This is a genomic window from Cupriavidus sp. 10L43_2 (genome assembly GCF_056395265.1).
In genome coordinates this window covers 1-56499 of sequence record NZ_JBFTJE010000002.1, presented here as the reverse complement: position 1 = coordinate 56499, position 56499 = coordinate 1, and the positions used below count along the sequence as shown (strand labels likewise).

Sequence of the window (56499 nt, the reverse complement as noted above, 5' to 3'; positions counted from 1 at the left end):
CGCTGATGGGCGGCTTTGCCAGCTCGCGCATCCTGGAAGTGCATGGCGAACGGATGATCAAGCGCACCTTCGACCCGGGCTTCCGCATCGAACTGCACCAGAAGGACCTGAACCTGGCGCTGTCCACGGCCAAGGCGCTGGGGGTGGGACTGCCGAACACGGCGTCCTGCCAGCAGCTGTTCAACGTCTGCGTGGCGCAGGGCGGCGCGGGTTGGGACCATTCGGGGCTGGTCAAGGCGATCGAGCATATGTCGTCGTTCGCCATCGGCGACAAGCCCAAGACGGCGGGCTGATGTCGGCGCTGAACTCCGACGACCTTGCGTGCTTTGTCTGCGTGGCCAACACGCAGAGCATCTCCCGCGCGGCGCTGGAGCTTGGCGCGGACCAGTCCACGGTCAGCCGCCAGATCGCCCGGCTGGAGGCGGCGCTGGACACGCGCCTGTTCCACCGCAGCGGCCGGGGCGTGGTGCTGACCGAGTCCGGCTCCACGCTGCTCGGCTACGCGCGCCAGGTGGCGGTCACGCTCAACGAGGCCCGTGCCGCCGTGCGCAAGTCCACAGCACAGGGGCCGTCCCAGTTGGTCATCGCCGCGCAGCCGACCATCGCCAACACGGCCTTCGCGGCCATCGGCACGGCGCTCAAGCAGCGCTTTCCGGCGACCAAGCTGCGCTTTGCCGAAGGGCTGGCCAGCCCGATCCTTGCCTGGCTGGCTGCCGGCGAGATCGACGTCGCCCTGCTCTACCTGCCCGAGCAGCAAGGCGCGCTGAAGGTGGATGTCCTGCTGGAAGAAGACCTGACGCTGGTGACGCCCACCTCGTGGAGCCACCTCGGCCTGACCTTCCCGGTGCGGCGGCTGGGCGAAGTGCCGCTGATCCTGCCGAGTACCGGGCATGGCCTGCGCGTGCTGGCCGAATCGCTGGCCGCGCGCGCCGGCACCACGCTGAACATGGCGCTGGAGTGCGATGCCTCGAATACGGTGTCGATGCGGCTGGTGGAGGATGGCTGCGGCGCCACGCTGCTGCCGTTCGCCGCCGTGGCGGACCGCGTGGCGCAGGGGCGGCTGCACTCGGCCCGGCTGGTGGAGCCGGTGGTGACGCGCCAGGTAGTGCTGGCCACGGCGCGCAATCGCACCGTGGTGCCCGAGCTGTGGGACATCATGCAGACCGTGCGGCAGTCCGTGCGGAATATCGTGATGTCTGGCGCGTGGCCGGGAGCGCGGCTGGTCTAGCCCCGCCCCCGGGAATCCGGGTGGGATTCGCTTACTGCTTCGGCGCCTGCAGTTCCTGCTTGGCGGTTTCGTTGGCCGCCTTGTTGGCGTCCTTGCGCTCCTGCTTGGCGGCGCCAACATCCTGCTTGTATTCGCCCTTCGCGGCGGCCTTCTCGGCCTTGTACTGGTCGCTCGCAACCTTGCGGGCTTCGCGGCGCTCCACCAGCGGGTCCTTCGGCGGTTGAATCTGCGTCATGCCCGGCGGCACGGCGGCGTTGCCGCCGGCGGGTGCCGGGGCGGCCGTGGTCTGGGCGAAAGCGGTGGCGGACAACAGCCCAGCGGTCAGGGCGCCGATCAGCGAGCCAGTGCGGATGATTCGGTTCGTGGACATGTTCTTGGACATATGAGACCTCTCAAGATGTTGTTATCTCGGACGGTGCCCGCGTACAACCTGTGGCAGCGCGGGCACCACGCAATGCCGCACGCAGGATGTCTTGCCTTCCTGCGCCGCGCACCGAAGTTTAGAAGCCGACTCGTGCCCCGCGTGCCTCATTCCAACATCTCCTTACAAAAACTCATCGGCGCTGACAGACACTCTCCGACAACGCCACACTTTTCGCGAATTCTGCAGATTTGGCGTGCTTGAAGCGACCGGCTCCGTCGCCCACACTGGGAGGCATCGACCGTGCCAACCAGGAGGGATCATGCATCTCGAAGGCTCGTGCCAATGCGGCGCCGTGCAGTTCAGTCTGGAGTCCGATTCGCCCTGCCCCTATATGCATTGCCATTGCTCGATCTGCCGCAAGACTGGCGGCGGCGGAGGCTATGGCATCAACCTCGGCGGGGATGCCCACTCGCTGCGCGTTCGCGGCAAGAAGCATGTCTCGCGCTATCACGCTGTGATGCGCGAGCCCGGCCAGCGCCCCAAGCGCTCGAAGGCCTTCCGCCATTTCTGCGCCGAGTGCGGCAGTCCGCTGTGGCTCTGGGACCCGCGCTGGCCCGACATGGTCTACCCCAACGCGAGCGCCATCGACACGCCCCTGCCCCGCCCACCCGAAGTGGTGGAGGCTTCGCTGGAGAACGTCGCGCCATGGGTGGATGTGCCACGCGGCAAGGGCCATCGCCATTGCGAGACCTGGCCGGAAGAATCGCTGCACGACTGGCACAAGCGGCACCGCCTGCTGGCCTGAGTGGCCTAAAGTCGGACACTGGCCGACAGACGCCTGCCAAGTGATTTCCTATGCTCCAAGCATGGCGCCTCGCGCGCAAGGAGCCTGACATGCCGAGCTTCCGCCCTCTTCCTCTCCCGTTGGCCGTCTGCCTGACCGTCGCTGCGCTACTCGCCACGGGATGCGGCGAATCCGCCAAGCTGCCGGAGTCGGCCGGCATCGGCGCCTCGCCGCAATTGCCCGAGCCGAACAAGACGTTGATCCCGACCGTGCATATCGCGCCGGCCAAGGGCTGGGAGGACGGCAAGAAGCCGGTGGCGGCGGATGGCATGACGGTGACCGCATTCGCCGACAAGCTCGACCATCCGCGCTGGGTCTACGTGCTGCCCAATGGCGATGTCCTCGTGGCCGAGTCGAACGCGCCGCCCAAGCCGGACGACGGCAAAGGGATCAAGGGCTGGGTCATGAAGCAGGTGATGAAGCGCGCCGGCGCGGGTGTGCCGAGCGCCAACCGCATCACGCTGCTGCGCGACACCAACGGCGACGGCGTGGCCGACGAGCGCTCCGTCTTCCTCAAGGACCTGAATTCGCCGTTCGGCATGGTGCTGGTCGGCAACGACTTCTACGTGGCCAATACCGACGCCGTAGTGCGCTATCCCTACGCGCCGGGACAGCCGAGCATCACCGATCCGGGCCAGAAACTCGTGGATTTACCAGGCGGGCCGCTGAACCATCACTGGACCAAGAACATCATCGCCAGCCAGGACGGCAACAAGCTCTACGTCACGGTCGGCTCGAACAGCAACGTGGCCGAAAACGGCATCGACAAGGAAGCGGGCCGCGCCGCCATCTGGGAGGTGGATCGCCAGACCGGCCAGCACCGCGTGTTCGCCAGCGGCCTGCGCAACCCGAACGGCATGGCCTGGGAGCCGACCAGCGGCATGTTGTGGACGGCCGTGAATGAGCGCGATGAAATCGGCAGCGATCTGGTGCCGGACTACATTACCTCCGTGCGCGATGGCGGCTTCTACGGCTGGCCGTACAGCTACTACGGCCAGCATGTGGATGTGCGCGTGAAGCCGCCGACCCCCGATCTGGTGGCGAAGGCCATCGTGCCCGACTACGCGGTGGGCACGCATACGGCTTCGCTAGGGCTGGCCAGCGCCGCCGGCAACAGCCTGCCGGCAAGGTTCCAGCACGGGATGTTCATCGGCCAGCATGGCTCATGGAACCGCAAGCCGCGTGCCGGCTACAAGGTGATCTTCGTCCCGTTCGAGCAGGGCAAGCCCAACGGTGCGCCCTTCGACGTGCTGACCGGCTTCCTGACCGCCGACGGCGACGCCCAGGGCCGCCCGGTGGGCGTGGCCGTGGACAAGCGCGGCGGGTTGCTGGTGGCCGATGACGTCGGCAATGTGATCTGGCGCGTGACCGGCGCGACTAAATAGATAGCGCCGAAAAGCAAAAACCGGCGGCGCGAGCCCCTCGCGCCGCCGGAAGACCACCCACCACGATGGTCCAAACAACAATCCGACTGTGAAGAATCAGAAGCGGTGCTGGAGACCCGCCGTGACGCCGACCTGATTGTTGGCAGAGCCCACAAAGTCGCGCGAGAGACTCACGGTCTGACCGTTGCGCGCCTTGGCATAGCCTGCGGACAGGTAGGCCATGGTGCGTTTGGAAAGATTGTATTGAGCGCGCAGCGAGAACAGGATCGGATCGCCGTCCGTCGCGCCCTTGATGTTCTGCTTGTACACCGCGCCGTAGAGCGTGAAGGCCGGCGTGAAGTCGTACGCCGCGCCCACCCAGTACAGGTCGCTCAGCTGCGAGGCCGCGCCGTTCGTGAAGGTGCGCTTGTAGTTGCGGTAGCCGCCGTACAGCGCAAGCGAGCCGAAGTCATAGCTCAGGCCGGCGTGGACGCCCTGGATATAGTCCATCGTATCGGCCGGCGTGGTGCTGCCGCCCGCGCCGTTCTGGCGATCCCAGGTCACGGCGGTAGCGAAGCCGCCCGACGAATAGCCGACGCCGACGTCGTATTTCGACGAAGACTTGAACTCGCCCGGCACCTCGCCCAGCGAAACCGTGGCGCCCAGTTTCACGCCGCCGAACGTGCCGTCATAGCGAACCACATTGGTCGCACGCGAGAACATGCCGTCCTTGCGCCCGCCCGACGCCGTGGACGAGGTCGCCCACGAGTAGTTCGGCGCGTAGCCCATCGGGTCGAACGGCAGCATGAAATCGTAGGTCGTGGTGAAGTCACGGCCCAGCAGCAGGCGGCCCCATTTGTTCTGCAGGCCCACGGTGGCGCGGCGGTCGAACAGTGTGTTGTCGGTGTCCAGCTTGCCGGTGTCGATGGCGATACCGCTTTCCAGTTGGAACACGGCCTTCAGGCCGCCGCCCAGGTCCTCGGTGCCGCGCAGGCCCCAGCGCGAGGTATTCTTGCCGCCCGAGATCACCTTGACTGCCGAACCACCGCCCGGCCCGGCGTGGTTGAGGTACTCCACGCCCGAATCCACGATGCCGTACAGCGTGACGCTGGACTGCGCTGCCGCACCGCCCGTAGCAACGCAAGCCATCCCGGCAACGACCCATGCCATCCGTTTCATGCCTGTCTCCTGTGTCTTTTTTGTGAGTGAACGGCGCGAATGGTATGGGAGGCTCACTTTCAGATCGCTTTCGAAAATCCTTCAAATACGGACCGTTGCGGGCGTGCGGATTGGGGCTTTCCCTAGCTAGCCCGCCCCGCTGCTTCCCGGTATCAATCACGCGCTGTTGCCGTTCCCCTGCCGCTACTGCCGTCCCCCTGCCATGCGTATCCTGCTTGCCGAAGACAACCTGAAACTGGCCGCCTCCCTCGTGGAGTCCCTGGGCCAGAGCGGCTTCACGGTCGATTGCATGCACGACGGCGCGAGCGCCGACAACCTGCTCTCCACGCAGGACTACGCGCTGGCCATCCTCGATATCGGCCTGCCCCGCCTGGACGGCCTGGAAGTGCTGCGGCGCCTGCGGCAGCGGCGCAACCCGGTGCCGGTGCTGATCCTGACCGCGCACGGTTCCGTCGAAGACCGCGTGCGCGGCCTGGACCTCGGCGCCGACGACTACCTCGCCAAGCCCTTCGCCCTGACCGAACTGGAAGCCCGCGCCCGCGCGCTGATCCGGCGCAGCCACGGCCACGACCGCACCGCGCTGCACTGCGGGCCACTCCACTACGACGCCGTCAGCCGGGCCTTCACGCTGCACGGCACACTGCTGGCGCTGACCGGGCGCGAGCGCGCGGTGCTGGAGATCCTGCTGATGCGCGATGGCCGGGCCGTCAACAAGGCCGCGCTATCGGAGAAGATCTTCGGCATCGAGGAGTCGGTGAACCCGGACGCCATCGAGATCTACGTCTACCGGCTGCGCAAGAAGCTGGAAGGCAGCGGCGTCGGCATCGTCACGCTGCGCGGGCTGGGCTACCTGCTCGAGGTGCGCGCCCCGGCCCCCGAGGACGCCAACCTCGCCGCCCAGCCGTGAGCCGGTCAGGACCTCGGCGATGAAATCGGCGAGCCTGCGCTGGCAGCTCTCGCTGTGGCTGCTGCTGCCGCTGCTCGGGCTGCTGGCGCTCGACGCCTGGCTGACCGACCGCCGCGCCATGGCCGCCGCCCACGAGGCGTTCGACCGCACGCTGGCCGCCTCGCTCAAGGCCATGCGCGAGGGCATTAGTCTGCGCGACGGCCGCGTGGAGGTGGAGGTACCCTACCTCGCCCTCGAAGTCTTCGACGCCGAAGCCGGTTCGCGCATTTACTACGAGATCCGCGACGAGACCGGCGCCACCATCACCGGCTATCCGGCCCTGCCGATGCCGGCCCAACCCGTGCGCGCGCTCTATCGCACGCAGTTTTACGATGCCGACTATCGCGGCGAGCCGGTGCGGATGGCCGCCATGCCGCTGCCGCTGCACGACGTGCGCTCCGCGCGCACGCAACTGGTCTGGGTGCTCGTGGCCGAGACCACCGAGCCGCGCGCGCAACTGGCCAATGACATCCTGATGGGATCGCTGCTGCAGGAGCTGATGCTGGTCAGCCTGGCGCTGGCCATCGTCTGGTTCGGGGTGCGGCGCGGGCTGCGGCCGCTGCACCGGCTGTCCGAGGCGATAAGCGCGCGTGGCCCGGACGACCTCCAGCCGCTGGACGCCGCCACGCTGCCCGTGGAGACCCAGCCGCTGGTCAACGCCGTCAACCAGTACGTGGCGCGGCTCCAGCGCATGGTCGAGGGGCGCAAGCGCTTCTTTGCCGATGCCGCGCACCAGCTCAAGACGCCGCTGGCCATCATCCAGGCCGAATCGGAACTGGCGCTGCGCGAACGCGAACTGGCCGGCGCGCGGGCGCATCTGGCCCGCCTCAACAGCTCGGTCCGGCAGGCGGCGAAGGAGGTGGAGCAGCTGCTGTCGCTCTCCCGGCTGGAGCCGGACAGCGGCTACGCGCCCACGCTCCACCGGCTGCGGCTCGGCGCGCTGGCGCAGGCGGTGGCCCTGGACTGGGCGCCACTCGCCCGGCGGGACGGGGTGGATCTGGGTTTCGAAGGAGACGTTGCCGAAGCTGGCGACGCGCAGGATGAGATCGACGGCCAGCCCGAACTCCTCCAGGAACTACTCGGCAACCTGATCGACAACGCGGTGCGCTACGCGGGCGCTGGCGCCATGGTGACGGTGCGTGTGCGCGGCACGCGGCTACAGGTGGAGGACAACGGCCCCGGCATCGCGCCGCAGGACCGGGAACCTGTGTTCCAGCGCTTCTATCGGGGCGAGGCCAGCGCAGCGCGCGCCGGTAGCGGGCTCGGACTATCCATCGTGCGGGAAATCGCCCGACTCCACGGCGCGGCAATCGTGCTCGGCGACACGCCCGGCGGCGGCCTGACCATCGCGCTTCATTTCCCGCCTGCCGGGGGCGAGGCGGCCTAGCTCTTGCCCGTCAGCTTGCCGATCCGGCGCCCGAACCAGTCGTCGATCATGACCTTCTCGTAGCGCAGCCGGTCCGACGGCCCGTACAGGTTCACGCCCCAACCGAAATTCATGTTCGAGATGCGCTCCTGCGCGCTGGCCACCACCTCGTCACCGTGGCGCAGTTCATATTGCAGCGTCATGCGCGGCCACGTGGCATCCCGGATCACGCGCACCTGCTGCGCGTAGCGCCAGTCGATATAGCCGGCCAGATCGATGTCCAGCACCTCGATCGTCAGCGAATACCCCTCCGGCAACTTGCGCGCCGCCAGTTTGGCGAAGTGCTTTCGGATGTCATCGAGCACCTGCCGGTCACTGCCATACGACTGCGACCATGAGGCATCGGTATAGGTCTCGGGATGGATGAACGTCACCGACAACGCCGAAGACGGCTGCCCCTGCGAAGGCGCCGGCGCCCCGCCGGCCGCCCCGGACACCCCCAGCGTCGCCAAGGCAACCAGAACGGGAAGAAAGTACGTGGACATGGCATCACGCCTGCAGAAAGCACGGCCTGGAACGCCGACGAACGATGCCCGGACAAATCAGGACAGGAACGCATGCGCCACCCGGCATCAAGCCGCTGAGCCCGGGATGGTTTCAGGATAGGTCAGCGGGGGAAACGCATCTGGCCCCTAACCGCCCGGGTTCCCCGCCATCGACGTCTCACAAGGCCTGGCGTAAGCTGAACCCCTCTTATTTCCCGACCCAGCGAGAAGCGATGCCCACCTATGACTACCGGTGTGACGATTGCGGCGATTTTGCGTTGATGCGGCCGATGGCGCAGCGGGACGAGCCGGTTGGCTGCCCGCACTGTGGCAAGGCTGCGGCGCGGGCGCTGGTGGCCGCGCCGGCGTTGGCGGGGGCACCGGGGGCCGTGCCGTCGGAGTTGGCGGGCCATGGTGCAGGGTGTGCCTGCTGCGGGCCGGTGAAGCTGGCCGGGCGTGCCGATGGCGGCCGGGGTGGCGCGGGGTGGTCCAAGTTCAGCTCGGGCTGACCGGGCCAGTCTACGTTTATCGTCCGCTCAGCGCGCCAGCCACGCCAGCAGCAGCGCGTTGACGGCCGTATCGGCCTCGTATTGGACCCAGTGGCCGGCGCCGGGCACGATCTCGCCGCGCCGGCCTTCCCGCCCGTCGATCAGGCTTGCCAGCACCTCTGGCGGATCGGCGGTCACGTCGTGCTCCCCGAAGGCCATCAGCACCGGCCCACCGAAGCGGTCCAGCGCCGCGCGCAGCCCGCCGGCGCGTGAAATCTGCTTGCTGCGGAAGCGCGTGTCGCGGCAGGACTCGGTGTAGGCGAGCAGCGCCAGCGCATCCACCTTGGCGGGGTCCGCGATCATGAACGCGGCGACGTTCTGCTGCATCGCCGCCGCCAGCGTCTCGGGGCTCTCGGCGCGGCGCCAGTCGACCAGCGCGATGGTCTGCCGCCGTGTGCCGCCGTGGCCACCCGGCCCCAGCAGCGCCAGCCCGCGCACGTTGGGCAGGCGGGAGGCCAGATGCGAGGCCGTCAGCCCGCCGAACGAGAAGCCGACCAGATCGACATCGCCCATATCGGGCAGTTGGGCGAAGTTCGCCACCACGGCCTCCACCAGCGCCGGCATGTCGGTCCCCACCGGGTCTCCGGAGACGCCGTAGCCGGGCAGATCGGGCACCCAGACCGTATGGCGGGCCGCCAGCGCCTCGATATTGCGCACCCAGTGCAGCCAGCTGCCGTGGCCGCCGTGCACGAGCAGCGCATCCGGCCCGCTGCCAAAGCGGCGCCACACCATGCGGCACCCGGCCGCTTCCGTGACGCGGGTCGTGCCCTGCGCCGTCAATCGTGCGACGAATGCTGCCGCCGATGTGTCTTCCTTCAAAATCCTGCCTCCCCAGTGAATCCGCGCCGCTCAGAGCGGCAGCGACAAGCTCGCTTCCAGGCCGCCCTCGCGCCGATTCTGTAGCTTCAACTCCCCACGCATGGCCTTGGCCAGTCGCAGGGCGATGGCCAGCCCCAAGCCGCTGCCCGGACCCCGGCTGGCGGTGTGCGGCGACCGGTACCATGGCCTCAACACGGCATCCAGCTCCGATGGCGCGATCCCGGGTCCGGAATCGATCACAGCCAGATGCAGGCGCCTATTCTCCATGCGAACGGCGATGCGGACAACGCTGCCATAGCGAAACGCATTGTCGATCAGGTTGACCAGCACGCGGCGCAGCGCGTGTGGACAGGTGACGATCGGGCGTCCCACCTGCCCTTCCAGCGCCAGTACGCAGCCCGCATCCCGATAGTCCTGGACCAGCACGTCGAGGAGGCTATCCGCGTCCACGCTCCGCAGCGGCTGTACAAGGCCGCTCTGCATGCGCGCGCAGGACAGGCTGGCTTCGGCGAGTTCCCGCATTTCGTCGAGATCACGCTCCATGGCGTGACGCAGCGGCGCGTCGTCGATCATCTCGCAACGCAGCAGCATGCGTGTCAGCGGCGTGCGCAAGTCATGCGCATACGATGCCTGCATGGTCAGCAGCTCGGATTCTCGCGCCTTGCATCGCCGGTACATCCATTGCGCACAAACCAGTGCAAAGAGCAGCAATCCGGCGCATCCGAGCAGGAGCACACTCGTCAGGGCTCCCGGTTCCATAGTCATTGGCATTCTCCGTTCGCCGTCAACCAAACGGCGCTGCGGAATATCACCATGACGCGGTGCAAGGCGCCATCATCCGGTGAGATGGCGGTCCCTAAACCTTCATTTACGCGAACGCTTCGCCGGTGGCCGGGCTAGGCAGCGCGCGCCTCGCCCAGCGCGCGCAAGATCTGAACGGCCTCTACCACCGTGCGCGCGTTCATCTTGCGCATCGCGTGGCCGCGATAAATCTTCGCGGTGATCTCGGCAATGCCCATGGCCGCGGCAATCTGCTTGTTCATCATGCCGGCCACGACATGCCGGAGGACCTCGCGCTCACGGGCGGTCAGCGTATCCCAGGACCGTCGCAGCCCGCGCAACGACTGCTCCGTTTCAAGCTGCTGCATGTCGCGCTCCAGCGCGGCAATGACGGCGTCGATCATGTCCTGGTCCCGGAACGGCTTGGCCAGGAAATCGACCGCACCAGCCTTCATGGCCTTCACCGACATGGCGATATCGGCGTGGCCGCTCATGAAGACGATCGGCATGTGCGGCTGGCCCTTTTGCATTGCCGACTTCTGGAACGCGAGCCCGCTTTGCCCGCGCAGGCGGACATCGAGCACAAGACAGGCGGGGCCGATCACTTTCGGCGCGCGCTGAAAGTCCTCCACGGACCCGAACGCCCGGACCTGCAGATCGATGGACTCCAGGAGGCTGGTCAGGGCTTTGCGCATCAGTTCGTCGTCGTCCACGATATGGACCGTGCCCTGGGCGAGCACCTGCGGATAAGCCGTGGAAGCATGGTGGGGGGCAGTCATGGTCGGAAACGGTGCGCTATAGAAGAAGTGAATCTGGAATGCTCTGACATACGCCGGCAGGCGCGCATCCATACCAAGGTATGGGTCTACACGGTATCCAGCGCCTGCCCCTTTGTCTCGGGCAACAGCAAGACCATGAGCAGCACCACGCCGTACGCGGCCCCCGAGAAAATGGCGATGGCCATGGCAAGACTCGTGGAGTGGCTGAGCATGCCGACCAGACTCGGAAACAGGGCGCCGATGCCGCGCCCGAAATTGTAGGTAAAGCTCTGCCCGTTGGCGCGGCTTTCCGAGGGATACAACTCCGTCAGGTAGGCGCCGACCCCACTGAAAATGCCGCAGGACGCGAAGCCCAGCGGGAAACCGAGCCACAGCATCTCCGCGTTGGAAAGGGGCAGCGTCAGGTAGAGGTATACCGAGGCGATCGACAGCAGCGCAAACAGGATGAAGTTGCGCCGGCGCCCCCAGTAGTCGGACAGATAGGCGCCGACGACATACCCACAGAAGGAGCCCACGATGATCACCATCAGGTAGCCGCCGGTGTTCAGCACGGACAGGTGCCGCTCCAGCTTCAGGTAGGCGGGCAGCCATGTCGACATCGCATAGAAGCCGCCCTGGATGCCCGTGCACAGCAGCGCGGCCAGCACGGTCCGGCGCAGCAACGCCGGCGAGAAAATGACCCACATCGAAGCGGGCTTGACCCCTTGTCGCCTTGCCTCGGCCGCCGTCGCGAACACTTCGGGCTCCGGCACGTGCTTGCGCACGTACAGGACGAGCAGCGCGGGCAGGACGCCCACCCAGAACAAGCTGCGCCACGCCAGCGACTCGGGTAGCACCGAGAACGCAATGCTGTAGAGAATCGCCGCGAGCCCCCAGCCGACCGCCCAGCCGCTTTGCACCAGGCCGACCGCCTTGCCACGGTGCTTCGGGGCGATGATCTCCCCGATCAGCACGGCGCCCACGGCCCATTCCCCGCCGAAGCCGAGCCCCTGCAAGGCACGGAGCACGAAGATCTGCTCGAAATTCTGCGCGAAGCCGATCGCGAACGTGCAGACGGAGAACCAGAGGATTGTGCCCTGCAACACCTTGACCCGGCCGTAGCGGTCCGCCAGCATGCCCGCGATCCATCCGCCAATCGCGGAGAAGATCAGCGTCACGGTGCCCAGCAGCCCTGCCTGGCCCCGGTCCAGTCCCCAGACGTCGATCAGTGACGCGAGGACAAAGCTGAACACCATGAAATCGAAGGCATCGGTGGCCCAGCCGATGAACGATGCCAGGAACGTCCGCCTGGCTTGCGGGCTCAGTTCCGCATACCAGTCCAGGCTGGATGGGCTCGGCAACGCGGGCTGGTCAATGTTTTTTGTTGTCATTGTCTAGGCCGTTCGAAGGAACTATCGGGGCAGGCCGGATGCCGCGTCGCGGGCGGCAAGCGCGCGACGGATGACATCGGGGGTAGCAGGCGCCTCGCGGATCCGCACGCCAATCGCATCATGGATGGCATTGAGGATGGCGGCCGCCGTGGGCACCAATGCCGGCTCGCCAATGCCTTTTGCCCCGTAGGGGCCGATGGCCGTGGGCGCCTCGATGAAGATCGACTGGACCTCGGGCATGTCGTGCACCGTGGGAATCAGGTAATCGTGCAGATTGTTGTGCCGGCCCGGGTGGTATTTCTCCATCAACGCCATGCCGACGCCCTGCGCCACCGCCCCCTCGACCTGCCCTTCGAGCAGCGTCGGGTTGACCATGCGGCCCACGTCATGCGCCGCCACCACTTTCAGCACGCGGACGCGTCCGCTCTCGCAGTCCACCACCACTTCCGCCATCTGGGCGCCGAACGCATAGGTCGCGTAGGGACTGCCTTGCCCGGCGGCATCTAGAGAAGTGATGGGCGGATCGAAACGCTCTTCCGCCGCGACGACATAGCCGTGGGCGTCGACCGGGAGCGTCCGAAGATCCAGGGCACGATCGTCGATGGCGATGCCGCTCGCACTGACCCGGATCTTCGCATCGGCCGCCGCGCCTGCCAGCGCCAGCAGCCGGTGGCGCAAGGCCGTACCGGCAAGATAGGCTGCGCGGCCCGTGATGAAGGTCTGGCGCGACGCCGAGGTGCGGCCGCAATCCGGTGTGAGATGCGTGTCCGGCCCGATGAACTGTAGTTGGTCGACCGGAACACCGAGCGCGTCGGCGGCGATCTGGGGAATGACCGTGTTCGCGCCCTGCCCCGCGTCCACCGCGCCCTGATGCAGGACCACCGTGCCGTCCGGCCGGACACCGAAGCGCACCGTGGAAGGATTCGGCAACGCCGTGTTGCCGCAGCCATAGAAGAACGCGGCGATGCCGACGCCATGGCGAATATGGCTGGGCGAGGCTGCGTTCAGGCTGGCGATGCGGCTCCGTGCCGCCTGCCATGCCGGACGCAGCGCGTCGAGGCATTCGACCAGCCCCACGCTGTGGTCGAGCACCTGCCCGGTCGGCAACGAGTCGCCGGGCCGCAGGGCGTTCTTCGCCCGAAACTCCAGCGGATCGATGCCCGCCGCGAGCGCAAGTTCGTCGATCAGTTGCTCCTGCGACATCATCGTCTGCGGCACGCCGAAGCCACGGAACGCCCCGGCGGGGGTGATGTGGGTATGGATGGCACGCGTGTGCGCACGGTAGTGCGGCAGGACGTACGGGCCGCCAGCGTGCACCGGCACCCGATTGGCCACAGCGGTGCCCCAGGAGGCAAAGGCACCGGTATTGAAATCGCCCTCGAACTCCACCGCGCACAACCGGCCATCGGCATCGGCGGCCATGGTAGACGTCATGCGGCCCGGGTGGCGCTTGGTCGAGGTGCCCATCGATTCTTCGCGCGAGAACACCATGGCCACGGGCCTGTCGAGGTGCCACGCCGCGATGGCGAGCAGCGGCTGGACCGTCATGTCCAGCTTGCCGCCGAAGCCTCCGCCGACGGCCGTGGCCACCACGCGCACCCGCTCGGGCGGCACGCCAAGGATACGGGCCAGATCGCCGCGATGCGGGTGCGGCGCCTGGGTGGACGAGTGAATCTCGATCATGTCGCCGACGCGCCGCGCCCAGCCCGCTTCCGGCTCGAGGTAGGCGTGCTCGACGAAACTCGAGTTGAACGGGGCGCTCACCACGTGACGGGCGTCCTGAATCGCGCGCCCGGTGTCGCCGCGGCGTACGTGCCCTTCGATCAGCACATTACCCGGACGGTTGGCATGGAGCTGCGGGCTGCCTTCGCTTACGGCTTCTGCGGGGGTCAGAACCGGCGCGAGGGGCTCCCACGCCACGGGAAAGCGCGCCAGGGACAGGGCCTCGATCGCCTCGCGCTCGCCGACGACCAGCGCTACCGCTTCGAGATAGTGCCGCGTCTCCGCTTCCGGCAGGACAGGCTGATCGGCGTACGGGGTGGCCACACCATGCAGATTGATCCCGGGGACATCGGCATGGGTCAGGATGCGATGCACACCGGGATGCGCATCGACGAACGCGTTCAGGTCGCCGAATGCGAAGCGCGCACGGTGATGGGGGCTGCGGACCGCGCGCACGACCAGACTGTTGGCCGGGTAAGCGTCGCCGCCGAAGCGCTGGCTCCCATCGACCTTCTCCGGCCCATCCAGCCGAGTCAGGGGCACGCCCACGGCGGGGCCTTCGGATGGCGGGGGGGTGCAATGCCGCACCCCGCTGCCGCAACCGACTTCGGTCACGGCGTCCACGATCTTCTGGTAGCCGGTGCACCGGCACAGCACGCCCTCGATGGCGGCACGGGCAGTTGCGCGATCGGTCACGCGGCCGGCGTCGATCGCCGTCGCCGACGCCATCAGCATGCCCGGCGTGCAGAAGCCGCATTGCACCGCCTGATGCGCGAGAAACGCCTGCTGGAGCCGCGCGCCACACTGCGTGCCTTCGGCCAGTCCCTCGACGGTCACGACGCGGCGACCCGCCACCTGCCCCACGGGGGTCAGGCAGGCATAGCGCGGCTCGCCATCCACCAGGACCGTGCAGCTTCCGCAGTCACCCTGGCGACAGCCGTCCTTCGTGCCGAATTGCCGCAGCCCGGCGCGCAGGTAGTCGAGAAGGCGCTGGGACTGGTCCGTTGGCAGCGGCAGGCGCTTGCCGTTCAGTTCGAAGCCCTCTTCACCGGGCGGCGTCGGTGCTTCGCCGGCAGCGCCTGCGTTGGGAACGGAAAGGGAAATGTCATCCAGCAGATACGCCATGAGCGGCCTCCTCGATGCAATGGGTCAAGGCGCGCATGATGGCGAGCCGTGCGAGATGGGTGCGATGGGCGGCAGTCGCGCGGCAGTCTTCTATCGGAGACAGGGCTGCAAGCGAGGCGCCGTCGATGATGTCGCGCAGTGCTTCCGGCCGCTGCGCCAGCAATGACGCCTCCAGTGCCGGCATCCGCAGCGCGACCGCCGAGGCGCCGCCGACAGCAACGGCGGCGTCCTCCACTGTGTTCACTGCGGACATGCGCAGCCGCACGGCGGCTGATACCACGGCGAGGGCCGAGCCGTCACGATTTGTGCATTTGACGAACGCCGTGCGGTCCGCGTCGGCCGGCAGCGGAAACAGGATGGCGACGAGCAGTTCATCGGCCTTCAGGGCGACCTGACGGGCGCCCAGGAGAAATTCGTGCAGCGGCAGCCGCCGCACGCCCCGGACACTCGCCAGTTCGACCTGCGCATCAAGCGACAGCAAGGGCGGCACGCCATCCGCAATCGGCGACGCGTGGCACAGGTTGCCGCCGATGGAGCCCTGGACGCGAATCTGCAGCGAGCCAACGGCCGCCGCCGCGTCCCGGAGCGCCACCGGCAGCCACGTGGTCAGTGCGACGGATTCCCAGGCGCTGGCGGCGCCGATCCGCACCCAGCCATCGCACCGCTCGATGCGGCGCAAGGCGTCGATGCGGCTGATGTCCACCCATTCCGACCGGGCCGGCACGAGCGCCAGATCGGCGAAGGCATCGGTTCCGCCGCAGACCACACGCCGCCGCGGATCATCCGCAAGCGTTGCGAGCGCTTCCTCGACGGTGTGGGCACGGAAATAGTTCATGGCTATGGGGCGGAAGGCGGCGTTGCCGGGGCGGGGGCATCCGCGCGGACGGCGCGCAACACACTATCTATCACAAATTCTTCCCAATGGCGCACCGCTTCCGGGGTATCCAGTTCCTCGCCAAGGAACACCGACAAGGTGTAGCGGTTCGACGTATAAAAATAGGCCGCCGATGCGATCAGGAGGAACACATCGCGCGCATTCAGGTCCGGGCGGAACAGACCCCGCTCGGCGCCACTCGCCAGTATCCGGGCCACGATCTGCACCGCATGCGCCGAATATTCGCCCCGGCGCTCCAGCTTGGACACGTGCCGGCCCTTGTGCTGGTTCTCCGTGTTGAGCAGATTGACGAACTCGGGATTGCGCCGGTAGTAGTCCAGCTTGAACCGGATCAGGATCTCGAGCGCCTCCACCGGCCTCGCCGGATCCGGCGCCACCTTGGCTTCGGCCTCGTCCATTCGCCGGTAGATGTCTTCCAGCACCGCGACGAACAGCCCCTCCTTGCTCCCGTAGTAGTAATAGATCATCCGGTCATAAGACTTCGCCAGGCTGGAGATCTTTTCCACGCTGCCGCCTTCGTAGCCGTATCGAGCGAAGACCTTGGTCGCCGCGCGAAGAATCTTGTCGCGGGTGGCTTGCGCCGTCGCTTCCCGGATGCCGGTTCCGCGCACAGCCTTTTTTCCTGCTGGGGTCATATCACTCCTATGGTGGCGGCATGCCGATCCGCCGCACCAACATTCTCCGACCAGAACTCGTACTGCAATTTTCATACAGTGAGTGCTACATGAGTGAATGATCATACATGGCCCTAAAAGCAGTTGCAAGTTAGCGACGAAATACCGTTGTAGTTCAACAGTTTAGAATCATTAGCCACCTCGTTTCTGCGAGCCGGAATCCACACCTCATCAGATTTCCATCTGTCATTGTCAACGCCGATGTGCTAACGTTGGTTAATGGAGCGTTCACTACATGAAGTGAACGGATCCAGGTTGAACGGGGTCCACGACAGGTGGGCGAGAGGCAAGAAGAATGAACAACGAACTCGACAATTCCCGGCGCACCGCGCCGGCCTGGAAACCGGCCTCCGAGAGGAGCGCCGCCGAAATCGCGCCAACACTCGATGGCCCCCCATCGTCATGGCTACCCGACCTTGACATGCACACGCTACGGCGGGCCTCCCGGACCCTGGCCACGGAGGTCATGCCGGCCAGGCGCCTGGGCACCCTGCTCCATGCCGCCATGCAAAGCACGGAGGCCACGTGGGGCTTTATCGCGGTCGTGCACGCAGACAGCTGGGAGACCGTAGCCAGCGCCACGGCATCGGACGCCCAGGCCTTTTGTACCGAGCCCCTGCCCATGGCCGACCTGCCGCTGTCCATCCTGTCGACAGCCATCCACATGCAGAGCGGACTGGCGCTCCACGATGCCTGCGCCGCGCATCATTGGGGGGGCGACGACTATGTCCGACGTTGCGCGCCCCGCTCCGTAGTCTGCGTGCCGATGCGGTGCGATGGCGCGGCGGTCGGCGCCTTGTATCTGGAACACCGGCACGCGGCAGGCGCCTTTACCCCGGCAAAGATCGCCGTGGTCGAGATCATTGCCTTGCAGGCCAGCTTCGCCCTGGAAAACGCGCGCCTTCATGACGCGCTTTCGGTGCAGGGCGCGCGGCTGAGCAGTACCGAGGAAAAAATGCGCGATACGCTCTCGGAACTGGCGCGTGCCAGCCAGCTCAGGGCGCTCGGGGAGATGGTGGCGTCGATCGTGCACGAAGTTGCGCAGCCCGTCTCGGCCCTCGACTCCTCTGCCCGGGCCGGCCTGAGATGGCTCGATCGCAGCACCCCGAACATCGATGCCGCCCGCGAAATGCTCGCGCACATCTCCGCCTGCGCCATGCGCGCCCGCACCATCATCAGCGGCCTGCGCGCGCAGGCGCGCCAGGTCGAGCCGACCTTCACCGCCTTCGACCTCGGCGAGGCCGTTCGAGAGGCGGCAGAGATCGTCGCCTGCACGCTCGATGCCATGAACGTGCATTTGCGCCTCGATGCATTCCCGCCTTCGACGCAGGTACGCGGCGAACGTGTGCAATTGCAACAGGCCATCATCAGCCTGCTGATCAACGGCGCGGAATCCATGCATGGGCAGCCGGCTGGCGAAAGACTGCTGGTGCTGGCATGCAGCCCCTCGCAAGACGTGCTGCGCATTGACATCGACGACGGCGGCGAAGGTTTCCATCCGCAACTGGCGGACCGCATCTTCGAGCCGCTGTTCACCACAAAGCCGAACGGCATGGGCATGGGCCTGACCATTTGCAAGGCCATCGTGGACGCGCATCAAGGTCAACTGGACCTGACCCCGCGCCCGGAAGGCGGCACGCGCGCCACCATCACGCTGCCGCGCCTGCCTGCCCTCTGGAGCGCGATGCAATAGGCACGTTCACGGCACCAGGAGCAGCTTGCCGGTGGTCGCCCGCCCTTCCATGTCGGCATGGGCTTGCGCGGCGGCCGCCAGCGGATAAACACCGCCGATGGTCGTGCGCAACCTGCCGTCGAGGACCCACCGGAAGAGCTGCGCCGCGTGCGCCCGAAGGCGTTCCGGCGTACGCACATGATGGGCGAAGACCGCGTAGCCAAGCTTGACGCTCTTCGGCAGGCTCATGATGTCGATGAGACCGGGGCCACCCAGGACCGGCCCGAACCAGCAGAACGTCCCTGCAACCCGGAGCGAATCCATTGACCCTTGAAAGGTCGCGGGACCGGAGCCGTCATAGACGACGTGCACGCCCTCGCCGCCGGACAGGCGCACGGCCTCTTCGGCAAATTGGCCAGCCTTGTCCACGATGACGTGGTCCGCTCCGGCATTCCGCGCGATCACCGCCTTGCTCTCCGACGATACGCGGCCAATCACCCGGCCGCCCCGGAGCTTGATGATCTGCGTCAGCAGCAGCCCAACGCCACCGGCCGCCGCGTGTACGAGCGCGACGTCGCCAGGTTGCACGGGATAGAACTCGGTCGCGAAGTGGCTGGCGGTCAGCCCCGCCATCATGATGGAGGCAGCAGTCCGATCGTCGATGCCATCGGGCACGGGCACCAGGGAGGTTGCCGGGACCACGGCCATCTCGGCATAGCTGCCGGGCGCGTAAGCCCAGGCCACGCGCTGACCGAGCTGGATGTCGTCGACGCCTTCACCGGTGGCCACCACCCGTCCGGCACCTTCGACGCCCAGCGCCTTCGGGTAAGGCATTTCCGTCCAGAACTCCCCCCGCCGGACGCCAATGTCCATGAAATTCACGCCCGAAGCGGCAACCTCGACCAGTACCTCCCCTTTTCCAGGCACCGGGATGGGCGCCTCGACCACATCGATCACGTCCGGGCTATTCAGCATTACGACTTTCATTTGTCATCCTTTCTTGAACGTTCGTTCCAAAATAGAGAAAAAAAACAGCTCACCGCAGCGCTTTCAGCGTGAGCTTTCCAAAGGTGCGCAATTCCGCCTCGCCGGCTCCAGCACGGGCAGCGAGCCGAATGGCAGCGAAATTCGCCTGCAGGAATCCGGCGATGTGATGCGGATCGAGATCCGCTGCAATATCGCCGTCAACCTGTGCTTCCTTGATTCTGGCGGTAAAGGCCTTGGCCAGGACGTTCGCCGCATCATGACGAATCTGGGTCAGGTCCGCGCGCTCGGTACCAAACTCGCTGATCGAACTGACGCCCAGACACGGCTCGCCGGCGTGGATTACCACCCGTTCGACCATCCGCTGGATGCCCTCGAAAGCCTTGGCATTGCTGTATAGCGTGGCAATGTGCGCCTGCGTTTCCGCCCCGGCATAGCGCTCCACCGCGGAACAATACAGTTGCCATTTATCGTTGAACGTGGCGTAGAGGCTCTGCCGCCCGATTTTCATGGCGGCGGTCAGCATCTCGGTGGACGTACCCGCGAAGCCATGCTCCCCGAACACGCCGATCGCCGCGTCGAGGACTTCGTCCTTGTTGAATTCTCTTGGTCTGGCCATGGGTGAAATCTAGGCGTTCTGGAACGATAAGTCAAGAATTCCGGCCATTTCGATTGTGAGGGCATCCGGCGGGGCGCGGCGCAACTGGCATATTGCTGGCTTCGACGCGTGCAGACAACGCCAGACCACCCGGAGACCCGCATGGATGCCACCCGCCCGACCGATGACTCCCAGACCGCGCTATGGAATGGCACGGCCGGCAATGCCTGGGTCGATGCCCAGGCGATCCTCGACCAGCTGTTCCAGCCGTTCGAAGACCTGCTGGCCCGGACCACGACTGAGCATCAGGCGCGCGCCGTCCTGGACGTGGGATGCGGCACCGGCGGCACTACCGTGGCCGTGGCCCGGGCGGCCGGCCATGCGACCGGGATCGATATCTCCGCCCCGATGATCACCGCCGCCCAGGCCCGCGCCGCCCGCGAGCAGGTGCCGGCGCAGTTCATCCTCGCCGATGCCCAGACGCACGCCTTCGCCCCGGCCAGCTTCGACCTGATCATCTCCCGCTTCGGCGTGATGTTCTTCGACGACCCGGTGCGCGCCTTCGCCAACCTGCGCCAAGCCCTCCGCCCCAACGGGCTGCTGCGCGTCATCGCCTGGCGCAGCGCCGGCGAAAACCCCTTCATGACCACCGCCGAACAGGCCGCCGCCCCGCTGCTGCCCGAACTGCCCCCGCGCCAACCCAACGCCCCCGGCCAGTTCGCCTTCGCCAACGCCGCCCGCGTCGAACAAATCCTAAAAGACAGCGGCTGGCACGACATCGACCTCCAGCCCATCGACGTCACCTGCACCTTCGCCGAAAAAGACCTGCTCACCTACATCACCCGCCTCGGCCCCCTGGGCCGCATCCTCCCCAACCTCGACGAAACCCGGCAGAAAGCCATCATCGACGTAGTACGCCCGGCGTTCGACCCGTACGTGCACGGCGAGACAGTCAGGCTGGATGTGGCGTGCTGGATGATTGGGGCGGAGGGGTGAGGTTTGTCGGGTGTCATTGGCCGATATCGCGCAATTGAATAGGATGGCCGGCTTGATATGACATCACTTTTGAGAGGCACTCCGACATCATCCGCGCAATAAGATTCGTCGCCCTATGGCTGGCACTTGGTTCAATGCCGGTTTACGCGGCGCCCGCTGCCACGGTCAACGAGCGGACCTTGCGCGAAGCGTGCGGAGCGTATTCGCGGGCTGGCATGCGCGAATGCCTTGTGGCGAAAGTCGACGAAAGTCGGAAAGCATTGAAGGCTGCCGAGGCGGAGGCCAGTGGCCGACTTGCCGGATGGGATGAAGACCCCAAATACGTCAATTTCGCAAAAGTGCGATTGGCTGCCAGCACGAAAGCCTTTGCCACCTATCGCAAGGATCAGTGCTCGCTTGCCGCAGCGCTGGGCGGCGGCGCGATTGGCAACGCGTTGGAAATCTGGCGGTTGGCCTGTGAGGCCGAGCTTAACCACTGGCGCGCCGACCAGCTTCAGCGGGCCACGGTCGACCTGCCTTTGAAGTAAATGTGATGGCCCCCCTGCGCCACCACCTAAGCCGCCACCACCGCCTTCGACTCCTGCACCTCCCCGTCCCCCAGGATCTCCCGGGCGCTGGCCGGGCGGCGGTACAGGTAGCCTTGGGCGCAGTCGACGCCGACTTCGGCCAGCAAGGCGTGCTGTGCTTCTGATTCGATGCCTTCCGCGATGACCACCAGCCGGAAGTGGTGGGCCATTGCCACGATGCTGCGCAGGAGGGCCCGGCCGTCCGGGGAGACGTCCTGGGTGAATTGCCGATCGATCTTCAGGTAGTCGAACGGGAAGTTGCGGATCATGTCGAGGTTGTTGTTGCGCGTGCCGAAGTCGTCCACGGCCAGGCGGATGCCGGCGTGGTGCAGGCGGTCGAACGCCTCCATGGCCGCGCCGTGGTCGGCCAGCAGGTGGCGCTCGGTGATTTCCATCACCAGCCCGGAGCCGTCCGGCATCGATGCCTGCAATGCCGCCAGTTCCGCCGCGAAGCCCTTGCGCCGCAGGTTCAGCGGCGCCACGTTCACGGCAACATGGAGCGCGCGCGTCGGGCGGTAGCGGTTCATGTCGTCCACGGCCTGATGCAGGACGAAGCGCGTGATGTCGTCGATCACCGCCGTCGATTCCACGGTTTCGATGAACGACGAGGGCGGAATCATGCCCCAGCGCGGATGGCGCCAGCGCAGGAAGGCTTCCACGCCGATGGTCTCGCGCGTGCGCACCGCCACGATCGGCTGGTAGGCCAGATGGAACTCGCCACGCCGCAGGCCCTGCCGCACGGCCTGGAGCAGCAGCCGCTTCGGCGCGGCCACGGCCAGGAAGCCGGCCACGGCCAGCAGCCCGAGCAGCAGCCCGATGGCGCCGATGAACAGGGCGTAGCGGTGCAACAGCTCGCAGGAGAACGCCGGGGATGCCGCCACCGCCACGGTGAGGGGATATGCGGTGGAGCGGGCTAGCGTGCTGCGTGGGATGGCGGTGGGCGCGTCGCGGTAGGTGCCGTCCTGGTCCATCGTGGCCTCGCCGACGCTCAGGGCGATGGTGCCGGCGCCGAATTCCTTGCCGTGCGCCAGGGTGTCCACGAGGTAGGTGCCGTCGATCAGGAAAATCGCGCCCTGCGAGGGCTCGGTGGCGCTGGGCAGGTACAGCACCAGCGCGGGCGCCTGTTCGCGGAACGGCGTGCGGCCGACCAGCACGATGCGCTGCTGTCGCGCGGCGGCCTTGTTATCGCCGAAATACCAGCTCAGCGGCACCTTGATCTCGCCGCGCGCCGACGAGCAATAGATCACGTCATTGGCCACCACGGCCGCCGCGCGCGCATAGGGGATGTAGCTTTCGCGCTCGCGCAGCGGGCGGCCGATCTCTGCGCAGGGCCGGCCGGCCAGCGGCGCCACGTGCAGGGCGCCCTCGCGCTCGACGGTGGCGATGATGCGCTCGATGGCGGCCACCACGTCCTGGGCGACGATCGACTCGCGGCGATCCACCAGTTGCTGGGCATACTGCTGCCCCACCCACAGCGCACTCGCCGTGGTCACGGCGCACACCACCAACGACACCAGCCACGTGACGGGCGAGAAAGACCATCCCTCGAAGCGGTCGCGCCATGCCATGCCCAAGACTTCCCCTCCGCCAACCTGGACTGTCCGCTGATTGTGGGCCGGCCTGCCGTTTCAATGCTGTCCGACAAGCGCCTACATGCGCGTCGCTGTGGCGTTTAGTCCACTGGCTCGAGCCTGCGGTACTGGTTGTAATGCCGGATGGCGCGACGCGGGTCGCCGAGGGCCTCGTGCAGCCGCGCGGCGTTGTAATGCGCATCGGCGAAATCAGGGGCCAGTTCGATGCACGCGTGGTAGCTCTCCAGCGCCTCGCGCGGCGCGCCGGCGTCTTCCAGCGCCACGCCGAGGTTGAAGTGCAGCAACGGCTGCGCGGGCAATGCCGCGAGCGCGGCCCGGTAGCTGGCCACGGCATCGGCATGGCGGCCCTGCTCGCTCAGCAGGCAGCCCAGGTTCAGCCAGGCGTCGAGGTAGTCCGGCGCCGCCGCTACGGCCTGACGATAGGCCGCTTCGGCGCCGGGGGCGTCGTCATGCTGCTCGCTGGCCACGGCGCGTTCGAACCAGCCGGTGGGATCGGTGTCGCCGACCGAGGGGGACGGCGCTGCCGGTGCGCGCGCGTGTCGCAGATCGACGATATTGCCCGATGGGTGCGGCGGTCTGCCGGCCGCGTCCAGGTCGAGCACGAACTGGCCGGTGTCCACGTGCCAGCGGCCCTGGCGGTCTTGCACGGTCACGTCGCCGCCCACGGCGGACAGGCGCAGGCCGGTAGGCGGCCGCCCCTCGCCCAGCCCCTGCAGCCGTTTCAGGGAGCGGGTGATATGGCGCGTGGGAATACGCGAATCGCGCAGCGACTGGGCCGTGCGCAGCAGCACCACATCCTGGAACGTGAACCGATAGGCCTGGCGCGCGCCGCGCCGGGGGGCGATCACGCCAGCGGCGATCAGCGCCGTCACCACGGTGCGCGAAATGCCCAGAACGCCCTGGACATCGCGCATGGAGTAGTCATCCATCAATACGCATCCGTCATCGCGCTAGCCCTGCTTGCGAGCGCGTTTTGGCTCGGCGGCGGTCTTGGCCGGCGCCGCAGCGGCACGGCGGGCGGTCTTGCGTGGCGCGGTTTCGGCAGCGGGGGCGGCAACCTTCCCCGCACTCTTGGCCGCCGCCGGCTGGCGCTTGTTCGCGCCGATGCTCTTGCGCAGGGCCTCCATCAGGTCGATGACCTCGCCGCCGGACGGCGCCGGGGCCTCGGCCGCCACGGTGATCTTCTTGCCGGAGATCTTCTTGTCGATCTGCTCGAGGATGCGTTGCTTCTCCTCGTCGGTATAGGCCGAGGCGTCATAGCCCTTCACCGAGTTTTGCTCGATCAACTGCTGCGCCAGCGCCAGTTCGGCGGGCTGCACGTCGGTCTCCTCGACGTGCAGGTCGGCCATGTCGCGTACTTCGTCGGCATAAAGCAGTTGCTGGAGGATCAGGCCATCGTCGCCGACGCGGATCTGCACCATGTACTGCTTGCCCTTCCACGACCACTTGGCCAGCGCGCAGGTCTTGGTCTTGCGCATGGCCTCGGCCAGCAGGTTGTACGGCTTGGCGCCGCGCTTGTCCGGGCCCAGGTAGTAGGGCTTGTCGTAGTAGATCGGGTCGATGGCGCCGGCGGGCATGAACGAGACGATGTCGATGGTCTGCTGCGCGGCCTCTTCCAGCGCGGAAAGCTCCTCGGGCGTGAACGTGACGTAGCGGTCTTTCTCGAACTCGTAGCCCTTGACCATCTCGGCGCGCTCCACCACCACGTCTTCCTTCAGGCAGATGTACTGCTGGCGCAGGCGCGAGCCGCAGCCCTTGTGCAGCAGGTTGAAGCTGATGCCGGACTTGCTCTCGGTGGCCGAGAACACTTTCACGGGAATCGACACCAGCCCGAAGCTGATGGATAGCGAGGCGATGGAACGTGCGGCCATGGCGCAGCCCTCCTGGAGATTCCTGTCGTTCCGTCGAGTCTAGTCAACGCGGGGCCCTGCCCGCCAGCGGGCGGGTGCCGCATGTTCGTGACGGATCACCTCCCACAGCAAAAATGTCGATCATGGCTCACATCGATCAATCGTCGGCGGCCCGGCGCGCACGATGCTGGCGCCGGTACGCGCCCGGGGCGATGCCGAAATGCTGGGCGAACACGCGGCCGAACGCGGCCTGCGAGGCGTAGCCGCACTGCTCGCCCACGGCGGCGGCGGAGAGCCCGTCCTGCCGCAGCAGCCGGGCGGCGCGATCCATGCGCAGCGTGGTCACCAGTTCCAGCGGGGTCATGCCGCCGAGTTGGCTGAAGCGCCGCGCCAGGGTCGCGCGCGAGACGTTGCACAGCGCGGCCAGGCTATCGACGGTCCACGGCTGTTCGGGCGCCCGCACCACCGCCTCCACCACGCGCGCCATGCGGGCGTCCGCCATCAGCGCGATCAGCCCGCGCGACACCCCGCCCCGATCGATCAAGGCCCGCAGCAGCACCGTGAACAGCGCCGTGGACAGGTCCGCCACAATCGCCGCCCCACCCGGCCGTGGCCGGTCCGCCTCGGCATGCATCATGCCGATCAGCCCGCGCAGCCAGCTCGCATTCCCGTTAAGGTTGGGATCGTCGGTGCCGATGCACAGCACCTCCGGCAGCGTGCGCAGCAGCACATCGGCCGAACTGCCCAGCACGAAGGTGCCGCACAGGATGTCCAGCGGCGCGGCGGCGCCGGGCACGGTGACTTCGGTGACCACCCCGTTGAAATGGCGCGACGCCGCCACGGCGCGCGAGCCGGCCTGCAGGCCGATCAGCGTGTGGGCGGCGCCATGCGGGAACAGCAGCACGTCGCCGGCGGTGGCGCGCAGGCGGCCATCGCCCACGGCAATCTCGATCTCACCTTCGAGGATCACGTGATACGGCACGTGCCCCGGCGCAGCCTGGGCGTTGAAGGTCGACCAGACCCCCGCCACGCGGCAATGCAGGTCCACGGTGCCCGATGGCGCGAGCAGGCGTACGAGTTCGCTGAGACTATCCATTGAGACGATTGAGCAAATAGTTGAGTGAATTCTAGTCCATTCGGATCGTCGGCGCTCCTACTATGGAGTCCAAGGAAGCGCCACGCAGCACGGTGTCTCCGCAGCAAGGAACCCAGAACTCTCACCCATCGCATCAGCAAGGAGTTGCAATCATGACCACCCGTCTCCATACCGCCCCCGTCCAGCAAGCCACCGGCCAGACCGCCGAACTGTTTGGCGCCATCCGCAAGGGCCTCGGCAAGGTGCCGAATATGTACGCCACCATCGGCAGCAACGCGCCGGCCGTGCTGGCGCAGACGCTGCAGGTCGGCGAAGTCGTCAAGGGAAGTTCACTCTCTGCGCGTGAACGGGAAGCGATCAACCTGTCCGTGAGCGAGCACAGCGGTTGTGACTACTGCGTGGCCGCCCACACGATGATCGCCAAGCTGGCTGGCTATACCGCTGAGGAAACGCGCCAATTGCGCCAGGGCAGCTATCCGCAGGACGCCCGGACCGACGCGCTGGTGCGCTTCGTCCTCGAACTGGTGGGCACGCGCGGCACGTTGCCGGCCGCGAGCGTGGAGGCAGTGCGCGCCGCCGGCTTCAACGACACGCAGATCGTGGAGGCGGTGCACGCGGTCGGCGCCATCCTCTTCACCAATATGATCAATCGCCTGAACGACACCACACTGGACTTCCCGGCCGTGTAAGGATCAGGGCGGATGGGCGGTGCGTGGTCAGCCACTCAGCGCCACGCGCTGCCCATCTGGATATAGAAGGCGTTCTGGTCCCGGCTGTGGGCGATGTCGATCCCCATCGAAATCCCCAGCTTCCGCGCGATGACATAGCGGAAGCCGGTGCCCACGCTGACCACGGTGCTGGCGTCCGAGAAGTCGTTCCAGCGTCCGTAGGCCTTGCCCACCCCGCTGAAGGCGAGCACCGACCAGCGCGGCGTGACGTCCCAACGCAACTCCACCTCGGAAACCACGGCGTTGCGGTCCTGGTAGCGGCCTACCTGTACGCCGCGCAGGTCGACATAGGGCTGTGCATAAAACGGCACATCACCCGTCGAGAACTTGGTGTCGGCGCGCAGCCCCAGGATCAGCGTGCGGGCGATGGGCAGCCAGGTGAAACCCCGGGCGTTATACATATTGAAGTCCTGCGAACTGCCGAGCGCCCCGCGCGCGAACTGGGCCTCGAATTCGGCATAAATCCCCTTGCCCGGGAAGAAAATATTGTCGCGGGAGTCATAATCGACCACGAGTGCACCCTTTCCGATGCGCTGTTCGCTGGTCACTCCCCCCACTTCCGGGGCGTTGCCGCCGAATTTGAACGTGGCCGTGGAATCGAAATAGGTATAGCGCGGTCCGACATACCAGTGCGAATCGGCCACGCGGAATAGCACCTGCTGCACCAGAAAAACCCCGTCCAGCGAATAGTGACGCGGCTGGTTCGACAAGCCGAAATACTCCAGATTCGCGCTCACCTTGGCGATCGCGCCGAGGTAGCGGATGCGGTCGCCCTGCCAGGTATGGAAATGCGCGAGCCCGGCCGCCCAGGTGCCATTTTCGGTATAGGCGCCGCCGATGCCGGTGATGTTGGGTGGCGCAGGGCCCTCGCCGCTGGCGTGGGCCTCGGCGGCCCGGTCGGCCAGCGATTGCGAGAAGAACAGCAGCCCGAGCCCGAAGCCATAGCCGACGGCCGGCTCCGTGATGATGGTCGGCACGGGCAGCGCGCCCTTGTGGTGGAGCAGGAAATCGCTCATGTCGAGCATGCCGTCCTCGGGGTCGAAGAACGACAGCGGCGGTTTTTCCGACTTGCCTGGCGGGGCGGCTGGTGGCTGTGCCTGCGAAGGGACCAGCGCGTCCGGCACCGGTTGGGCATGGCCCACCGATGCGGCGGCCGCAATCAGGCCCGCCATCGAGGCCCGGGCGAAAGGATGCATGGTGGCTCTCATCGATGAGCTGGCGTGCTAAACGGGGCGACGCCCTGCGGCGAATGTAACGTAGCCTGCGCCTCCATGACCGGATCGCCGATATGAACGTTCTTGCGCGCGTGTTTAGTTTTCTTTTCCAGGCGCCCTGCGCCAGTGTCGATGCCGTACCTTGCAACTTACCCGCTTGGGTCATCCATCATTATCTCGAAGGAAATCGTGCCACCCGGATGGGTGATTATCTAGGGGATTATTCTTGGGCGGCAATTTAGATACCAGCGGCATTTACATCAAATCACAATAAAATTGAATTCACATTTTTTACAAGATTTGCCAGACTAGCTGCGGACATGGCATGGGGCACATGTCCCGGCGCGCACCGCGTATGCGCGCACGCCACCGAAGGCAAAGAACAGACGGCCGTATCAGCCGCGCTCACGCGCTGGCGAGCCGTCGCGCGGCTTGATCGATTGGATGCAAGAGGGGGTAAGCGCAGTGAACCACTACACCAAAGACAACTTCCAGCTCACACAGAGCATTGGCTTCCATCTCAACAAGGCGCGCAACAGCCTGCTGCTGGAGATGGATTCGGCCCTGCGTCCGCTGGACATCAATGGCCAGCAGATGGGCATCCTGCTGTCGCTGAACCGCGGCATGGCGACCACGCCGTTCGAGATCAGCAAGCTGCTCGGCATCGACAGCGGACTGATGACGCGCATGCTCGACAAGCTGGAGGAAAAGCGGCTGCTGGAGCGCAGCCGGAGCATCGACGACCGGCGCGTGGTCAATCTGATCCTGACCGAGAAAGGCAAGGCCGTCGCCACGCAGATCCCCGATATCGCGCCCGAGGTGCTGAACCATCACCTGAAGGGCTTCAGCGAGCAGGAATTCGAGGAATTCCGCCGGCTGCTCCAGAAGTTCGTCACCGGCAACTGACCGGAGCCGCCCGCCTCCCGCTCCTGCCCCGCTAGGCTGCGGGGCGAGACAGGCTGTCCACGGCGCGCCACGCGGTATCCACCGCGCCCGTCACCGATGCACTGCCGGCGCTGTCCGCGCCGGCAATCCGCACATTGCCGACCCCTCGCCCCGCCTGTTCCAGCGCGGCCTGCAGCGAGGCGTCGTCGGGCGCCAGCCCGCCCGGCATATAGCTGTAGCCATGCGCCCAGCGGTTCAGCGTAATCCCACGTATCTGTTTCGATGAAGCGAAGCCGCCCGGGGCCAGCATGCGGTCCAGTTGGGCGCGGATTTCGCGCTCGAGGGCGTCGAAGGGCGTGCCCAGCAGGAAGGCGCGACCGGCGCGGAAGCGCTCGCGCGCGCTCATGCCGCTGTCCGGCACCGTGGGCACGTAGAGCATGTGAAGCACCGCCGGATTGGCCGGATCGGCCGCAGCACCAGCCGGCGCCTCCAGCCACAGGTCCGAGTACGCCATGGTCGGCGCATGAATGCGCCACGCCTTGAGGGTCTCGAAGGCGCGCCAGTCGTCCAGCGCCACCTTCGTATACACCAGCGGCGCCTTCACGCACGCGCGCAGCGTGGCCTTGGCCGGCACCGGCAGCGTCGGCAGGATGAACGGCACCATCATGTTGTAGCCGGCCACCACCACGTGCTGCGCCTCCACGCGTTGCAGGTTGCCTTGCCAGCCATAGGTCACGCGCGTGATGCGCACATCGGGTTCGATGGCCACCGCCGTACTGTTCAGGCGCACGCGCACCGGACTGCCGTCGCGGTCCAGCCGGGCATAGTCGAAGCGGGCATCGGCCAGCCCCGCGCCACCACGCGATGCCGGGGACACGCCCGGCACCAGCGCCTGGATCAGCGCCCGGGCCAGCGTGGCGTTGCCATCGGCAAACCAGAGCCGCGAGGCTGGCGACTTGCCGAGGCGCGGATCGAGCACCGGCTTGGGCATGCCCGCCCCCGCCGGCAGACCGATGGCGATAGCCTGCGCCACCGAGATGCCGTCCGCGTCGAGCGCATAGGCATCGTGGCTGCGGCTGCGCAGGAAACGCACGGCCGGCAGGCCAAGCCCCGCTTTCTCGCGCAAGAAGATCGCATAGCGCGTCCGCTGGAGGTAGGCCGTGCGATCGGTCCCACTCATCTCGGCGAGGTAATCCACCCCGCCCTGCGCCAGCCGCAGCAGCGCCTGCCGGTCTGCCGGGGGCAGTGGCGCGGCATCGAGAAAATGGGCGATGCCGTCGGCGGGCGGCTGGCTGGCGGCGTTCCGGGCATCGATCCCGTCTGCGAACGGATCGCCCGCGAGCCACTGGTCGCGGCCGAAGTGCTCGGCGTCGAAGAACACCGCGCGGCCCATCCCCCGGCGCTGATAAGCGTCGCCCGGGCCGGGTGCCGGCGCGGTGCGGATGTCGATGCCCACCCCGGCCAGCATCGTGCGCATGGCCGCGCTGTCGGTGGCGGATGGCGGCATCTCGGCGCTGCCGCCATAGCTCACCAGCGTCTTGCCGCGCACCGTGAATTCGTTGCGCTTGGCGTGGCCGCCGAAGTCGTCGTGATTGTCGAGGATCAGGATGCGCCGGTCCGCGCCGAACTTCTGGCGATAGAACCAGGCCGTCGCCAGCCCGCTGATGCCGCCGCCCACTACCACGAGGTCATACGACTCACGCGCCAGCACGGTCGGGTATGTGGTGCCTTCGCGCGCCAGCCCGTGGGCCAGCGTAAACGTGCCGGCATGGTTGCCGCGCAGCCCGGTGAGCGCCGGCGGGTAGCCGGCCGCCGTGGCCTGTGCACGCACCAAGCCCGCCGGGGCGATACCGGCCGCGATGGTCAGCGCGGCGCCATTGAGGAAGTCTCTGCGAGTGATCGTCATGGCGTCAGCGCGATGGAGGCCGTGCGGGTTCGGGCGTGGGCGTGCCGAGTTCGCGCCGGCGGGCGGCCACGGCGGCCTCCGTCACGGGCGCGGCACGGTTGCCCCAGCTGCCGCGGATGAACGTGAGCAGGTTGGCCAGCTCCTGGTCTTCCATGGTCCAGCCATAGCCGGGCATGTGGTAATCGGTGGGCGCGGTGCTCACGCGCGCGGTGACGGCGCCTTCGAGCAGCAGGTTGATCAGCGACGCCGGGTCTGGATCGGCCACGGTCGGGTTGCCCGCCAGCGGCGGAAACACCCGCGCGAAGCCACGTCCGCTGGCGTTGTGGCAGGGCATGCAGAACGTGGCGAACTGGCGCGCACCGGCCGCATCGAATCGACCCTGCTCCAGCAGCGTGGTCACGGTGGGGTCGTAGCGGAATGGCTGGGTCTCGCCGCGCGTGCCGGGCAGTGACTTCAGATAGGTGGCCACGGCGTCCAGGTCGCCCGGCGCCATATGCTGCGTGGACGCGGCGATCACCGTGGACATCGGCCCGAACGAGGTGGCGTGGGCATTGCGGCCGGTGCGCAGGTACTCGGCCACGTCCGCCTTCGTCCACGCGCCGAGGCCCGTGATCTGGTCGCCCGTCAGGTTGGTGGCCGACCATCCTTCGACGGACGCGCCAGCCAGGAAATGCCGGCTGCGCTCGTCCAGGCCCTTCTCCCCATACAGCGGCCCGCGCGGCGTATGGCAGGCGCCGCAGTGCGCCACGGCCTGCACCACGTAGGCGCCCCGGTTCCAGGCGGCGCCCTTGGAGGCATCGGTACGCACGGGGTCATCGCGCAAATTCAGCCAGTTCCAGGGCACCAGCAGCCAGCGCATGTTGTACGGCCAGCGCATCTCGGCGTCCGGGTTGGACTGGCTGACCGGCCTGACCTCGGCACGCAGGTAGGCGTAGAGCGCCGCCACGTCGTCACGTGTCATGCGGGCATAGGACGTGTACGGCATGGCCGGATAGAGGCGCTTGCCGTCGCGCGCCACGCCGCGGCGAACGGCGCGGTCGAAATCATCGAGCGAATACTCGCCGAGGCCCGTGGCGGCGTCAGGCGTGATGTTGGTCGAATAGACCGTGCCGGCGCCGGTGCGCAGCGGCAGACCGCCGGCCATGGGCGCCCCGCCCTCCTTGGTATGGCAAGCGGCGCAGTTAGCGATGCCGGCCAGGTAGCGGCCGCGTGCGATCTGCTCCGGGGACGGCGCGCTCGCCGGCGCCGCTGCCCGCGCGGGCAGCGCAGTCAGTACGCTCATCACGGTCAAGGCCGCAAGCGCGGCGAGGGCGGCCGGCAACCACCTTCCGAAACATCGCATGGGGCGCATCCTGTAATCGGACTGCATGGGGACGGATTGGACCCGACATCTTGCGGCCTGAGCCCGAAACGGAACAGAATCAGCCGCATGACTTTTTACCGTATCAGATTTGCGCCGATTCCCAAAGCATGAAACGTTATGAAGCGTTGGCCGAGACACTGGCCGCCGACATCCGCAACGGCACGCTGCCGCCCGGCACGCGCCTGCCCTCCATCCGCAAGACCGTGGCCCAGTATGGCGTGAGCCCGTCCACGGCCTTCCAGGCCTACTACCGGCTCGAGGAGCGCGGGCTGGTGCGGGCGCGCGAGCGATCCGGCTACTACGTGGCGGGCGCGGCCACCCGCGTGCTGCCGGCGCCCCGGGCGCACGCGCCGCAGAAGGTGTCGACCGAGGTCGATGTCTCCCGGCTGGTCTTCTCCGTGCTCGACGGCGCGCGCGAGCGCGATCTGGTGCAGTTCGGCTCCGCCTTTCCCTCGCCCGAGCTGTTCCCGTGGGAGCGGCTGGGCAAGGCGCTGGCGCGCGCCGGCCGCGAACTCGATCCGTGGAACAGCGTGGACGACCTGCCGCCGGGCAATGCCGCGCTGCGGCAGCAGATCGGCCTGCGCTACCTCGGCACCGGCGCGCCGCAGCCGGTGGACGACATCATCGTCACCAACGGCGCGCTCGACGCCCTGAACCTCTGCCTGATGGCCGTGACCGAGCCGGGCGATGTGGTGGCCATTGAATCGCCGGGGTTCTACGCCGCGCTCCAGGCGCTGGAGCGGCTCCGGCTCAAGGCGGTGGAAATTCCGGTCGATCCCGTCGATGGCCTCGATCTGGACGCACTGGAGGCCGCCCTCGGGCGCCATCGCATCAAAGCGTGCTGGTTCATGACCCAGTTCCAGAACCCGATGGGCGCCAGCATGGCCGAGGACCGCAAGCGCGCGCTGGTGGCCCTGCTCGCGCGCCACGGCGTGCCGCTGATCGAGGACGATGTCTATGGCGAGCTGTACTTCGGCAACCGCTGCCCGCTGCCGGCCAAGGCGTTCGACACCGAAGGGCTCGTGATGCACTGCAGTTCGTTCTCGAAGACGCTGGCGCCGGGTTTCCGCATCGGCTGGGTGGCGCCCGGGCGCTACGGCGAGGCCATCCGCCATCTGAAGCTGATGACTACGCTCTCCGCCGGCGTGCCCACGCAGCTGGCGTTGGCCGAATACCTGCGCCATGGCAGCTACGACAAGCATCTGCGCCGGCTGCGCCATGTGCTGGAAATGCAGCAGGGGCAGATGATCGACGCCATTGGCCGGTATTTCCCCGACGATGTACGCGTATCGCGGCCTGACGGCGGTTATTTCCTGTGGGTGGAGTTGGGCGAAGGCTTCGACGCGCTGGCGCTGCATCAGGCGGCCCGGGCGGCGGGTATCGGCATTGCGCCGGGGCCGGTGTTCTCAGCGCGGCAGGGCTTTCGCCATTGCATCCGGATCAACTACGGGCACGCCTGGAACGAGACGGCCGAGGCTGCGGTGAAGACACTGGGCACACTGGCGAAAGCCGGCCGATAGCCGACGAAGCCCGACGATTCAGGCGCGGCGACGCCAGGCCCAGTAGGCTTCCACCAGCCCGAAGCCGCCCTGCATGACGAGGGCCAGCACCGCCGCCGGCACGGCGCCGGCCAGCAGCAGCGTGGAATCGTTGAGCGCCAGACCGGTGGCGATCCGCTCGCCGTAGCCGCCGGCCCCGACGAAGGCGGCGATGGTCGCCGTGCCCACGCTGATGATGGCGGCCGTCTTCACACCGGCCAGGATGATCGGCATCGCCAGCGGCAACTCCACATAGCGCAGCACCTGCCCGGTCCGGAAGCCCAGCGCGCGCGCCGCATCCCGCATGCCCGGCGCGATTTGTTGCAATCCAGTACAGGTGTTTCTGACAATGGGCAGCAGCGCGTAGAGGAACAGCGCAACCATGGCCGGCCAGACGCCGATCTGGCCCAGCAGCGGGATCAGCATGGCCAGCAGGGCCAGCGAGGGAATCGTCTGCAAGACGCTCACCACGGCCAACACCGCCTGCCCGAGCCGGCGCCGGCGCGCCGCGACAATCCCGAGCGGCACGCCCAGCAGCGTGGCCGCCCCTACTGCGCCGCCGACGAGCGACAGATGCCGCACGGTCAGCCGCCAGGTATCGGCGCTCCAGAGCACCCCGCCGAGGCCATCGCGCCGGTCGCCCTTCTTTTCCCCCGTCGACGCGCCCCCCGCCCCGCCCACGAACCGCCGCGCGATGGCCCCGAAGGACTCGCCATCGATCTCGGCCGCCGCGTTCATGTCGATCATGTCCGTCACGCTGATCCGGCCGGCCAGCCCCTGCAACGCCTGCCATGCGGCCGGATGCCGGCGCGGCGCGTCGAGCCGATAGACGATCACGGCTTCGTAAGGTGGAAAGACATGCCGGTCGTCCTCCAGCACGCGCAGGTGGAATTTGCGGATCTTGGCGTCGGTGGAATAGATGTCGGTGGCGTCGATCTGCCCCTCGGCCAGCGCCTCGTAGGCAATGCCATGGTCGATGCCGACCGGCCGCTGCGTCAGGCCATAGCGCTGCGCCAGCATCGGCCAGCCATCGGCCCGGCCCAGGAACTCGTGCGACAGGCCAAGCCGCAGCCGGGGCTGGCCGGCAAGGTCGGACAGCTTGCGCAGATTGCCCGCGCGGGCGTCGGCCACCGCAATCGCATAGGTATTCTCGAAGCCCAGCGGGATGCCCGCGCCAAGGCCCATCGGCGCCAGCGCCGCGTTGATCTGGGCCAGCGTGGCGCCCGGCGGCAGCTTCAGGATCTCGCCGGCCAGCGTGCCGGTGTAGTCGGGATAGAGGTCGATGCTGCCCGCCTTGAGCGCCTCGAAGACGATGGCGGTGTTGCCCAGGCCCGGCAGATGGCGCGCCTCGCTGTGCGCAGCGGCGGCAGTCTGGGTCAGGATTTCACCGAGGATGTACGACTCGGTGAAGCGCTTGGAGCCAACGCGCAGCGGCTCGGCCTGGGCAGGGCGGGCGCACAGCAGGGCCGCCATGAGCGCCATCCACGCCACGAGCAGCGGGAATGCGGTGGGAAAACGCTGGGTCGAGGCAGGCAAGCCGGGGCTCCGCGTGGGGATGTCCCGACATCATAACGGCAGTGGATCAGGAAGTTGGGCCAGCCTGGTTGGCGGATTGGCCGGGGGGTTGGTCGCCGGAGGGCTGGCGTGCAACATGCACGGCCAGCCAGATCGTCGGCTGGGCGGCGTCGGTCCAGGCCACGCGGTGGCGGCAATGGGCCGGCAGGTGCAGCCAGTCGCCGGCGCCCAGCGTGTGCGTGGCGCCGGCCTCGATCTCCACCGCGCCGCTGCCGCTGACCACGACCACCCATTCGTCCTCGGGGTTGTCGTACCAGAAGCCGGGCGGGCTGGCCTGCCCGTTGGAGACGATCCGCTCGATCCGCACATCTCCGGCACCCGGCCATTGGGTCAGCGCGGTAAACACCTCGCCCGGCGCGTTCGCCGGCACGTCTTGCAGCAGGTTGCCGTGGATCGGTGTCATCGCTGGTTTCCTCCGCCCGGCCTGCCGGGGCGTTACTCGGGTCCGCCCGGGGCGAGCACCTCGCGCGTGCCGTTGCGGCCCATCGGCGAGACAAGCCCCGCCGCTTCCATCTGCTCGATCAGCCGTGCGGCACGGTTGTAGCCGATGCGCAGCTGGCGCTGCACGGCGGAAATCGACGCCCGCCGCGAGTTGAGCACGAACGAGGCCGCGTCGTCGTACAGCGGGTCGGATTCGCCCTCGCCGCCGGTCTCGCCAAACAGGTCGGTGGCGCCTTCCGGCGTGTCGCCGGCCAGGATGGCTTCATCATAGTCAGGCTCGCCGAACTGCTTCCAGTGCTCCACCACCCGGTGCACCTCGTCGTCCGCCACGAACGCGCCATGCACGCGCTGCGGGTAGCCGGTGCCGGGCGGCAGGAACAGCATGTCGCCCTGCCCCAGCAGGCTTTCGGCGCCCATCTGGTCAAGGATGGTCCGCGAATCGATCTTCGACGACACCTGGAACGCCACGCGCGTCGGGATATTGGCCTTGATCAGGCCCGTGATGACGTCCACGGACGGCCGCTGCGTGGCCAGGATCAGATGGATACCGGCGGCGCGCGCCTTCTGCGCCAGTCGGGCGATCAGTTCCTCGATCTTCTTGCCGGCCACCATCATCAGGTCGGCCAGTTCGTCGATTACCACCACGATCAGCGGCAGCGTGGACAGCGGCTCGGGCGCGTCCGGCGTCAGCGAGAACGGGTTGCGCACCTTCTCGCCGGCCGCCTCGGCCGCGCGGATCTTCTGGTTGTAGCCGGCCAGATTGCGCACGCCGAGCGCGGACATCAGCCGATAACGCTTTTCCATCTCCCCCACGCACCAGTTCAGCGCGTGCGCGGCCTGCTTCATGTCCGTGACCACGGGCGCCAGCAGGTGCGGAATGCCCTCGTACACGGACAATTCGAGCATCTTGGGGTCGATCATGATCAGGCGCACGTCTTCCGGCGTGGCCTTGTACAGCATCGACAGGATCATCGCGTTGACCGCGACGGACTTGCCCGAGCCGGTGGTACCGGCCACCAGCAGGTGCGGCGCGCGGGCGAGGTCGGTCACCACGGGGTTGCCGGTGATGTCCTTGCCCATCGCCAGCACCAGCCGCGAGGCATGCGCCTGGAACGCCGCGCCGGCCACGATCTCGGACAGCCGGATCATCTGGCGCTTGGCATTGGGCAGCTCCAGCCCCATGCAGGTCTTGCCGGGAATGGTTTCCACCACGCGGATCGACGTCACGCCGAGCGCGCGCGCGAGGTCCTTCATCAGCCCCACCACCTGTGCACCACGCACGCCCATGGCCGGATCCACCTCGAAGCGCGTGATGACCGGCCCGGCGCTGGCGCCGACCACCGACACCGGCACCTTGAACTCGGCCAGACGCTGGGCGATCAGTTCGCCCGTTTCGCGCAGATGTTCTTCGGACACTTCCTCGCCGTTCTCGACGGCCGCTTCGAGCAGACTGGCGCTCGGGAGGCGGTAATCCACGATACGGGGCGGCGGCGGGGTGACCGGGGCGGGGGTTGCTACAGGCGCAGCGGCCGGCGTCAGCGGCACGGTCCGGCCGACCACCGCAGGCAGCACGATGCGCGGCTTGGGCGCGGGCTGGACCAGCGTGTTGGCGTCGAACGCGGGGGGGACGTCGTCGCTGGTGTCGTCGCTTGCATCGTCTTCCGATGCCTCGGCGGCGGCCGGTGACGGCGTGGGCGCCTCGATGACGAAATCGGCCGATGCCACGGCGTCCGCCACGGAGAACGTGGGTTCGGGTTCCGGCTCTGGCTCGGGTTGGGGTTCAGCGATGGGCTCCGGTGCGGCTTCCGGCTCGGCAAGCACTGCCGCCACGGGCTCTTCCACCGTTTCTGGCTCGGCAACGGGCGTTTCTGCCACTGTTTCTGCCACTGTTTCTGCCACTACATCGGGCGCCGCTTCCTGCCCTGCCCGGCCCGCCAGCGCGCGCAGTTCGGCCAGCAGTTCCAAGGCCTCCTGGCGGATCGCGGCCATCGTCACGGGTGCGTCGGGTGTCGCGGGGACGGCGGCAGGCGCGGGGACGGCGGCAGGCGCGGGGGTATCCACGGTATCCACTGTGGCGAGATCGTCGATCCCGTTCACGATCGCTTCCGCGCGTGCCACGACTTCTGGCTCCATCGGCATCGTCGCCGTGACGGCGGGCGGCTCCATGACGGCCACGTCGGACGGGGCCGCCGCCACCGCCGCCGCTACCGTCGCAGCCTGTGCGGCTTCCGGCAGCGTGGTGATGGCCGAGCGCAGGCCCAACGCGGGATTGCGGAACGGGCTGCTCACCACCGTCGCGCGCGGCGCGGCGGGCTTTTGTGGCGCAGGGGTGGGAGCGGGGTTGGGTACACCGGCCCGGGCCGGCGACACCGGCGCCGGCTTCGCGGCTGGCGGCGGCATCACGGCCGCCGGTTTGGCGGGCGCGGCCTTCACAGCGCCGGGCGAATCGGCGTGATGCAGCCAGATCTCGCCCGGTTGCGGCGGCGACTGGCGCGTGCGCGGGGGCGGCTGCCATGCGGGCTGCTTGCGTGCGGAGACGGCTTCGATCTGCTTGGTGCGCGGGGGCGTGGGGCTCCAGCCGGCGGCGCTATGGGTAGGCAGGGACGTGGTTTCCCAACGGTCCAGCCCCTCGCGGCCAGCGGCCATCGACGGCGACGCTGCCGCGCCAGCGAATGCGCCGGCATCGGACCGGGACTCGGGTCGTGCGGCGGGACGTGCCGGCTGACGCGGCGCATCTTCCTGCGCGCGCGGCTTGCGCAGCAGGAACAGGCTGCGCCACGTTTCGCCAAAGACCATCGGTGCGGCCAGCCCCAGCACGGCCAGCATCATCAGCAGCGCGCCGGTCCAGCCCAGCAGGTTCGACGCCAGCCCCGCCAGCGCGTGCCCCACGGCGCCGCCGGCGCCCTCGCCTTCGGCCGCCGTCAGGGACTCCAGCGTGGCGCTGGCGCCCAGCACCAGCAGCGTACCCAGCCACACCCGCAGCGAGCCACGACCAAACGGCCGGCGGTCGCCGGCGAGCGCGCGCGTTGCTGTGCGCCATGCCAGCGGCAACAGCCAGAAGGTCGACAATCCGAACCAGCCCAGACCCATGATGAATATGAAAACGTCAAAACTACGGGCAGCGATTGTAGCGGGTCTGAGCGCCCCGGATGGCGCCAATCCCGGCCAATTGCCAAAAATCAGAGGATTCTCTGACTCTGCATGACCAGCGACGACGCGGGAGTACCATCGCCGCAACGTTCTTCTCTCCTCCCCCTCTCCGTATGACCTCGCCGATTTCCACGCTGCGCATTCTTCTGGTGGAAGACCACGCATTCCAGCGCGCGGTGGCCGCCGACATGCTGCGCGCACTCGGCGCGACGCAGATCGTGGAAGCCGACGATGGCGCGACCGCGTTGGACTGGCTCACCACGCAATCGTTCGACGTGGTGTTCTGCGACATCGCGATGCCCCGGCTCAACGGCCCGGGCCTGATGGCCGAGCTGGCGCGGCGCGGGGATCGGGCTTTCGCGGCCACGGCACCGGCCTGGGTCTGGATGACCGCGCAGGATGCCGACATCCTCGATTCGCACCAGCGTCTGGCCGAAGCGCTCGGCCTGCGTGCGGTACACGCGCTGCGCAAACCGCCGGAGCAGGCCGAGTTGGCTGGCATCCTGGCCGAGGCGGCCCGGGGCGATGGCGCGCGGCCGGACGCGGCGACGCCCGACGATGCCACCCTGCTCGCCGCCGTGCCCGATGGCCTCCACATCGTGCTCCAGCCGCAGTTCGCCCTCGCCACGGGCCGGCTGGCGGGGGCCGAGGCGCTGTGCCGCTGGCGCCATCCCACGCTGGGCAACGTGCCGCCGTACCGTTTCATCGCCCGGCTGGAAATGCTCGACGCCGCCGACCCCATCGTCTTTATGGCGATTGATGCCTGCGTGGCCATGCATCGGCGCCTGCGCGCAGCCGGGCTGGAGATCGTGCTGGGCGTCAACGCCTCGGCGCGCACGCTTTGCCGGCCGGAGACGCTGCCGAGGCTGGACGCGATGGTCGCCGCCGCCGGCCTGCCCCGCCGGCAACTGGTGATCGAACTGACCGAGGAATTCCCGGTGCCGGACACCGTGGCGCTGTCCGTGGCGCTCAACCAGTTGCGGCTGCTGGGCTATGGCGTGGCGATCGACGACTTCGGCGTGGGCATCGCCACGTTGAAATTACTCGCGGATCTGCCATTCACGCAGATCAAGCTGGACCGCTCGTTCGTCAAACATGTGGATGGGGACGACCAGCGCACGGCGATCTGCCGGCACGTGATTGCGCTGGCGCGCGACCTGGGGCGCGAATGCGTGGCGGAAGGCGTGGAAACGGTGTCGCAGCGCGCGGCGCTGGCGTCGCTTGGCTGCGATCTGGGACAGGGCTATCTGTGGTCGGCCCCGCTGGCGCCGGACGATTTCCTCGCCGCGGCGCCGGCATGGGCCGGCCTTACGGCGCCGCCCGGAACGGATATTTCGCGAAAATCTGAGTGACGACGGCGTCCAGCGCCGGCTGGCTGTCCTGCGGATCCACGCGGCTCGCATCGCCCTGCGCCACGCCCTCCCAGACCAACTGGTTCTTCCGGGCATCGACCAGATCGATATTGAGCGTGCCTTCTGTATACACGTAGGTGTCGTTGTAGAAGCCGTAGCCCGGCCACGGCCCGTACATGCCGCCGCGATAGGCGTAGTAACCCATGTAGCCGGGCGGCGGCATCGGCGCCGGGTCGCTGACCACCTTCTGGCGCAGCCGCGCGTTGAAGTTGACGAGCAGGTCCGGCGACTGCTGGGTATACCGATAGCCGCGCGCCGTCATTTCGCGCTGGACCGCCGTCTTCAGATATTGCGTGGTCAGGCTCTCGTAGCCCTGTCGGTCGGTGCCGGGCCGGGCGACGAAGCCAAAGGTGCGATAGGCGGAGAAGTCCGCCGTGCGGTTGTAGTCGGTGCGGATATCTGGGCCGGTGGCGCAGCCGGCGAGTGCGGCAAGCGCCGCAGCGCCGAATACGCCCCGGGCGCGGCTCACGATCTGGGTCGGGAGATGGGTGCGCATGATGTCAGTTCCACTTGCCGTCGACGCCGCCCACGCTGAGGCGGCCCGCGCCCAGCAGCGCCACGGCGATGGCGCTGGCCAGGAACATGCCCTGCAACTCCAGCTCCCAGCCGCCGTTCTTGTTGATCATATTGAGCTGGCCCGCATGCACCAGCGCCAGCGCGAAGATCATGTTGATGGCCACGATCAGCGCCGCCGGCCGCGTCCATAGGCCGATGATCAGCAGGATGGGCGCCACCACCTCGCCGATATAGACCCCGTAGGCCACATAGGAAGGCAGCCCGGCCTGGGTCACCGTCTGGATGACGAAGCCGGGTCCCGCCATCAGCTTGGCAATGCCGTGGAGCAGGATCAACACGCCCAACACGATCCGGATAACGGCCTTGCCCAGGTCCTGCGAACCTTGCGTGCGACTCATTGCTGCGCCTCCTTGCCCTTGGTTTGGAAACGGGGGTACGGCCCCCGCCCTCCGGGGCGCCGCACAAGTACCTTAGTGTGTACCGGCGTGAAGGTAAAGGCGCAATGCGCGGATGGCGGGGTCAGGGCTGGGGCTCGTCCTTCGGGGGCGAAAGCATGGTCGAAGACGGGGCCAACGGCGGAGGCGCCGCGAAAGGCGGCGCCGCGTGCATCGGCATGACGCCCGTCGTCATCATGCCCACCCGGCGGGCGGTCTCGGGCAGTACCTCGGCCAGGAAATCGAGGAAGCGGCGCAGCGGCGGCGTCACGCCTTTGCGTGACGGAAACACCGCATGGAGGACGCCCATCGGCAAATCCCACTGGGGCAGGACGACTTCCATGTCGCCGCGCGCGATCTCGTCGCGGCAATACATGCCCGGCAGCATGGCCACGCCCACGCCGGCCAGCACGGCCTCGCGCAGCAGCGCGAATTCGTCGCAGACGAGCTTGGGGTCGTACTGGATATGGACGGATTCGCCGGCTTTGTCGAACAGCGTCCAGATGAACTTGCCATCGTGCGGCCGCTGGCCGACGCCGGGCATGCCTTCCAGCGCCTGCGGGGTGCGCGGGCGGCCGATGCTGTCCAGCAGCGCCGGGCTGGCCACCATCCGCAATTCGCCCTTGCCGAAGGTACGCACGGCGAGGCTGGAGTCCTCGAGCACGTCGCGCACGCGCAGGGCCAGGTCGTAGCCCTCGCCGATCACGTCCACGCGCCGGTTGGTGGCGTCGATTTCCAGCTTGATGCCGGGGTTGGCGCGCATGAAGCCGCCGATCCACGGGGCGAGCAGGATCTGGGCGATGGCCACCGGGCAGCTGATGCGCAGCGATCCTCCCGGCTGCTCGCGGGCATGTTCGATCACTTCCCGCGCGGCTTCGGCGGCCTGGAGCATGTCCCGGCAGCGGGCGTAGTACTGCTCGCCGAGTGGCGTTACGCGCACCTGACGTGTAGTCCGGCGCAGCAACTGGACGCCCAGGTCGCGCTCCAGCTGGGCAATGCGGCGGGAAAGCCGCGACTTCGGCACGCCGCTGGCGCGGCTCGCGGCCGAGAAGCTGCCGTGTTGTACCACCTGGGCGAACAGCGACAGGTCATTGAGGTCTTGCATCCGGGTCTCCGGTGAGGCGATGGCGGCGATTGGGGGCGTTGAGGACGCAGGTCGTTGCGAAGATAGAACAATTATTTGCATTTTGCCTCACTACCGGCACCAATGCCCAGCCGCTATCATTCATTCCATCCAACCGAACCCTAGTGGAGAAAGACATGAACATCCTGCAGATCGATTCCAGCGTCCTTGGTGACAACTCCGTTTCGCGCTCGCTGACCGCCAGCGTGGTGGCCGACCTGGTCGCCAAGAACCCCGGCGCCAAGGTGACCGTGCGTGACCTGGACCAGGACGCCCCGGCCCACCTGACCGGCAACCTGCTGCCCGTGCTGGGCGGCCCGAAGGATGGCCTGAACGCCGTGCAGCAAGCCGAACTGGATCGCACCGAAGCCTGGCTGGCCGAACTGCTGGCTGCCGACGTCGTCGTGATTGGCGCACCGCAATACAACTTTGGCATCCCGAGCCAGCTCAAGGCGTGGATCGACCGCGTGGCACAAGCTGGCCGCACCTTCCGCTACACCGAAGCCGGCCCGGAAGGCCTGCTCAAGGGCAAGCGCGCCATCGTGGTGTCGTCCCGTGGTGGCGTACGCCAGAACGCCGACGCGCTGGATCTGCATGAAATCACCGTCGATACGGTCCTGCGCTTCCTGGGCATCGCCGACATCTCGATCGTGCGCGCCCACGGCCTGGCCATGGGCCCGGACAGCCGCGAAGCTGGCCTGAGCGCCGCCCGCACGGCCATCGCCGCGCTGAACGACGCCACCCGCGCCGCTGCCTGATCTGCTGCCAGAACTGCTTTCCGCTCCTCCGTGGTAACGGTGCCGCCTCCCTTGGCACCGGTTTTTCCTCCAGGCCGCGCCCTTCCGGGCGCGGCCCTTTTTTTGCGTCCGGGCCTTGCGGCGGTGCGTCACGCGTGCCGCCGGGTGTAGGCATCGGCCTACGGCCCGCCTCACCTTCCCCCGGCTCGCTCCGCCGGGCGAACGGGTCTATCATGGGTCGGATTCGGGTCGATTCCCATCGGCCTGCCGTCGCGTCGCATTCGAGTCGTCCCTGGGAGCCTGCATGACCTCTGCACTGTTGCCTGCCGCCGCCAATCATCCGCCGCACGAGCCCGCCCTGCTCGGCCAGTACCGGCACGTGCGCGCCGCCACGGAAGCCATGGTGGCGGATATTTCCGACGCCGATTCAACCGTGCAATCCATGGACGATGCCAGTCCTGCCAAATGGCATCTGGCCCATACGACGTGGTTTTTCGAGGAATTCGTGCTGGCCGCGCGCATCCCCGACTACGAGCCGGTGGATCCGCAGTACCGCTACCTGTTCAACTCCTATTACGAGGCAGTCGGCGCGCGGCATCCGCGTCCGCGCCGGGGGCTGCTGACGCGGCCGTCGCTGGACGAGATCCTGGCCTATCGGGAAGCCGTGGACGAATCCATGCTCTCGCTGCTCACCGATGCCCAGACCGACGCGGAAGCCGCGCTGGTCACGCTCGGCCTCAATCACGAGCAACAGCACCAGGAACTGCTGCTGACCGACATCCTGCATCTGTTCGCCCAGAATCCGCTGCGTCCGGCATATGCGCCCGCGCTGACCGCGCCGGTCATCGCCGATCCGCGCCCGGCGCCGGAGTGGCTGAAGTTCTCGGGCGGCGTGGTGGCCATCGGCCATGCCGGCGATGACTTCGCGTTCGATTGCGAAACCCCGCGCCATAACGTGCTGCTGCAGCCGTATGCGCTGTCCTCGCATCCGGTCAGCAACCATCAATGGTTCGAATTCATCGAGGACGGCGGCTACCAGACGGCCGGGCTGTGGCTTTCCGATGGCTGGCGCTGGGTCTGCGACAACGCCATCCAGGCGCCGCTGTACTGGGAAGAGCGCGACGGCACGTGGTGGCAGATGACGCTGCGCGGCATGCAGCCGGTGGATGCGGACAGCCCAGTCACGCACGTGAGCTTCTTCGAGGCCGACGCCTTCGCGCGCTGGGCCGAGCGCCGGCTGCCGACCGAGGCCGAATGGGAGCACGCGGCGCGCAACCTATCGGCGACCGGCAATTTCGTGGAAGGCCGCACGCTGCGGCCGCTGCCGGATCGGCAGAACACCTCGGGAGCCTTGCGCCAGATGTTCGGCGATGTCTGGGAATGGACGGCCAGCGCCTTCCTGCCCTATCCCGGCTTCCGCCCGAGCGCGGGCGCGGTAGGCGAGTACAACGGCAAATTCATGAGCAGCCAGATGGTGCTGCGCGGCGGCTCATGCGTGACGCCGGAATCCCATATCCGGGCCAGCTATCGCAACTTCTTCTATCCGCACCAGCGCTGGCAGTTCACGGGCGTCCGGCTTGCGGACGATGTGTGATCCGCTGATTGGCTGACTAACTCACCGACCGACCGCATGCCCTGCCAGCCCGACTTTCGGTGGTGGGGCAAAATTTCGGCGGTTAATTGAAAAATTCAAGATTCGAAGAGGCCGATCGATGTTCTGATCAGCCCTCCTTCAGCCGACGCCAGAGCGTGGTGGCACTGATCCCAAGCTGGGCGCAGGCGGCCGTCCGATTGCCGCCGCATTCGGCCAGCACCCGGCGGATGTGCTCCGCCTGGCTCGCCTTGGCCACGCCGGCCAGCGAGCGGCTCTCTTCCGATGGCGCGGTCAGCATCGCCATCTCCATCTCCATCGGCACCCTTGGCGCCCCCTCGCCGTTCTCCGAAGAAAACAGCTCCGGCACGGCCGCCTGCAGCTCGCGCTGCAACGCCGCCGGCTGGAGTTCGGCGCCTGCCACCAGCACGGCAATCCGCTCCGTCACGTTCTCCAGCTCACGGATATTGCCGGGCCAGGCATAGCGGGTCAGGCGCTCCCGCACCGTCGCGGGCAGTCGCTGCGGGGCCTTGGTGCCGAGCCGCTCCTGCGCGCGCCGGTATAGCAGTTCGGCGAGATCGGGCAGATCGGCCACGCGCTCGCGCAGCGGCGGCATTTCAATGCGCAGGATGTTGAGCCGGTAGTAGAGATCCTGGCGGAAGGTGCCCTCACGCACCCGCGCGGCGAGGTCCCGGTGCGTGGCGGCAATCACGCGCACATTGATCGGCACGGCCTCGATGCCGCCAATCGGCAGCACCTGTTTTTCCTGGAGCACGCGCAGCAGCCGGGTTTGCAGCGCTGGCGGCATGTCGCCCACCTCGTCGAGAAACAACGTGCCGTTGTGGGCCGATTCGAACAAGCCCGCCTTGCCCCCGCGCCGGGCGCCGGTGAACGCGCCTTCCTCGTAGCCGAACAGTTCGGATTCGAGCAGCGACTCGGGAAACGCCGCGCAATTCACGGCAATGAACGGGAAAGCGCGGCGCGGACTGGCGTCGTGCATGCCCTGCGCCAGCACTTCCTTGCCGGTGCCGCTCTCGCCGCCAACCAGCACCGTGGAATCGACCAGCGCGTAGCGCCGGGCCAGCGCGCGCAGGTCGCTCATCGCCGGGGAGGCGCCGGCCAGGTCGTCCAGGCTGTAGCGCACCCCGGCCGGGCGGGCGCGGGCGCGCGAGCGCAGGTTGCGGTCGGCGCGATGGATGGCGTTGGCGTCCTGAATGGTCAGCACCGCGCCCGTGGTGCCGGCTTCCCCGACGATGGGAATGCGGTTGACCACCACCATGCGGTCGCCCAGCCGGTGGATGGCCTCCAGCTCGCGGGTGCCGCTTTCCATCACGGCGTCGAGCGCGAGGCCCGGCGCCAGCGTGGACAGCTTGCGCCCTACGGCCACGCCGGTCGGGGTGCCGAGGAACCGTTCCATGGCCGGATTGAACGCCTGCACGCGGCCTTCAGTGTCCACGGCGGCCACGCCTTCGTTCAGGTGGGCCAGGATCGTATTCACGTAGTCGCGCCGGGTGGATTCGATACGCCGCAGCCGCGCCGCCTCGATCGCATCCTCCAGCGCCAGCCGCACCGCATTGCCCGAATATAGGAAAACGCCCATCAAGCCGTATTTGTCGGCCAGGTCGGTCACCATGCCCGGCCCCACCACCACGCGGATGCCCTCTTCCTTGAGCGCCCGCACACGTGCCGTGGCGTCATCCTCGGTCAGATAGGTGTAGCGGGGGATGTCGAGCGAGAACGCGCGCACGAATTCGTCGACTTCGGCGTAGGTCGAGGCATGGGTGACCAGCGCCACCTTCGGCGAAATCCGACGCGCCGTGGCCAGCGCGCTCATCACGTCGAAGCCGGTCACCTTGACCAGCACCACGGGCACATCCACATGCTGGCGCAGATAGGCACCGTTGGAGCCGCCCGCCACCACCACATCGACGCGACCCTCCCGCACCTCGCGGTTGATGGCGCTGGCGGCGGCCTCGAAGGCCCGCCCGACGATGCGGAACTCCGCACGGGCCGCGTAGGCCGGGATCAATTCTGCGAAGGCGCGCGAGAGACGGCTGATGCCCATCGCCCAGATGCGGGGACGGCCGCCGGCCGGCATGGCGGGCGCGTGGAGGGGCGCGGAGGAAGGCAGGAGACTCATGATGGGACCGGCCGTGTAGACGGTTGCATTGTGCGCCGGATGGTTCGATCTTTCAATCCTGAACGACTTGCATTTCATATTTGAAATGTGAATGTGACGAAAGCGCCTATGTCGGACCTCACGCGATGGTTGAGATTACCGGCATAGATAGTTGTTTATTAACGATATCTATCTATCTGAACGGCCATCCAGCGAAGCCAGCCACCACATGGCACACCCCTTGCGCTCTATCTGGCCGCTCTCAATGCCATTCCAGAACACTCCAAGCACACGCCCATGACCTTTTCCGCCTCCGAACTCGCCCGCTCCGCCGGCGCCCGCTTCCGCCAGGCCCTGGCCGACGAAAGCCCGCTGCAGATTCCCGGCACCATCAACGCCAACCACGCGCTGCTGGCCAAGCGCGCGGGCTATCGCGCCATCTACCTGTCCGGTGGCGGCGTGGCCGCGGGCTCGCTCGGCCTGCCCGACCTGGGCATTTCCAACCTGGATGACGTACTGACCGACATCCGCCGCATCACCGACGTCTGCGACACCCCGCTGCTGGTGGACGTAGATACCGGCTTCGGCGCTTCCGCCTTCAACGTGGCCCGCACCACGCGCTCGCTGATCAAGTTCGGCGCCGCCGCGATGCACATCGAGGACCAGGTTGGCGCCAAGCGCTGCGGCCACCGTCCGGGCAAGGAAATCGTCACCCAGGGCGAAATGGTCGATCGCATCAAGGCCGCCGTCGACGCCCGCACGGACGAGAACTTCGTCATCATGGCCCGCACCGACGCGCTGGCCGTGGAAGGCCTCGACAAGGCCATCGAACGTGCCGTGGCCTGCGCGGAAGCCGGCGCCGACGCCATCTTCCCCGAAGCCATGACCGACCTCGACATGTACCGCCGTTTCGTCGATGCCGTGCGCGTGCCGGTGCTGGCCAACCTGACCGAGTTCGGCGCCACCCCGTATTTCACGCTCGACGATCTGCGCAGCGTGGGCGTGGCGATGTCGCTCTACCCGCTCTCCGCCTTCCGCGCCATGAACAAGGCCGCCGAGAGCGTGTACGAGGCCATCCGCCGCGACGGCACCCAGAAGAACGTCGTCAGCACCATGCAGACCCGCGCCGAACTGTACGAGCGCATCGGCTACCATGATTACGAGCAGAAGCTCGACGCGCTGTTCGCGCAGGGCAAGGCCAAGTAAGCCAGCCCGCCCGACACCATCCGCCTCGATCTACAACGATCTGCACCCATCAGTACCCATCAGCACCCAGACCAACAAGGAGACCCACAATGTCCGAAGCTCAACCGCTCGCCACGCCCAAGCCCAAGAAGTCCGTCGCCCTGTCCGGCGTGACCGCGGGGAATACCGCGCTTTGCACCGTGGGCCGCAGCGGCAATGACCTGCACTATCGCGGCTACGACATCCTGGACATCGCCGATACCTGCGAATTCGAGGAAATCGCCCACCTGCTGGTGCACGGCAAGCTGCCGACCAAGGCCGAACTGGCCGCCTACAAGGCCAAGCTGAAGTCCCTGCGCGGCCTGCCCGCCAACGTCAAGGCGGCGCTGGAATGGGTCCCGGCCAGCGCCCACCCGATGGATGTGATGCGCACGGGCGTGTCGGTCCTCGGCAACGTGCTGCCCGAGAAGGACGACCACAACACGCCGGGCGCGCGTGATATCGCCGACCAGCTGATGGCCAGCCTCGGCTCGATGCTGTTGTACTGGTACCACTACAGCCACAACGGCCGCCGCATCGAGGTGGAAACGGACGATGACTCCATCGGCGCCCACTTCCTGCACCTGCTGCACGGCAAGGCGCCGTCCAAGCTGTGGGAACGCGCGATGCAAACGTCGCTGATCCTCTACGCGGAGCACGAGTTCAACGCCTCCACCTTCACCGCGCGCGTGATCGCCGGTACGGGTTCGGACATGCATTCGTCGATCTGTGGCGCCATCGGCGCGCTGCGCGGCCCGAAGCATGGCGGCGCCAATGAAGTGGCGTTCGAGATCCAGAAGCGCTACGACACCCCGGACGAAGCCGAGGCCGACGTGCGCCGCCGCGTGGAGAACAAGGAAGTCGTGATCGGCTTTGGCCACCCGGTGTACACCACGGGCGACCCGCGCAACCAGGTGATCAAGGAAGTGGCGCGCAAGCTGTCGAAGGACGCCGGCTCGACCAAGATGTTCAGCATCGCCGAGCGCCTGGAAACGGTGATGTGGGATGCCAAGAAGATGTTCCCGAACCTCGACTGGTTCAGCGCCGTGAGCTACCACATGATGGGCGTGCCGACGGCGATGTTCACGCCGCTGTTCGTCATCGCCCGCACCTCGGGCTGGGCCGCGCACATCATCGAGCAGCGGATCGACAACAAGATCATCCGCCCGAGCGCCAACTACACGGGGCCCGAGAACCTCAAGTTCGTGCCGATCGAGAAGCGCTGACCGGTGCCGCGCGGGGCCCCCTGCCCCGCGCCGCCCGCCACGGACGCTCCATAACCACCCCACGCCATGAACACTGCCTACCGCAAGCCGCTGCCCGGCACCAAACTGGACTACTTCGACGCGCGCGCCGCCGTGGAAGCCATCCACCCGGGCGCCTATGACAAGCTGCCCTACACCTCGCGCGTGCTGGCCGAGAATCTCGTGCGCCGCTGCGACCCGTCCACGCTGACCGCCTCGCTGCAACAACTGATCGAGCGCAAGCGCGAACTGGACTTCCCGTGGTTCCCCGCACGCGTGGTCTGCCACGACATCCTGGGCCAGACCGCGCTGGTGGACCTGGCCGGCCTGCGCGATGCCATTGCCGACCAGGGCGGCGACCCCGCGCTGGTCAACCCGGTGGTGCCGGTGCAACTGATCGTCGATCACTCGCTCGCCGTGGAATGCGGCGGCTTCGATCCCGATGCGTTCACCAAGAACCGCGCCATCGAAGACCGACGCAACGAAGACCGTTTCGATTTCATCAACTGGACCAAGAAGGCGTTCCGCAACGTGGACGTCATCCCGCCGGGCAACGGGATCATGCACCAGATCAATCTGGAGCGGATGTCGCCGGTGATCCACGCCGAGCAAGGCCTGGCCTACCCCGATACCGTGGTGGGCACGGACAGCCACACGCCGCACGTGGACGCGCTGGGCGTGATCGCCATCGGCGTGGGCGGCCTGGAGGCCGAGAACGTGATGCTGGGCCGCGCCTCGTGGATGCGCCTGCCTGACATCGTCGGTGTGGAGCTGTCTGGCAAGCGCCAGCCCGGCATTACCGCCACCGACATCGTGCTGGCCCTGACCGAGTTCCTGCGCAAGGAAAAGGTGGTCGGTGCCTATCTGGAATTCCGTGGCGAAGGTGCCTCCAGCCTCACATTGGGCGACCGCGCGACCATCTCGAACATGGCCCCCGAATACGGCGCCACGGCCGCGATGTTCTATATCGATGAGCAGACGCTGGCCTACCTGCGCCTGACCGGCCGGGAAGACGCGCAAGTCGCGCTGGTGGAAACCTACGCGAAGACGGCCGGCCTGTGGGCCGACTCGCTGGCCAACGCCGAGTACGAGCGCACGCTGCATTTCGACCTGTCCACCGTGGTCCGCAATATGGCCGGCCCGTCGAACCCGCACAAGCGGCTGCCGACGTCCGACCTGGCCGCGCGCGGCATCGCCGGCCAGTGGGATGACGTGCCGGGCCAGATGCCCGACGGTGCCGTCATCATCGCCGCCATTACGAGCTGCACCAACACCAGCAACCCGCGCAACGTGATTGCAGCGGCACTTCTGGCCCGCAATGCCAACGCGCGCGGGCTGACGCGCAAGCCGTGGGTCAAGTCGTCGCTGGCGCCGGGCTCGAAGGCGGTCGAGTTGTATCTCGAGGAAGCCAAGCTGCTGCCCGATCTCGAAAAGCTCGGCTTCGGCATCGTCGCGTTCGCCTGCACCACCTGCAACGGCATGTCCGGCGCGCTCGATCCGGTGATCCAGAAGGAAATCGTCGACCGCGACCTGTACGCCACGGCGGTGCTGTCCGGCAACCGCAACTTCGACGGCCGCATCCACCCGTACGCCAAGCAGGCGTTCCTGGCCTCGCCGCCGCTGGTGGTGGCCTACGCCATCGCTGGCACGATCCGCTTCGACATCGAGCGCGATGCGCTGGGCAAGGACGCCGACGGCAAGCCGATCTACCTGAAGGACATCTGGCCGAGCGACGAGGAAATCGACGAGATCGTCGCCAAGAGCGTGAAGCCGGAGCAGTTCCGCAAGGTCTACGAGCCGATGTTCGCCATTTCGGTGGACCAGGGCGAGGCCGTGAGCCCGCTCTACGACTGGCGCGCCCAGAGCACCTACATCCGCCGTCCGCCGTACTGGGAAGGCGCGCTGGCCGGCGAGCGCACGCTGCGCGGCATGCGGCCGCTGGCAGTGCTGGGTGACAACATCACGACGGACCACCTGTCGCCATCGAACGCCATCATGCTGAACAGCGCGGCTGGCGAGTACCTGGCGAAGATGGGCCTGCCCGAGGAAGACTTCAACTCGTACGCCACGCACCGGGGCGACCACCTGACCGCCCAGCGCGCCACCTTCGCCAACCCGACGCTGATCAACGAGATGGCCGTGGTCGATGGCACGATCAAGAAGGGTTCGCTGACGCGGATCGAGCCGGAAGGCAAGGTCGTGCGCATGTGGGAAGCCATCGAGACTTATATGGAGCGCAAGCAGCCGCTGATCGTGGTGGCCGGGGCCGACTATGGCCAGGGCTCGTCGCGTGACTGGGCGGCCAAGGGCGTGCGGCTGGCCGGCGTGGAAGCCATCGTGGCCGAGGGCTTCGAGCGCATCCACCGTACCAACCTGATTGGCATGGGCGTGCTGCCGGTGGAGTTCAAGCCGGGGGTGAACCGCACCACGCTGGGCCTGGACGGCACCGAGACGTACGACATCGTCGGCGCCCGCAAGCCGCGCGCCGAACTGACGCTGGTCATCCATCGCAAGAACGGCGAGCGCGTGGACGTGCCGGTGCAGTGCCGGCTGGACACCGCCGAGGAAGTGTCGATCTACGAGGCCGGCGGCGTGCTGCAACGGTTCGCGCAGGACTTCCTGGAATCGGCGCGTGCCGCGGCTTGATGGGAATTCACCGGAAACTGGACGAAGCATGACTCACGTAGCGCAAGTCAAGATTCCCGCCACCTACATGCGTGGCGGCACCAGCAAGGGCGTCTTCTTCCGCCTGCAGGACCTGCCCGAGGCCGCGCGCGTGCCCGGCGCGGCGCGCGACAAGCTGCTGATGCGCGTCATCGGCAGCCCGGACCCGTACGGCAAGCAGATCGACGGCATGGGTGCGGCTACGTCGAGCACCAGCAAGACGGTCATCATCAGCGCCAGCACGCGGCCGGACCACGACGTGGACTACCTGTTCGGCCAGGTGTCGATCGACCAGCCGTTCGTCGACTGGAGCGGCAACTGCGGCAACCTCTCCGCCGCCGTGGGGCCGTTCGCCATCAGCAACGGCTTCATCGATGCCGCGCGCATCCCGCGCAGCGGCAGCGGCGTGGTCACCGTGCGGATCTGGCAGGCCAATATCGGCAAGACCATCGTCGCGCACGTGCCGGTGACGGATGGCGCGGTGCAGGAGACCGGCGACTTCGAACTGGACGGGGTGACCTTCCCCGCCGCCGAGGTGCAGTTGGAGTTCATGGACCCCGCCGAGGAAGGCGAGGATGGCGGCGGCGCGATGTTCCCGACCGGCAACCTCGTCGATGACCTGGAGGTGCCCGGCGTGGGCACGCTCAAGGCGACGATGATCAACGCCGGCATTCCGACGATCTTCGTCAATGCCGACGCCATCGGCTACACCGGCACCGAGCTGCAGGACGCCATCAACGGCGATCCGAAGGCGCTGGCGATGTTCGAGACCATCCGGGCCTACGGCGCAAAGCGCATGGGGCTGATCCGCGACATCGACGAGGCCGCACGGCGCCAGCACACGCCGAAGGTGGCGTTCGTGGCGCGGCCGGTCTCGTACACGGCGTCCAGCGGCAAGGCCGTCAACGCTGGCGACGTGGACCTGCTGGTGCGCGCGCTGTCGATGGGCAAGCTGCACCACGCCATGATGGGCACGGCGGCGGTGGCTATCGGCACGGCGGCGGCGGTGCCGGGCACGCTGGTCAACCTCGCAGCCGGCGGCGGCGAGCGCGAGGCGGTGCGCTTCGGGCACCCGTCCGGCACGCTGCGGGTGGGCGCGCAGGCCAGCCAGGCCGATGGCCAGTGGACCGTCACCAAGGCCATCATGAGCCGCAGCGCACGCGTGCTGATGGAAGGCTGGGTGCGCGTGCCGGGCGACGCGTTCTGACCGTTTCGCCCGACTCGTCTCCCAACTCGCAATACCTCTAAAAAGCGGCATCCTTCCCCCGGGGAGGATGCCGCTTTGTCTTATGGGGCATACGTTTGCGGGCGATGACGGTTGTCGACGCAACCGCCGCCGGTGGGTATAGTGCTCGCTCCGTCCGACGCCGGACGGAGTCCATGAATCGAAGACACGGGGCGGCGCTTCCACAAGACGCCCGAACCTGCCGACATGAGGAGCATCATGCAACGTACCTGCCTGAAATCGCTTGCCAAGCCGATGGCGACACCCATCGCCGCGCTGCTGCTGTCCGCCGGGCTGATGTCCGGCCTGGCCCACGCGCAACTGGCTCCGGCCCCGGGCGCTGACCCGGCCACCACCACTACCGCCCCTGCCGAGGCGCGCAAGGCCAACGTGGTCATCATCGGCACGGGCGGCACCATCGCCGGCGCAGGCGCATCGGCCACCAACACAGCGGCCTACCAGTCGGCCGTGGTGCCGGTGGACAAGATCATCGCCTCGGTGCCCGAGATTTCGAAGGTCGCCAACGTCAAGGGCGAGCAGGTCTTCCAGATCGGCTCGGAGAGCTTCAACAACGAGCGCCTGCTGAAGTTGGGCAAGCGCGTGTCCGAACTCCTGAAGCAGCCGGACGTGGACGGCATCGTCATCACGCACGGCACGGACACGATCGAGGAAACGTCGTACTTCCTGAACCTCACGCTCAAGAGCGACAAGCCCGTGGTAGTGGTCGGCTCGATGCGCCCGGGCACGGCGCTGGGCGCAGACGGCGCGCTGAACCTGTATGACGCGGTGCTGGTGGCCTCCCGGCCCGAGTCGCGCGGCAAGGGCACGCTGGTGGTGCTGAACGACGAGATCCACACCGGCCGCGACGTGACCAAGACCAACACGTTCAAGACCGAGACTTTCCGCTCGCCGTTCGGCCCGCTCGGCTACGTGGTGGAAGGCCGCACGCTGTACTACCGCACGCTGGCGCGCCCGCACACCACGCAGACCGAGTTCGATATCGACAAGATCGACAAGCTGCCCGAAGTCGCTGTGGTCTACGCCTACGGCAACGTGAACCCGGCCAGCATCGACGCGGCAGTGAAGAATGGCGCCAAGGCCATCGTCTATGCCGCCACCGGCAACGGCAGCGTGGGCGACTACATGGTGGAACCGCTCAAGGCGGCCCGCGCCAAGGGCGTGCAGATCGTGCGCGCCTCCCGCACGGGCAGCGGCGTGGTGGTACGCAACGCCGAGCAGCCAGACGACAAATACGACTGGATCGTCACCGACGACCAACTGCCGCAAAAGGCACGCATCCTGATGGCGCTGGCGCTGACCAAGACCAACGACCCGAAGGCGTTGCAGCAGATGTTCTGGAAGTATTGAGCGGTTGCGTCCCCTCTTCCGCCTGCGGTGGAGGGGACGGCTATCAAACTACCTCGTCATAGGCCGTCAGTTTCCAGGTCACGGGCAGTTCCACATAGCGGACGCCGAGAACATCATCGAGCCAGTCAAAGATGCGGTGCCTGGTGAGGACTAGCGGGGGCATCGGCTTGCCTTTGCGGAAGACCTGCGTAGCCTCCCATCGGTGGCTGAATCCGGTGGCGCACCATTTCCCGGATTCAGGGCACGGCTCGCCCGTGGCGGCAAGGGTCCCCAGCGCCGCCCTGGGCGGTGGTGGAATGGGCAGGCCCGTGGCGGGGTCAAGGTTCTTGGCCTTGCACAGGCGGTGGATGAACTCGTCGGACGGCTTCGGCGGCGGCTCGGCGGCTTCCTGTTCCTTTTGCCATTGGAAGGTACCGTCCCAGGGCGGGAGTTTGGCCGGGGGCAGGGGGACGATGTTGTCGATGTCGGGGAGCTTGGGGTTTTGGCCGTCGTAGCGGTCCAGGAATTTGCCGATTTGCTCATAGCGGCGGGAGCGCTCGGGATCGTGCGGCAGGGCGAGATAGTGCATATCCTCGGCTGGAACCCCTTTGAATCCCTGTTCGAGGGCAAGAACAGACAGTACATTTCCGGCTGCCACGCCCTTTTGATACGCACTCAGCGCATCCGAGTATTTCTCAGCGGTGCTCAAATGTATTCCCAACGTATGTGCTGCCGCGCCGTGCCCCTGGCCTGCAGCACATTGACGCATGTTCCGCGCGATCTCCGGGGCTTTGTCCAACGGCGCGAGCAACTCCGCCACATATGCCTGGGCATTCGCGCTACCAAGATCGGCCGCCTTGCGAAAGTACCGCAGCGCCATTTCTCTGTCCTGCTTGAGTCCATAGCCCAGGTTCAAGTAATAGCCAATATCGTAGTACCCCGAGGGTACGCCTGCATCGATTAACTGTGCGGCGAGGTCGATACTTTCCTTTTGTGCGAAAGGTGATGACGCGAGACCGTGTGATACCAACTGCTGTAAGTTATTGTTGGCTTTATAGTGCCCGTGGGCAGCCGCGATCCGATAGTAGCGAGCCACTTCGTCGTACTCTTTCGGGCCCTTTGATTTCTCAAGGAAGCGGGCGTACCGAAAAAGCTTGTCGGCCTCCGCGTCGAGTACTGGAAGATGGTCGGCCTCGATAACGCATTCAAAGGCGAGATTGGTTCGGACGCTAGATAAATCTGCAACGGTTTGCATGGGATTCTCCTTTGGGCATGCCATCAAGACCGACGTCATAGTTACTAAGAATAAGGATCGCATTTGTCAATCCAGATAGGTCCGCTTAGGATCTTCTCGGTAGAATTCGATCAAGGACGCTATGGGAGCCATTTTCATCACCGCCCTTTCCTTGTTCTTCTTTATTATATCTCCCCACCATTTAAACGCCTGCCTCACATCCGCCTGCGCCCCCTTCCCACCCGTATGTATCTCCCACAACCGCTTCCGCAACGGCCCGGTCACCCCCGTATGTTCATGGCAGATATTCAATTCACTATCCGCCGCCATGCTGCGGGTATTGATATTCGCCGAGCCCAGCGTCATGAACACGTCGTCGATAATCATCAGCTTTGAATGCACGTACACGTGCTCCCATTTGCCGGGTGGAGAATCCGGTGCGACCAGCGTGCAGACGTGGACCTTCAGGCCGGGGATTTCGGTCGGCGCGATGGCCTCCTGGGGCGCTTTCATCTGGTCGACCAGTTCCGCCTGCTTTTCTCGCGCCTGCCTCAGGTTCTCGACGGCTTCCGCCAGCTTCTTCACGGTGATCGCTGCGTCCACATACGGGCGCATTCCCTCGGCGCCCTGTATGGCTCCACGGGCTTGCTTCTCCGCCGCGACCGCCTCGTCATATTCCTTTTGCAAGGCCTCGCGCCGCTTGTCCTGCCGTTCGAGTTTCGCCACACCGGGGATGGTGTCGGCGCGGCCCAGGGCCTCCAGCATCCGGTAGGTGTTGACCGTGCCGGGGCCGATGCCCTCGTCGCTCGCATTGGTGACGACAAACAGGTGGATGGGGCCATGCTCGCCCGGGTCGCGGCCCCAGGCTATCTGCTTTGCGGCGGCCGCCTTGATTTGCTCGGCCAATGGCGGAAAGCGGAAATACTG

49 protein-coding genes (1 of these 49 only partly in view) are annotated in these 56499 nt (G+C 67.1%); 21 read left to right on the top strand and 28 right to left on the bottom strand.

What is annotated here, in order from left to right; all coding sequences use genetic code 11:
- Together AC1DEL_RS02580 and AC1DEL_RS02575 are read left to right on the top strand one after the other, a co-directional pair.
- Positions 1-293, top strand: partial view of a 2-hydroxy-3-oxopropionate reductase gene (locus tag AC1DEL_RS02580; RefSeq protein ID WP_477113754.1) — the 3' portion only. The gene continues 610 nt to the left of window position 1, outside the view; only the last 293 of its 903 coding nucleotides appear in the window; the start codon falls outside the window, past its left edge; it ends in the stop codon at positions 291-293.
- Positions 293-1228, top strand: coding sequence for a LysR family transcriptional regulator (locus AC1DEL_RS02575; protein ID WP_441590877.1), 936 nt, complete (start codon positions 293-295; stop codon positions 1226-1228). Before AC1DEL_RS02580 ends, AC1DEL_RS02575 begins: the two co-directional genes overlap by 1 nt.
- A gap of 31 nt (positions 1229-1259) precedes the next feature.
- Here the strand turns inward: AC1DEL_RS02575 and AC1DEL_RS02570 are convergent, their stop codons facing one another.
- Positions 1260-1598, bottom strand: a complete 339-nt coding sequence (locus AC1DEL_RS02570) for a hypothetical protein (protein ID WP_092297967.1) — start codon at positions 1596-1598, stop codon at positions 1260-1262.
- A gap of 313 nt (positions 1599-1911) precedes the next feature.
- Between AC1DEL_RS02570 and AC1DEL_RS02565 the strand changes: the two genes are divergently transcribed.
- On the top strand, positions 1912-2397 hold the full coding sequence (locus tag AC1DEL_RS02565; RefSeq protein WP_092297849.1) for a GFA family protein: 486 nt from the start codon (positions 1912-1914) through the stop codon (positions 2395-2397).
- Between the two features lie 89 nt (positions 2398-2486).
- The gene (locus tag AC1DEL_RS02560) at positions 2487-3821 is read left to right on the top strand and encodes a PQQ-dependent sugar dehydrogenase (protein ID WP_477125160.1); all 1335 of its coding nucleotides are present in this window, start codon (positions 2487-2489) and stop codon (positions 3819-3821) included.
- A gap of 96 nt (positions 3822-3917) precedes the next feature.
- Here AC1DEL_RS02560 and AC1DEL_RS02555 read toward each other — a convergent pair whose 3' ends face one another.
- Positions 3918-4979, bottom strand: coding sequence for a porin (locus AC1DEL_RS02555; RefSeq protein ID WP_092297843.1), 1062 nt, complete (start codon positions 4977-4979; stop codon positions 3918-3920).
- Between the two features lie 202 nt (positions 4980-5181).
- Between AC1DEL_RS02555 and AC1DEL_RS02550 the strand changes: the two genes are divergently transcribed.
- Entirely contained in the window at positions 5182-5886 is a 705-nt protein-coding gene (locus tag AC1DEL_RS02550) for a response regulator (RefSeq protein ID WP_092297840.1), read from the top strand.
- A gap of 19 nt (positions 5887-5905) precedes the next feature.
- A complete protein-coding gene (locus AC1DEL_RS02545; protein ID WP_092297838.1) occupies positions 5906-7312 on the top strand; it encodes a sensor histidine kinase in 1407 nt (468 codons plus the stop codon).
- Here AC1DEL_RS02545 and AC1DEL_RS02540 read toward each other — a convergent pair.
- Positions 7309-7836, bottom strand: a complete 528-nt coding sequence (locus AC1DEL_RS02540) for a DUF3016 domain-containing protein (protein ID WP_441590870.1) — start codon at positions 7834-7836, stop codon at positions 7309-7311. The genes AC1DEL_RS02545 and AC1DEL_RS02540 overlap by 4 nt on opposite strands.
- Before the next feature lie 233 nt (positions 7837-8069).
- Between AC1DEL_RS02540 and AC1DEL_RS02535 the strand changes: the two genes are divergently transcribed.
- Complete coding sequence (locus AC1DEL_RS02535; protein WP_092297832.1) at positions 8070-8345, top strand: FmdB family zinc ribbon protein; 276 nt, start codon at positions 8070-8072, stop codon at positions 8343-8345.
- A 27-nt stretch (positions 8346-8372) separates the two neighbouring features.
- Here the strand turns inward: AC1DEL_RS02535 and AC1DEL_RS02530 are convergent, their stop codons facing one another.
- The 7 genes from AC1DEL_RS02530 to AC1DEL_RS02500 form a co-directional block, all read right to left on the bottom strand.
- Positions 8373-9203, bottom strand: coding sequence for an alpha/beta fold hydrolase (locus tag AC1DEL_RS02530; protein WP_255370911.1), 831 nt, complete (start codon positions 9201-9203; stop codon positions 8373-8375).
- A 30-nt stretch (positions 9204-9233) separates the two neighbouring features.
- Positions 9234-9968, bottom strand: coding sequence for a sensor histidine kinase (locus AC1DEL_RS02525; protein WP_477108073.1), 735 nt, complete (start codon positions 9966-9968; stop codon positions 9234-9236).
- Positions 9969-10099: 131 nt separating this feature from the next.
- Complete coding sequence (locus tag AC1DEL_RS02520; RefSeq protein ID WP_092297961.1) at positions 10100-10762, bottom strand: response regulator transcription factor; 663 nt, start codon at positions 10760-10762, stop codon at positions 10100-10102.
- Between the two features lie 86 nt (positions 10763-10848).
- A complete protein-coding gene (locus tag AC1DEL_RS02515; RefSeq protein ID WP_477125159.1) occupies positions 10849-12132 on the bottom strand; it encodes an MFS transporter in 1284 nt (427 codons plus the stop codon).
- A 21-nt stretch (positions 12133-12153) separates the two neighbouring features.
- Complete coding sequence (locus AC1DEL_RS02510; RefSeq protein WP_477125158.1) at positions 12154-14979, bottom strand: molybdopterin-dependent oxidoreductase; 2826 nt, start codon at positions 14977-14979, stop codon at positions 12154-12156.
- Positions 14960-15814, bottom strand: coding sequence for an FAD binding domain-containing protein (locus tag AC1DEL_RS02505; RefSeq protein ID WP_477125157.1), 855 nt, complete (start codon positions 15812-15814; stop codon positions 14960-14962). The genes AC1DEL_RS02510 and AC1DEL_RS02505 overlap by 20 nt, the downstream gene beginning before the upstream one ends.
- Positions 15815-15816: 2 nt before the next feature.
- The gene (locus AC1DEL_RS02500) at positions 15817-16509 is read right to left on the bottom strand and encodes a TetR/AcrR family transcriptional regulator (protein WP_477125156.1); all 693 of its coding nucleotides are present in this window, start codon (positions 16507-16509) and stop codon (positions 15817-15819) included.
- 334 nt (positions 16510-16843) lie between these two features.
- On the opposite strand from AC1DEL_RS02500, the gene AC1DEL_RS02495 reads away from it, so the two are divergent.
- Positions 16844-18241, top strand: a complete 1398-nt coding sequence (locus AC1DEL_RS02495; RefSeq protein ID WP_454757102.1) for a GAF domain-containing sensor histidine kinase — start codon at positions 16844-16846, stop codon at positions 18239-18241.
- A 6-nt stretch (positions 18242-18247) separates the two neighbouring features.
- Here the strand turns inward: AC1DEL_RS02495 and AC1DEL_RS02490 are convergent, their stop codons facing one another.
- Complete coding sequence (locus AC1DEL_RS02490) at positions 18248-19207, bottom strand: quinone oxidoreductase family protein (RefSeq protein WP_092297811.1); 960 nt, start codon at positions 19205-19207, stop codon at positions 18248-18250.
- Positions 19208-19256: 49 nt separating this feature from the next.
- Positions 19257-19823, bottom strand: a complete 567-nt coding sequence (locus AC1DEL_RS02485) for a TetR/AcrR family transcriptional regulator (protein ID WP_092297808.1) — start codon at positions 19821-19823, stop codon at positions 19257-19259.
- A gap of 141 nt (positions 19824-19964) precedes the next feature.
- Between AC1DEL_RS02485 and AC1DEL_RS02480 the strand changes: the two genes are divergently transcribed.
- Positions 19965-20798, top strand: a complete 834-nt coding sequence (locus AC1DEL_RS02480) for a class I SAM-dependent methyltransferase (protein ID WP_477125155.1) — start codon at positions 19965-19967, stop codon at positions 20796-20798.
- A 134-nt stretch (positions 20799-20932) separates the two neighbouring features.
- Positions 20933-21325 (top strand): lysozyme inhibitor LprI family protein, encoded by a 393-nt coding sequence (locus tag AC1DEL_RS02475; protein WP_477125154.1) that lies wholly within the window; start codon positions 20933-20935, stop codon positions 21323-21325.
- Between the two features lie 26 nt (positions 21326-21351).
- On the opposite strand, the gene AC1DEL_RS02470 is transcribed toward AC1DEL_RS02475, so the two are convergent.
- From AC1DEL_RS02470 to AC1DEL_RS02455, 4 genes are all read right to left on the bottom strand, one after another.
- Entirely contained in the window at positions 21352-22932 is a 1581-nt protein-coding gene (locus AC1DEL_RS02470; protein ID WP_092297799.1) for an EAL domain-containing protein, read from the bottom strand.
- 104 nt (positions 22933-23036) lie between these two features.
- Entirely contained in the window at positions 23037-23885 is an 849-nt protein-coding gene (locus AC1DEL_RS02465; RefSeq protein WP_092297796.1) for a tetratricopeptide repeat protein, read from the bottom strand.
- 21 nt (positions 23886-23906) lie between these two features.
- Entirely contained in the window at positions 23907-24827 is a 921-nt protein-coding gene (gene ku / locus AC1DEL_RS02460) for a non-homologous end joining protein Ku (RefSeq protein ID WP_092297794.1), read from the bottom strand.
- Positions 24828-24963: 136 nt separating this feature from the next.
- Positions 24964-25902 (bottom strand): AraC family transcriptional regulator, encoded by a 939-nt coding sequence (locus AC1DEL_RS02455; protein WP_441590857.1) that lies wholly within the window; start codon positions 25900-25902, stop codon positions 24964-24966.
- Between the two features lie 152 nt (positions 25903-26054).
- Here AC1DEL_RS02455 and AC1DEL_RS02450 point away from each other — a divergent pair, with 152 nt between their 5' ends.
- On the top strand, positions 26055-26591 hold the full coding sequence (locus AC1DEL_RS02450; RefSeq protein ID WP_477108061.1) for a carboxymuconolactone decarboxylase family protein: 537 nt from the start codon (positions 26055-26057) through the stop codon (positions 26589-26591).
- 35 nt (positions 26592-26626) lie between these two features.
- On the opposite strand, the gene AC1DEL_RS02445 is transcribed toward AC1DEL_RS02450, so the two are convergent.
- The gene (locus AC1DEL_RS02445; protein WP_255370910.1) at positions 26627-27826 is read right to left on the bottom strand and encodes a BamA/TamA family outer membrane protein; all 1200 of its coding nucleotides are present in this window, start codon (positions 27824-27826) and stop codon (positions 26627-26629) included.
- Between the two features lie 483 nt (positions 27827-28309).
- On the opposite strand from AC1DEL_RS02445, the gene AC1DEL_RS02440 reads away from it, so the two are divergent.
- On the top strand, positions 28310-28750 hold the full coding sequence (locus tag AC1DEL_RS02440) for a MarR family winged helix-turn-helix transcriptional regulator (RefSeq protein WP_441590852.1): 441 nt from the start codon (positions 28310-28312) through the stop codon (positions 28748-28750).
- A 31-nt stretch (positions 28751-28781) separates the two neighbouring features.
- Here AC1DEL_RS02440 and AC1DEL_RS02435 read toward each other — a convergent pair whose 3' ends face one another.
- Together AC1DEL_RS02435 and AC1DEL_RS02430 are read right to left on the bottom strand one after the other, a co-directional pair.
- Complete coding sequence (locus AC1DEL_RS02435; RefSeq protein ID WP_477125153.1) at positions 28782-30635, bottom strand: NAD(P)-binding protein; 1854 nt, start codon at positions 30633-30635, stop codon at positions 28782-28784.
- Between the two features lie 4 nt (positions 30636-30639).
- Positions 30640-31917 (bottom strand): cytochrome c, encoded by a 1278-nt coding sequence (locus tag AC1DEL_RS02430; RefSeq protein WP_477125152.1) that lies wholly within the window; start codon positions 31915-31917, stop codon positions 30640-30642.
- A gap of 188 nt (positions 31918-32105) precedes the next feature.
- Between AC1DEL_RS02430 and AC1DEL_RS02425 the strand changes: the two genes are divergently transcribed.
- Positions 32106-33518, top strand: coding sequence for an aminotransferase-like domain-containing protein (locus AC1DEL_RS02425; RefSeq protein ID WP_441590846.1), 1413 nt, complete (start codon positions 32106-32108; stop codon positions 33516-33518).
- Between the two features lie 18 nt (positions 33519-33536).
- On the opposite strand, the gene AC1DEL_RS02420 is transcribed toward AC1DEL_RS02425, so the two are convergent.
- From AC1DEL_RS02420 to AC1DEL_RS02410, 3 genes are all read right to left on the bottom strand, one after another.
- Entirely contained in the window at positions 33537-35018 is a 1482-nt protein-coding gene (locus tag AC1DEL_RS02420; protein WP_441591166.1) for an ABC transporter permease/substrate-binding protein, read from the bottom strand.
- Between the two features lie 100 nt (positions 35019-35118).
- The gene (locus AC1DEL_RS02415) at positions 35119-35514 is read right to left on the bottom strand and encodes a cupin domain-containing protein (protein WP_092297777.1); all 396 of its coding nucleotides are present in this window, start codon (positions 35512-35514) and stop codon (positions 35119-35121) included.
- Positions 35515-35546: 32 nt separating this feature from the next.
- Positions 35547-38642, bottom strand: coding sequence for an FtsK/SpoIIIE family DNA translocase (locus AC1DEL_RS02410; RefSeq protein WP_477125151.1), 3096 nt, complete (start codon positions 38640-38642; stop codon positions 35547-35549).
- Positions 38643-38815: 173 nt separating this feature from the next.
- On the opposite strand from AC1DEL_RS02410, the gene AC1DEL_RS02405 reads away from it, so the two are divergent.
- Positions 38816-40054, top strand: coding sequence for an EAL domain-containing response regulator (locus AC1DEL_RS02405; protein ID WP_477125150.1), 1239 nt, complete (start codon positions 38816-38818; stop codon positions 40052-40054).
- Here the strand turns inward: AC1DEL_RS02405 and AC1DEL_RS02400 are convergent.
- The 3 genes from AC1DEL_RS02400 to AC1DEL_RS02390 all read right to left on the bottom strand — a co-directional run bounded on the left by AC1DEL_RS02400 (position 40011) and on the right by AC1DEL_RS02390 (position 42169).
- Positions 40011-40610 (bottom strand): DUF4136 domain-containing protein, encoded by a 600-nt coding sequence (locus AC1DEL_RS02400; RefSeq protein ID WP_441590842.1) that lies wholly within the window; start codon positions 40608-40610, stop codon positions 40011-40013. The two genes, AC1DEL_RS02405 and AC1DEL_RS02400, sit on opposite strands and share 44 nt — an antisense overlap.
- A gap of 4 nt (positions 40611-40614) precedes the next feature.
- Entirely contained in the window at positions 40615-41028 is a 414-nt protein-coding gene (locus AC1DEL_RS02395) for a DoxX family protein (protein ID WP_092297765.1), read from the bottom strand.
- 121 nt (positions 41029-41149) lie between these two features.
- Positions 41150-42169, bottom strand: coding sequence for a LysR substrate-binding domain-containing protein (locus AC1DEL_RS02390; protein ID WP_092297762.1), 1020 nt, complete (start codon positions 42167-42169; stop codon positions 41150-41152).
- Between the two features lie 155 nt (positions 42170-42324).
- Between AC1DEL_RS02390 and AC1DEL_RS02385 the strand changes: the two genes are divergently transcribed.
- Together AC1DEL_RS02385 and egtB are read left to right on the top strand one after the other, a co-directional pair.
- Positions 42325-42945, top strand: a complete 621-nt coding sequence (locus AC1DEL_RS02385; protein WP_092297759.1) for an FMN-dependent NADH-azoreductase — start codon at positions 42325-42327, stop codon at positions 42943-42945.
- Between the two features lie 283 nt (positions 42946-43228).
- The gene (egtB, locus tag AC1DEL_RS02380; RefSeq protein ID WP_092297757.1) at positions 43229-44518 is read left to right on the top strand and encodes an ergothioneine biosynthesis protein EgtB; all 1290 of its coding nucleotides are present in this window, start codon (positions 43229-43231) and stop codon (positions 44516-44518) included.
- A gap of 127 nt (positions 44519-44645) precedes the next feature.
- Here the strand turns inward: egtB and prpR are convergent, their stop codons facing one another.
- Complete coding sequence (gene prpR, locus AC1DEL_RS02375) at positions 44646-46580, bottom strand: propionate catabolism operon regulatory protein PrpR (protein ID WP_369823506.1); 1935 nt, start codon at positions 46578-46580, stop codon at positions 44646-44648.
- Positions 46581-46931: 351 nt separating this feature from the next.
- Here prpR and prpB point away from each other — a divergent pair, with 351 nt between their 5' ends.
- From prpB to AC1DEL_RS02350, 5 genes are all read left to right on the top strand, one after another.
- Positions 46932-47840 (top strand): methylisocitrate lyase, encoded by a 909-nt coding sequence (gene prpB, locus AC1DEL_RS02370; RefSeq protein ID WP_092297751.1) that lies wholly within the window; start codon positions 46932-46934, stop codon positions 47838-47840.
- 89 nt (positions 47841-47929) lie between these two features.
- A complete protein-coding gene (gene prpC, locus AC1DEL_RS02365; protein WP_092297748.1) occupies positions 47930-49084 on the top strand; it encodes a bifunctional 2-methylcitrate synthase/citrate synthase in 1155 nt (384 codons plus the stop codon).
- A 66-nt stretch (positions 49085-49150) separates the two neighbouring features.
- Entirely contained in the window at positions 49151-51748 is a 2598-nt protein-coding gene (gene acnD / locus AC1DEL_RS02360) for a Fe/S-dependent 2-methylisocitrate dehydratase AcnD (RefSeq protein WP_092297745.1), read from the top strand.
- 28 nt (positions 51749-51776) lie between these two features.
- Positions 51777-52973: a 2-methylaconitate cis-trans isomerase PrpF gene (prpF, locus tag AC1DEL_RS02355; RefSeq protein ID WP_454757108.1), complete on the top strand. Its 1197-nt coding sequence runs from the start codon at positions 51777-51779 to the stop codon at positions 52971-52973.
- 237 nt (positions 52974-53210) lie between these two features.
- Positions 53211-54359, top strand: a complete 1149-nt coding sequence (locus tag AC1DEL_RS02350; protein WP_255370909.1) for an asparaginase — start codon at positions 53211-53213, stop codon at positions 54357-54359.
- 43 nt (positions 54360-54402) lie between these two features.
- On the opposite strand, the gene AC1DEL_RS02345 is transcribed toward AC1DEL_RS02350, so the two are convergent.
- Positions 54403-55656, bottom strand: coding sequence for an SEL1-like repeat protein (locus AC1DEL_RS02345; RefSeq protein ID WP_454757109.1), 1254 nt, complete (start codon positions 55654-55656; stop codon positions 54403-54405).
- Between the two features lie 3 nt (positions 55657-55659).
- A partial coding sequence (locus AC1DEL_RS02340) for a phospholipase D-like domain-containing protein (protein WP_477125149.1) occupies positions 55660-56499 on the bottom strand: 840 nt, incomplete at its 5' end.

Excerpts from the sequence above, each read along its gene's own strand:
- AC1DEL_RS02350 (WP_255370909.1), top strand. The coding sequence starts at position 53,211 with ATGCAACGTACCTGCCTGAAATCGCTTGCCAAGCCGATGGCGACACCC.
- AC1DEL_RS02425 (WP_441590846.1), top strand. The coding sequence starts at position 32,106 with ATGAAACGTTATGAAGCGTTGGCCGAGACACTGGCCGCCGACATCCGC.
- AC1DEL_RS02485 (WP_092297808.1), bottom strand. The coding sequence starts at position 19,823 with ATGGCCAGACCAAGAGAATTCAACAAGGACGAAGTCCTCGACGCGGCG.
- AC1DEL_RS02400 (WP_441590842.1), bottom strand. The coding sequence starts at position 40,610 with ATGCGCACCCATCTCCCGACCCAGATCGTGAGCCGCGCCCGGGGCGTA.
- AC1DEL_RS02555 (WP_092297843.1), bottom strand. The coding sequence starts at position 4,979 with ATGAAACGGATGGCATGGGTCGTTGCCGGGATGGCTTGCGTTGCTACG.
- AC1DEL_RS02545 (WP_092297838.1), top strand. The coding sequence starts at position 5,906 with ATGAAATCGGCGAGCCTGCGCTGGCAGCTCTCGCTGTGGCTGCTGCTG.
- AC1DEL_RS02405 (WP_477125150.1), top strand. The coding sequence starts at position 38,816 with ATGACCTCGCCGATTTCCACGCTGCGCATTCTTCTGGTGGAAGACCAC.
- AC1DEL_RS02480 (WP_477125155.1), top strand. The coding sequence starts at position 19,965 with ATGGATGCCACCCGCCCGACCGATGACTCCCAGACCGCGCTATGGAAT.
- AC1DEL_RS02445 (WP_255370910.1), bottom strand. The coding sequence starts at position 27,826 with ATGCATCCTTTCGCCCGGGCCTCGATGGCGGGCCTGATTGCGGCCGCC.
- AC1DEL_RS02435 (WP_477125153.1), bottom strand. The coding sequence starts at position 30,635 with ATGACGATCACTCGCAGAGACTTCCTCAATGGCGCCGCGCTGACCATC.
- AC1DEL_RS02475 (WP_477125154.1), top strand. The coding sequence starts at position 20,933 with ATGCCGGTTTACGCGGCGCCCGCTGCCACGGTCAACGAGCGGACCTTG.
- prpF (WP_454757108.1), top strand. The coding sequence starts at position 51,777 with ATGACTCACGTAGCGCAAGTCAAGATTCCCGCCACCTACATGCGTGGC.
- AC1DEL_RS02550 (WP_092297840.1), top strand. The coding sequence starts at position 5,182 with ATGCGTATCCTGCTTGCCGAAGACAACCTGAAACTGGCCGCCTCCCTC.
- acnD (WP_092297745.1), top strand. The coding sequence starts at position 49,151 with ATGAACACTGCCTACCGCAAGCCGCTGCCCGGCACCAAACTGGACTAC.
- AC1DEL_RS02505 (WP_477125157.1), bottom strand. The coding sequence starts at position 15,814 with ATGAACTATTTCCGTGCCCACACCGTCGAGGAAGCGCTCGCAACGCTT.
- AC1DEL_RS02385 (WP_092297759.1), top strand. The coding sequence starts at position 42,325 with ATGAACATCCTGCAGATCGATTCCAGCGTCCTTGGTGACAACTCCGTT.
- AC1DEL_RS02455 (WP_441590857.1), bottom strand. The coding sequence starts at position 25,902 with ATGGATAGTCTCAGCGAACTCGTACGCCTGCTCGCGCCATCGGGCACC.
- prpR (WP_369823506.1), bottom strand. The coding sequence starts at position 46,580 with ATGGGCATCAGCCGTCTCTCGCGCGCCTTCGCAGAATTGATCCCGGCC.
- AC1DEL_RS02575 (WP_441590877.1), top strand. The coding sequence starts at position 293 with ATGTCGGCGCTGAACTCCGACGACCTTGCGTGCTTTGTCTGCGTGGCC.
- AC1DEL_RS02410 (WP_477125151.1), bottom strand. The coding sequence starts at position 38,642 with ATGGGTCTGGGCTGGTTCGGATTGTCGACCTTCTGGCTGTTGCCGCTG.
- prpC (WP_092297748.1), top strand. The coding sequence starts at position 47,930 with ATGTCCGAAGCTCAACCGCTCGCCACGCCCAAGCCCAAGAAGTCCGTC.
- AC1DEL_RS02520 (WP_092297961.1), bottom strand. The coding sequence starts at position 10,762 with ATGACTGCCCCCCACCATGCTTCCACGGCTTATCCGCAGGTGCTCGCC.
- AC1DEL_RS02525 (WP_477108073.1), bottom strand. The coding sequence starts at position 9,968 with ATGACTATGGAACCGGGAGCCCTGACGAGTGTGCTCCTGCTCGGATGC.
- AC1DEL_RS02420 (WP_441591166.1), bottom strand. The coding sequence starts at position 35,018 with ATGGCGCTCATGGCGGCCCTGCTGTGCGCCCGCCCTGCCCAGGCCGAG.
- AC1DEL_RS02470 (WP_092297799.1), bottom strand. The coding sequence starts at position 22,932 with ATGGCATGGCGCGACCGCTTCGAGGGATGGTCTTTCTCGCCCGTCACG.
- AC1DEL_RS02565 (WP_092297849.1), top strand. The coding sequence starts at position 1,912 with ATGCATCTCGAAGGCTCGTGCCAATGCGGCGCCGTGCAGTTCAGTCTG.
- AC1DEL_RS02465 (WP_092297796.1), bottom strand. The coding sequence starts at position 23,885 with ATGGATGACTACTCCATGCGCGATGTCCAGGGCGTTCTGGGCATTTCG.
- AC1DEL_RS02570 (WP_092297967.1), bottom strand. The coding sequence starts at position 1,598 with ATGTCCACGAACCGAATCATCCGCACTGGCTCGCTGATCGGCGCCCTG.
- AC1DEL_RS02450 (WP_477108061.1), top strand. The coding sequence starts at position 26,055 with ATGACCACCCGTCTCCATACCGCCCCCGTCCAGCAAGCCACCGGCCAG.
- AC1DEL_RS02395 (WP_092297765.1), bottom strand. The coding sequence starts at position 41,028 with ATGAGTCGCACGCAAGGTTCGCAGGACCTGGGCAAGGCCGTTATCCGG.
- AC1DEL_RS02495 (WP_454757102.1), top strand. The coding sequence starts at position 16,844 with ATGAACAACGAACTCGACAATTCCCGGCGCACCGCGCCGGCCTGGAAA.
- ku (WP_092297794.1), bottom strand. The coding sequence starts at position 24,827 with ATGGCCGCACGTTCCATCGCCTCGCTATCCATCAGCTTCGGGCTGGTG.
- AC1DEL_RS02540 (WP_441590870.1), bottom strand. The coding sequence starts at position 7,836 with ATGTCCACGTACTTTCTTCCCGTTCTGGTTGCCTTGGCGACGCTGGGG.
- AC1DEL_RS02415 (WP_092297777.1), bottom strand. The coding sequence starts at position 35,514 with ATGACACCGATCCACGGCAACCTGCTGCAAGACGTGCCGGCGAACGCG.
- AC1DEL_RS02515 (WP_477125159.1), bottom strand. The coding sequence starts at position 12,132 with ATGACAACAAAAAACATTGACCAGCCCGCGTTGCCGAGCCCATCCAGC.
- egtB (WP_092297757.1), top strand. The coding sequence starts at position 43,229 with ATGACCTCTGCACTGTTGCCTGCCGCCGCCAATCATCCGCCGCACGAG.
- AC1DEL_RS02390 (WP_092297762.1), bottom strand. The coding sequence starts at position 42,169 with ATGCAAGACCTCAATGACCTGTCGCTGTTCGCCCAGGTGGTACAACAC.
- AC1DEL_RS02345 (WP_454757109.1), bottom strand. The coding sequence starts at position 55,656 with ATGCGATCCTTATTCTTAGTAACTATGACGTCGGTCTTGATGGCATGC.
- AC1DEL_RS02490 (WP_092297811.1), bottom strand. The coding sequence starts at position 19,207 with ATGAAAGTCGTAATGCTGAATAGCCCGGACGTGATCGATGTGGTCGAG.
- AC1DEL_RS02510 (WP_477125158.1), bottom strand. The coding sequence starts at position 14,979 with ATGGCGTATCTGCTGGATGACATTTCCCTTTCCGTTCCCAACGCAGGC.
- AC1DEL_RS02430 (WP_477125152.1), bottom strand. The coding sequence starts at position 31,917 with ATGAGCGTACTGACTGCGCTGCCCGCGCGGGCAGCGGCGCCGGCGAGC.
- AC1DEL_RS02560 (WP_477125160.1), top strand. The coding sequence starts at position 2,487 with ATGCCGAGCTTCCGCCCTCTTCCTCTCCCGTTGGCCGTCTGCCTGACC.
- prpB (WP_092297751.1), top strand. The coding sequence starts at position 46,932 with ATGACCTTTTCCGCCTCCGAACTCGCCCGCTCCGCCGGCGCCCGCTTC.
- AC1DEL_RS02500 (WP_477125156.1), bottom strand. The coding sequence starts at position 16,509 with ATGACCCCAGCAGGAAAAAAGGCTGTGCGCGGAACCGGCATCCGGGAA.
- AC1DEL_RS02535 (WP_092297832.1), top strand. The coding sequence starts at position 8,070 with ATGCCCACCTATGACTACCGGTGTGACGATTGCGGCGATTTTGCGTTG.